The following is a 54,593-nucleotide window of genomic DNA, read 5'->3' on the forward strand; positions in this document are numbered from 1 at the left end:
GGGCCTGGTCCACGTCTCCGAGATGAGCTGGACCAAGAAGAACGTCCATCCGGGCAAGATCGTGTCGACCTCGCAGGAAGTCGATGTCGTCGTGCTCGAGGTCGATCAGGAGAAGCGCCGCATCTCGCTGGGTCTCAAGCAGGCCCAGGCCAATCCGTGGGAGGCCTTCGCGGCCGCGCACCCGGTCGGCAGCGAAGTCGAGGGCGAAGTCAAGAACGCCACCGAGTTCGGCCTGTTCATCGGTCTGGACAACGACGTCGACGGCATGGTCCACATGTCGGACATCGCCTGGGGCATCTCGGGTGAGGACGCGCTCAACCTGCACCGCAAGGGCGAGACCGTGAAGGCGGTCGTGCTCGCGATCGAGCCGGACAAGGAGCGCATCTCGCTCGGCATGAAGCAGCTCGAGCGCGGTGGCGTCTCGACTGCCACTGCCACCAGCGGCGACAAGCTCAACAAGAACGCAGTCGTCACCGTCACCGTTCTCGAAGTCCGCGACGCGGGCCTCGAAGTGCAGGTCGGCGAGGACGGTGCGACCGGCTTCATCAAGCGCACCGATCTCGGCCGCGACCGCGACGAGCAGCGCCCCGAGCGCTTCCAGGTCGGCCAGAAGTTCGACGCGATGGTGACTGGCTTCGATCGTTCGAAGAAGCCGACCTTCTCGGTCAAGGCGATGCAGATCGCCGAAGAGAAGCAGGCAGTTGCCCAGTATGGCTCGTCCGACTCGGGCGCGTCGCTCGGCGACATTCTCGGCGAAGCCCTCAAGGCGCGCAGCGAGAAGCAGTAAAATCCCTTGCGGGGGGAACGGAAACCTCCGTTTCCCCCGCAAGCCCAGCCATTTACGCCCTTCCTAAAATCTTCTGGTTGATGCAGATTGCGGAAGGACGCCAGGCGGCGCCGGTCCCGGACCGCCATGTGGGAAACTGCCGCCGTCGGTGCGGGGTCAAGGGAGGGAGCGAATGATCCGATCGGAACTCGTGCAGCGACTGGTACAGGATAATCCGGGCCTGTCGGTTCGCGAGGTCGAGAAGATCGTCTCGGTCTTCTTCGACGAAATCGTCCGCCGCCTCACCGAGGACGGGCGGGTCGAGCTCCGCGGCTTCGGCGCTTTCTCCACCCGTGCCCGTGACGGGCGCACCGGGCGCAACCCGCGCACCGGTGAGACGGTAGAGGTCGCGGCCAAGCGCGTTCCCTATTTCAAGCCCGGCAAGGAGATGCGCAGCCGCCTCAACGTGTAAGACGGCCTGCGTTCATCACGGAACCGAAGCAAAAGGGGCCGGAACCGCTTGACGGTTCCGGCCCCTTGCGCTTGCTGGGGGAGCAATCTTTCGTGCGGACGTGGCGGAACCGGTAGACGCCGGAGACTTAAAATCTTCTGCCCCTCGGGGCGTGCGGGTTCGAGTCCCGCCGTCCGCACCAGTCCTACTAGGGGCTGTCGGGATTGTCGTCGTCGGTCGCGACGATGATCACGCCCACTGCGAAAGCAATGAGTGCGATCGCCGGAATGACCGGCGTACCCAGGAGATTCGAAGAGTTTTCTGCAGTAGTGGCAGCACGAAGCGAAAGCTTGGATGCCGGCGCAGCGGCTGCGGGTACGCTTGCTAGGGAAAGCGCCGCTACTGCGGTCGCTACTTTGCCGAGGATACGCGACATCAATCGTCTCCCTTCCTTACTCCAAAGCGCAAACCGCCGGACTTAAGGTTCGTTCCGAACTACCCGCGCCCCGCGATGAGTCGAGCCTGGCCAGCGTCGAGTCGTGCTAAACCGCGGGGTTGGCACGACCGACGGCCCGGCATACACGGGACCCGCGCCTTCGACGGGACATTGATGCGACGCTCCATCCACCTATTCCTACTCGCACTGGCGCTTGTACCGGTCGGCTGCGGCGGGCGGGGGGTGCGCAAGGACGATGCACCGGTGGTCGTGAGCGCGATAGGTGGCGAGGCGCGGCCCGGCGACCCCAGCGCGGACCCGCTCGATACCGCCCAACGCGTGCTGATGGGCGCCACCGCGCAGGGCCTCGTCCGCTTCGATGCCGCCGGTCAGATCGAACCCGGACTGGCCGAGCGCTGGATCGTGATGGATGAAGGGCGCAGCTACATCTTCCGGTTGCGCGAAGCCTATTGGTTCGACGGCCAACCCGTCACCGCGGCCCAGGTCGTCGGCGTGCTGCGCCGCGCCTCGGCAGCGGGCAGCCGCAACGCGCTCGCCCCGTTCCTGGCCGTGGTCGATGAAGTCGTCGCGATGACCCCCCAGGTGATCGAGGTGCGGCTCAAACGCCCTCGCCCCGACCTGCTCAAGCTCTTCGCCCAGCCCGAGCTTGCCGTGTTCCGCCCGGCGCGGCTCGACGGCAGTGGCCCCTTCCGCAGCCAGTCGGGCGGGCGCAGCGTCCGGCTCGTCCCTGTCCCAGCACCGGGTTCGGAGGACGGGGCACCGGAGCCCGAGGAGACGGTCCGGCTGTTCGGCGAGCGCGCCAGCGCGGCGATCGCCCGCTTCCGCGCCCAGGCATCGGACCTGGTCCTCGGTGGTAGCTTCGCCGACTGGCCGATCGTGGTGCAGGCCGGGATCGCCCCGGCCAATGTGCGGACCGACCCGGCGCAGGGCCTGTTCGGGCTCGCCGTCGTCAACCGCCAGGGCTTTCTCGCGGATGCCGCGAACCGCGCCGCGATCGCCATGGCGATCGATCGGGCCGCGCTGGTCCAAGGCTTGCAATCCGACTGGGATCCCGTGGAGACGCTGCTGCCGGCGCAGCTCGATTCGGCAAGTGCTCCCGCCCAGCCCCAGTGGGTGGGTCTCGCGCTAGACGCCCGGCGAGAGGCGGCGCGCACACGGGTCGCGGCATGGCGCCGCGCGCATCCCGAGCCGCTCATCATGCGCGTCGCGCTCCCTGGGGGCCCCGGCGGCACGCTGGTCTGGGCGCGCGTGGCCGAGGCGCTGCTGCGCATCGGCATCCAGCCCCAGCGCGTGTATATCGACGCGCGCGCCGATCTGCGTCTGATCGACCAGGTCGCGCCCTACGACAGCGGCCGCTGGTTCCTCGCGACCGCGTGCGTGGCATGTTCCGAACCCGTCGCGGCACTGATCGAGGCGGCACGCGACGCCCCGGATCTCGCGACGCGCAGCCAGCGGATCGCCGAGGCGGATGCTGCACTTACCGCAGACGCTACCTATATCCCTATCGCACAGCCGTTCCGCTGGTCCCTGGTGGCCCTGCGGCTGGGCGCCTGGCAGGGGAACGCGCGGGCATGGCACCCGTTGAATCACCTGCGAAACGATATGGAGTGAACGCATTGGCGCGACCCGTACGCATCGATTCAGGACCCGCAGGCAGGGCTGGCAAGCTGCCGCTGGGACGCAGCGCGGAGGACGTTCGGCGCCGCGTCGAAGCACTTGAGAAACTGCTCGAGCACGCTTTCATCGTGCCCGGCATCAATCAGCCGGTCGGGATGGACTTCATCGTCGGCCTGGTCCCCGTAGCGGGCGACGCCATCGCCGCGGCGCTCGGCGCCTATATGGTCTGGGAAGCGCGCAACCTCGGCATGAGCAAGACCGCACTCGCGCGCATGGCCGGCAACGTCGGCCTGGACTGGTTGGTCGGGCTCGTACCCTTCGTGGGCGACGCTGCGGACTTCTTCTTCCGCTCGAACACGCGCAACCTGCGCATCATCAAGCGCCACCTCGACAAACATTACCCATCGACGGTCACGCTCGACCAGCGCGGCCGCGACGGCCGCTAGCGCCAGATCCGCAGCCGCGCCGACGCCGGGGCGCCGCCGCTGTCCGGACGGCAGCGTGCGTAGCGCATCCGCGTGTCGAGGCAGAGCCAGATCTCGTCGAGCCAGTCGCGCGTGGTGGTGACGCGCACCGCCTCGGCAGGCACGCCGGGATTGGCCGCGGCGAATGCCGCACGAAACTGCGCCACGGTGAGCTGTCGCCGCGAAAGCGCGTCCATGTCCGGGTAATGCAGCCCGCCATAGAGCCGCCTGGCGGTCGCGAAATAATCGCGCATCGAAAGCGCGGTGCAGGTGCCGTGCTTGGCCCATTCGTGCTGGATGAGCTGCGTCGAAGGCGTCGCGCAGAGCGTCTCACGCACCACCGCCGCGGGCACCAGCCCGGTGCTGCTGCAATATTGCGGCCACTGCGCTCCATAGCCGTCGGGCCACAGCCCGTGGAGCGTGAATCCGAAGCGATTGCCGCTGCGGCACTGGAAGCGCGCCTCGGCGTCGCGGGCGTTGACGCGGCAATAGCCCGGGCTCCAGGTTAGCGCGAGCGTATAGCCGCCGATCGGCAGCACGCGTCGCGGCTCGCGCGCGCTCGGCAAGTCCGGCCGCGGCCGGGAAAGCTGCTGCGGCACCGCGCACATCCGCGCCTGTGCCGATGCGACCGACGGCACGAACACCGCCGCGGCCGCGAGCACGCCGAGCGAGAGCCTGCGCATCACTGCGCGCTCGCGAAGTCGAGGCCAATATCGGCCGCGGGCGCCGACTGGGTGAGCCGCCCCACGCTCACATAAGTGACTCCCGTCTCCGCGATCGCGCGGATCGTGTCGAGCCGCACGCCACCCGAGGCTTCGGTCGGCAGGCGCCCGGCGACCAGCGCCACAGCCTCCCGCAGCACCGACGGCGTCATATTGTCGAGCAGCAGGTGTGTCGCGCCGGCATCGAGCGCGGGCACGATCTGGTCGATGCGATCGACCTCCACGATGATCCGCCCGATCCCGGCCGCGACGGCACGGCGCGCCGCCTCGCCCACTGAGCCGGCGACCGCGACGTGATTGTCCTTGATCATCGCCGCGTCCCACAGCCCCATGCGATGGTTCTCGGCGCCTCCCATCCGCGTCGCATATTTCTCGAGCACGCGGAGGCCCGGCAGCGTCTTGCGCGTGTCGAGCAGCGTCGCGCCTGTGCCCGCGATCTGGTCGACATAGGACCGGGTCAGCGTGGCGATGCCCGAGAGGTGCTGGACGGTGTTGAGCGCCGAACGCTCGGCGGTGAGCAGTGCCCGTGCGCGGCCTTCGAGGCGCAGCAGGTCGGTGCCCGCGGCCACGTTCGCCCCGTCCTCGACCAGTCGCTCGATCCGCACCCCAGGGTCGAGCGCGCGGAAAAAGGCCTCCGCGATCGGCAGCCCCGCGACAGTGATCGCGTCGCGGCTGTCCATCACGCCGGTGAAGACCGCATCGGCGGGGATCACCGCGGCGGAGGTGATGTCGCCCGCGTCGCCGAGGTCCTCGGCGAGAGTGGAACGGACGAAGCTGTCGAGATCGAAATGGTCGAGCGAGAAGGGCATGGCCCTCCCCTAGAACAATGCGAGCGCATGTTGAACCGTCCTGCGCGCGCGCAAGCAAAAGGGGCGCCGCGGACTGACCGCGACGCCCCGTTCTCCAACCCGACGCTGGCGCGTTAGAACGAAGTCCAGTCGTCGTGCGCAGCGCCGTTGCCGTTGGCCAGCGGGGCCGCGGCCAGCGGCTTGACCGGCGAGACATAGGCGGCCGGCTTGGCCTTGGCGGCGGGCTTCGCCGGCTTGGCCGGGAGCGCGGCGCGCGTCGGCGAGACCGCGCGACGCGCATCGTTGCCGATGACGAACTTGGCTGCCTGCTCGGCGAGCCCAGTCACTTCGCTGTTGAGGTTGCGTGCCGCAGCCGAGGTCTCCTCGACCATCGCCGCATTCTGCTGGGTCGACTGGTCCATCGTGCCGATCGCAGCGCTGATCTGGGTGATCGCGGTCGACTGCGCCTGGTTGTCCGCAGCGATCTCGCCGAGCAGCTGGTGCACTTCGCCCACGTCGCCCGAGATGTTGGCGAGCGCGTTGTCGACCTTCTCGACCATCTCCACTGCCGCGACAATGTCGGTCTGGGTGGCGGTGAGCTGGTCACGGGCGCGGCCGGCTTCTTCCTCGGCGCGCATCGCGAGCGCCGAGACGAGATCGGCGACCACCGCGAAGCCGCGGCCCGCCTCGCCGGCACGGCCAGCCTCGACCGCGGCGTTCATCGCGAGAACGCGCGTCTGGAAGGCGATCTTGTCGAGGCCCTCGATCACGCTGTCGATGCCCTTTGCGCTCTCGGACACGCGCGTCATCGCCTGGACCGCTTCATCGGCAATGCCGCGGCCGCCAGAGACGGTGCTGATCGCGCCATCGGCACGCTCGACGGTGCGGCCGGCAGCAGCGGCGGTCGCCTTGAGACGCTGGTCCATCTGCGTGACCGCGGCCGAGGTTTCCTCCAGGCTGGCAGCATTGGCTTCGGTGCGGCGCGCGAGGTCCTCGGACGCCTGGGCGATCTCGCTCGATCCGGTGCGGATCGCGGCGGTCGAGTCCATCACCGAGCCGATCAGCTCGCGCAGGCTGGCAAGCGCATCGTTGAAGTTGGTCTTCACGGTCGCATAGGAGGGCGAGAACTCGGCGGTGATGTTCGCGGTGAGATCGCCCTCCGCCAGCTTGCCGAGGCCCTTCTCGAGCGATTCGACGACCAGCTTCTGCTCGGCGTCGGCGATCTTCTTTGCCGCATCGAGCTTTTCCTTCTCGACCGCGGCTTCGCGGAACACGAGCACCGCCTTGGCCATGGCGCCGATTTCATCGCCACGCTCGGTGCCGCGCACGTCGACATGGTTGTTGCCTTCGGCGAGCGACTTCATCGTCGCAGTGAGGTCACGCACCGGCACCGCGACCGTCCGCGACAGCAGCCAGCCGAACAGGCCCGCCAGCGCGATGGCAACGAAGCCCCCGATCCAGATCGCATAGCGGGCGGCGTTCTGGGCCTCCAGCTCCGCCTTGCTCTTGGCGTCGACGCGTTCCTGCTGCACCTTCTGGATTTCAGCGATGACCGGACGGATTTTGCCGAGCATCTTCACGCCCGAAAGCTCTGCCGCCTCGCCGCGGGTAGCGGGGTTGCGCGCGAGCTCGATGATATGGTCGAGCTTGCCGCGAAGCTCGTTCACATGGGCCGCGAGCTCGTCCGCCCGCTGGCGCTGCTCCTGGGAGGTCGAGTGCGCCTTGAAGGCTTCGATGGTTTCGAAGATCTCGGCGCCGTTCTCGTCATAGGTCTTGCGGAACTCGTCCTTCGCAAGCAGCGCGAAGCCGCGCGCGGCATTCTGCTGCTCCAGCACCTTGGTCAGCATCGTCTGCGCACTGCGCATCGCGTCGAGCGAGCGATCTTTTTCCGCTTGCGTGTACTCGAGCGTAGCGAGGTTCGAGAAGACGAGCGCCGCGACTGCGACGAAGACCAGGATGATGGCCGCAAAGGCTCCCATGAGCTTGCGGGAAATGGACAGGTTCGACAGCGACACGTCGGGGCTCCAATTTGCTCGATCTGCAGCGCCGGCAATGCCTGCGTGCGTCAGTTCCTGTTCCTCCGGCACCGGAATGCGCGGGGAACGATCGAGTCCTTTATAGGAGAGCCTGGGCAGCCCCGGTCGCAAAGGCTGCCATATTCCTGCAATGTTTCCAATGAGACGCGCCGGCGGCGCGTCCACTGTTGCCTCAGTCGCCCGTCACGCGCACCGGGCCGAGGTCGCCGTAACCAACGCTGGAGCTGGCCATTTCGAGCATCCGGTCGAGGCTCTTCTTGGCCTTGAGGCGCATATCTTCCTCGATCTCGATCCGCGGCTCGAGGTCGCGCAGCGCGAGGTAGAGCTTCTCCATGTTGTTGAGCGCCATGTACGGGCAGATGTTGCAGTTGCAGTTGCCGTCGGCACCGGGCGCGCCGATGAAGGTCTTGCCCGGCAGCGCCTTCTCCATCTGGTGGATGATGTGCGGCTCGGTCGCGACGATCAGCGTGTCGCCGGGGAAGCTCTGCGCGAATTCGAGGATGCCGCGCGTCGAGCCGACATAATCGGCATGGTCGAGGATGTGGGGCGGGCATTCGGGGTGCGCGGCGATCGGCGCGCCGGGATACTCGGCCTTGAGCTTGAGCAGCTCGGTCTCGCTGAACGCCTCGTGCACGATGCACACGCCGGGCCACAGCAGCATCTCGCGCTCGGTCTTGCGCGTCAGATAGCCGCCCAGGTTGCGGTCGGGCCCGAAGATGATCTTCTGCTCGGGCGGGATCTGCGCGAGGATCCGCTCGGCCGAGGAGCTGGTGACGATGATGTCGCTCAGCGCTTTCACTTCGACCGAGCAGTTGATGTAGGTCAGCGCGATATGGTCCGGATGCTGCGCGCGGAACGCGGCGAACTGCTCGGGCGGGCAGCTGTCTTCGAGGCTGCACCCCGCGTTCATGTCGGGCAGCACGACGATCTTGTCGGGCGAGAGGATCTTGGCGGTCTCAGCCATGAAGCGCACGCCGCAGAAGGCGATCACATCCGCGTCGGTCTCGGCCGCCTTGCGGCTGAGGTCGAGGCTGTCGCCGACGAAATCGGCCAGGTCCTGCAGCTCGGGCTTCTGGTAGTAATGCGCGAGGATGACGGCATTGCGCTCCTTGCGCAGCCGATCGATCTCGGCGCGAAGGTCGAGCCCTGCCAGGCTGCCGCCGATGCCGTTGCGTGCGTCCATCTTACCTTCGCCCCATGAAACACTCGTATGCGCGGGGACATGGCCCCGCCGCGTCCGCGGATCAAGCGGGGAACGACCTCAATTCCGGTTGGCGAGCACATCCTCGGCCCGACGCGACACGTCCCAGACCTCGCTGCTGGCGCCGCTGCGCTCGTCGGGGAAATAGACCCGGACGCTGGCGTCCAGCCCGGCGGCCTTGAGCGGCATGACGAAACTACGCTCGACCGCGCGGCGCGTCGCGTCCTTTGCGAGCTTCATCGGCGTCTCTTCGCGTGCCTGGCGAACCAGCTCCTGCTGCCCGGCCTTGCGGTTCGCCTCGTCGAGCCGGCTCTCGATGTCGGTCAGCCGCATGAGGATGCCGCCGCCCGAATATTCGCGGATATTGTCGAGGTCGATCTGCGGCCCCATCACTTCGACCGGCGGCAGCGTGATCGTGAGCCGGTTGGCGGCGGCGTCCCATTCGAGATTATGCTGCTGGAGCTTGGACAGGTCGACTTCGTAGCGGACCATGCCCGGCATGATGAGCGTCTTCTGCGCCGTCATCCCCAGCCGGCTCTGCTTCGAAGTGACCACCGCCACATAGCGCGCGGCGAAGGTGGTGAGCCGGTTCTGCTCGCGCAGCCCCTGCAGGCTCGCTTGGGCGACGGTGACTGGATCGGGCCCGGTGAACTGGCGCTTCACCGTATCGCTGAGGAACCAGAAGCCCACACCGATCGCGAGCACCACCGCGGCCAGCAACGCGGCGAACTTCAGGCAGCCCCAGGCCTTCACGCCGCGAGCGTCCAACCCTCGCCCTCCTGCACCACCAGCCCGCGCGCCTGAAGGTCGATGAGGTGCGCCAATACCGAACGGCCCGCCGCCCCTGTGAGCCGCGGGTCGAGCCCGACGTACATGCGCTCGACCATCGCCGGGATCGCGCCGACGTGCTGGCGCAGCAGTCGCAATATCTGCCCCTCGCGCTGCTTGCGGTGCCCCATCAGCCCGCGGACGAAGCGCTGCGGCTTCTCGATCGGCTCCCCATGCGCCGGGAAATAGACGCTGTCCTTGCGCGCCATCAGTCTGTCGAGGCTCGCCATATAGGCCGCCATGTCACCGTCGGGCGGCGCGACTACCGTCGTGGACCAACCCATCACATGGTCGCCGCTGAACAGCGCGCCGGTCTCCTCCAGCGCGAAGCAGAGATGGTTCGAGGTATGGCCCGGCGTCGCCACCGCGGTCAGCGTCCAGTCGGGCCCCGCGACGCGCTCGCCGTCGGCCAGCACGCGGTCGGGCGCATAGCTCGTGTCGAAGGCGGCGTCGGCGCGCGGCCCCGCATCCTCCAACGTCAACGGCGCGCAGCCGACGATCTCGGCGCCGGTCAGCGCCTTGAGCGGCGCGGCGGCGGGGCTGTGATCGCGATGCGTGTGGGTGCACAGGATCGCCTGGACCGGCCGACCGGCGATCGCGGCGAGCAGCGCGTCCATGTGGCGCGGATCGTCAGGACCGGGATCGATCACCGCCAGCACCTCGGTGCCGACCAGATAGGTCTGGGTGCCGGTATAGGTGAAGGGCGAAGGATTGGGTGCCAGCACCCTGGTCACCAGCGGGCCGACCGCGAGCGCTTCGCCGACAGGGGCTTCGATCATGTTCGCGAGATGGCCTCTGCCGCCCGGCAAGACAAGGGCGCTCCCCTTGTCGGGAACGAAACGGGGCCGGCTGCGAAGGAGTTCAGCCGGCCCCGCGAAGGGCGTCCGCAAAGGCTCCAGCGGGCGCCCTCCCTCTCGTCAGTCCTCGGACTTGTCCTTCTCGAGCTCGGCGATCGCCTCGTCGATGCCCTTGAGCGCCTTGGCGCGCTCCTCCGCGCTGATGTTGCGCTCGGCCTCGACCGAGCTGCGCGCGTGGCGCAGCCCCATCAGCGCCGACTGCATGCCGAAGCGCTTGTGGAAGGAGGCCATGCGCTCGGCGTCGGCGGCCTGCATCGCGATCCGATCCGAGCAGATGATCATGATCTTGCGCCCGCCCTCTTCGCGGTGCTCGACGGTAGGGTTGGCGCCCTTGCCGCACTTGCCGTCCCGGATCTCGGGGATCGAGGCCCGGATCGCATCGATGTCGGGGACTTCGGTTTCCTGGGTGGTGCCGTCGGCATGGACGACCACGACCTTGCGGATCTGCTTGCCCTTCTCGCCCTTGCCCTCCGCAAAGCGATAAACATGGCGCTCGATGCGCGGAGCGGCGGGCGCCGCGGGCGCAGCCTCGGCAGCAGGGGCGACCTCGGCAGCAGGCGCGGCCGGGGGTTCGGGCAGCTCGGCGGCGGCGGGCGGCGCCGGCGGTGCAGCGGGTGCCGGTGCGGCCTGCTCGAGATCGACGCCGATCGTGGCGCCGACCTTGTCCTTGATCTTCTCGGCCGCCTGGGTGCCCGAGGCAGTCAACCCCAGCGCGGCGAGCGACAATGCGCCCACTCCGGCCAGTCCCGCGGCCGTGCGGATGGGGGAATGTTTCCGGGTCTTCGAAAGCATGCGTAGCCTCCCTTTGACTTCATTTATCGTGTGCAAGTGACATGCCGCCGAGACCGCACCCCCATGCGCGGACTTGACGATCGCACGGCCATAAGCATGGCGCAGTGCCTGGGCGCGGCCGGCGAGCACCAGGGCGTCGCAGGCCATTTCCTGGTCGGCACGGAAGGCGCGGAAGGCCCTCCAGGCGACCGGGTTGAACCAGTGGATGGAGAGGACCACGAGCGCGACCCAGTTGGCGATCAGGTCGCCGCGGGCATGGTGGCCCAGCTCGTGCGCCAGCGCGAGGTCGCGCTCGAGCTCGTCGTAGCGCTCGGCGAAATCGCGCGGAAAGGCGACGTATTTGCGGAACACGCCGAAGGCGAGCGGCCCGTGCGCGGCGTCGGTCTCGATCACGCGCACCTTGCCCTGGGCCACGGTGCGATCGAGCCGAGCGCGGCGGAGCAGCTTCGCGGTGTAGCGGCTGTGCGCGAAGAGGTGATAAGCGAGGAAGAGCACCGCGCCACCGGCCCAGGCGACCAAGGCCAGGAAGATCCAGTCGACCGGCGACGACACCACTGCCGTGCCGCCAGGCGTCGCTGAGAGCGAGATCGGCTCGACCACATAGGCAACGATCACGTCGCTCGCCACCGCGACCGGCGCGGCCGCCTGCTCGCGCCAGCCTTCGGGCACCTGCGGAAGCAGCAGGCGCGCTACCGGGAGCAGCCATAGCGCATAGGCCATGTGTGCGCCGAACGCCTTGCGCACCGGCCCGCGGAGCGCGAGCACGAGCAGCATCAGCAGCGTGGTGGCGATCAGGGTTTCCAGCGCCCAGCCGATCATTGCTTGAGCTCCTTCAAAAGGGCCTCGATCTCGGCGATATCCTCGTCGGTGATCGCATCGCGCTCGGCCAGGTGCGCCACCAGCGGCGTCAGCCGGCCGCCGAACAGTCGGTCCATCAGCTTGCGCGATTCGCCGGCGACATAGTCGGCACGCTCCACGAGCGGGCGGTAACGATAGCGCCGCCCGTCTTCCTCATGCGCGATGATGCTCTTGGCGAGCAGCCGCCCGAGCAAGGTCTTGACCGTGTTGGCGCTCCACTCGCGCTCGGCGGGCACGCGCTCGGCCACTTCCTGCGCGGTGAGCGGCGACTCCTCCCAGAGCACCTCCATCACGGCGTGTTCGGCGTCGCTGATCCGTTCAGTCATGATCCCCTCTCGACTACGCGTGTAATCGTCACGATTACGTCTGTAGTCAATAGGGTGAACCTTGGCTGAACGGCGCGGCGTGCCGTTGCGGCAGGCGCGGCTTCTTTCGGGGGCGGAACTGTCGGAAGTGCTTACAGCAGCGGGGGTCGCTCAGCAGGCGTTAACCACCGTGAGCCGCAGAAAACAAAGGCTTGCAACAAGTGGCACGCCGGCTGCATCTTCCTCGGCACCCGTAGCGTTTCAACGCTTCATTCCAGGGTGGGCCGCTGCTGCTGACCGGTCGCGCGGCCCACCCGACCCGGGTTTTCCTGACAGAACGATATGAAGTGGGGCATTTCGCCCGCAGCGAGTCGCACGCCGGCGAAGGCCGGGGTACCCTAGGCCGTCAGGCCTTCGCCGCGCCCTTGTCGGCCAGCAGCTGCTGGAGCTCGCCGCTCTCGAACATCTCCATCATGATGTCCGATCCGCCGACGAATTCGCCCTTCACATAGAGCTGCGGGATCGTCGGCCAGTCCGAGTAGGCCTTGATGCCCTGGCGGATGCCCTGGTCCTGGAGCACGTCGACGCTCTCGAACGCGACGCCGAGATGGTTGAGGATCGCCACCGCGCGGCTCGAGAAGCCGCACTGCGGGAAGAGCGGGCTGCCCTTCATGAAGAGGAGCACGTCGTTGCTGTCCACCAGGCCCTGGATGCGGTCCTGCACTTCGTCGGTCACTTGTCCTTACTCCTCGACTGGCGCTTCGGTGGTGAGCTGGAGCGCGTGGAGCACTCCGCCCATCCGGCCACCCAGCGCGGCATAGACCGCCTGGTGCTGGCGCACCCGCGGCATGCCCTTGAACATCGGGCTCACCACCCGCGCGGCATAATGATCCCCATCGCCGGCAAGGTCGGTGATCTCGACCCGGGCATCGGGGATGCCCGCCTTGATCAGCGCCTCGATCTCGGCCGCGGGCATCGGCATCTTACTTGGCTTCCAGCAGCTGGCGGCGCGCCTCGACGAGCTGCTCGTCGAGCGCACGGCGCACCATGGCCTCGTCCACATCCACGCCGGCGGCCAGCAGGTCGCCCAGCACCTTGCGGATCACGTCCTCGTCGCCGGCTTCCTCGAACTCGGCCTGGACGACGGCCTTGGCATAGGCGTCGGTCTCCTCGGGGGTGAGGTTCATCTTGGCCGCTGCCCACTGGCCCACCAGCCGGTTGCGTCGCGCAGTGACGCGGAACGCCATTTCCTCGTCGCGTGCGAACTTCGCCTCGAATGCCCGCTCGCGATCGTCGAAAGTCGTCATGTGCTCCTCAAGCCCCTTTGATGCCGTTTCGCCGGAGATAGGAGGGCGGCCGGGGCAAGGCAAGCGATCCTCCCCGGCAGTGGTAGGATCAGCCCACCCGCACCACCAGCTTCCCGATCGCTTCCCGCGCGGCCATCTTCGCGATCGCCTTGCCGCCGTCCTCCAGCGCGAAGCTCCCGGTCACGCGCGGCGCGATCCGGCCTTCGCCCAACAGGCGGAAGAGCCGCTCGACATGCGCCTGGTTGGCCTTGGGCTCGCGCGCGGCGAAGGCGCCCCAGAAGACCCCGCAGACGTCGCAGCTCTTGAGCAGGGTCAGGTTGAGCGGCAGCCGCGGGATGCCGGCGGGGAAGCCGACCACCAGATAGCGCCCCTCCCAGCCGATCGCGCGCAGCGCCGGCTCGGCATAGTCGCCGCCGACCGGATCGTAGATCACATCGGCGCCCTGCGGCCCGACCGCGGCCTTGAAGGCATCGGCCAGCGCCTTCGAACCTTCCTTGTCGAACGGTCCGCGCGGATAGACGATCGTGCGGTCCGCGCCGGCGGCCGCGGCAGCCGCGGCCTTTTCCTCGGACGATGCCGCGGCGACCACCGTCGCGCCGAACGCCTTGCCCAGCTCAACCGCCGCCAGGCCCACGCCGCCCGCCGCGCCGAGCACGAGCAGCGTATGCCCCTCGCGCAGCTTGCCGCGATCGAGCAGCGCATGGATGGTGGTGGCATAGGTGAGGAGCAGCGCCGCCCCTTCCTCGAAGCTGCGCCCCTCCGGCAGCCGCTGGAGCCGCGCCGCGTCGACCGCCACCTTCTCCGCCAGCCCGCCATGCCCGATCACCCCGAGCACCCGGTCGCCGGGCGCGAAGCCGGTCACGCCCTCACCCAGCGCCTCGACGACGCCGGCGATCTCGCCGCCCGGCGCGAAGGGGCGCTGCGGCTTGAACTGATATTTGTCCTCGATGATCAGGACGTCGGGATAGTTGATCGCGCAGGCCTTTACCGCGACCAGCACCTGGCCCGGCCCCGCCACGGGATCGGGAAGTTCCTCGAGACTTAGAGTCTCAGGTCCGCCCGGCGCCTTCGACAGCAGTGCCTTCATGCCCGCCTCTCCCCGCGATCCAGGGCCGCGCCGCCGCGACACCGGACTCATATTTCGAAATCGCGGTATCCTTTGCCAGCGTCATCCCGATCTCGTCCAGCCCCTGCATCAGGCAGGCGCGGCGGAAGGCGTCGAGCTCGAAGGGAAAGCGGTCCTGGAAGGGCGTGGTGACGGTCATCGTCTCCAGGTCGACGGTGATCTCGTCGGTCGTCGCGACTTCGACCAGCCGGTCGATCGCCTCCTGCGGCAGCACCACCGGCACGATGCCGTTCTTGAAGGCATTGCCCGAGAAGATGTCCGAGAAGCTCGGCGCGATAACGGCCTTGATGCCCAGGTCGGCGAGCGCCCAGGCGGCGTGCTCGCGGCTCGACCCGCAGCCGAAATTGTCGCCCGCCACCAGCACCGGCGCGCCGGCGTAGCGCGGATCGTCGAAGATGTTGCCGGGCTGCGCGCGCACCGTCTCGAACGCGCCCCTGCCCAACCCCTCGCGCGTCGTGGTCTTGAGCCAGTGCGCGGGGATGATGATGTCGGTGTCGATGTTCTTGGCGCCCCAGGGGTAGGCGCGCCCTTCGACCTTGATGACGGGTTCCATCAGCGGGCACTCGCAGGAAAGGCGGGAAGCTTGGCGACGTCGGCGGGCTCGTGCTGGATCACGACGCGCGCCTTCAGGTTCGCGGCGATGGCGCGGAAACGGTCGCTGGAGGCGAGCGTGTCGGCGCGGTTGCTGTTGAAGCTGGGCACTTCGTTCTTCTCGAAGCTCTCGCTTGCGTGGAACTGGTCGCCGGAGAGCAGCACGGGGCCGGTCTGCCTGAGCCGGACCAGCAGCGAATGGTGGCCGTCGGTATGGCCGGGCATGCCGAGCATGACCACGCTGCCGTCGCCGAACACGTCATGGTCGCCCGTCACCGGCTGCGCCTTGCTGCCGCCGTCGAGCCAGGGCTTGACCCGGTCGCGGCGGTCGGGCGCCTGGGTGCGCAGCGCCTCGAGGTCCTGCGCGCCGATCAGCAGCGTCGCGCCGGGGAAGTCGGCGGCCTGGCCGATATGATCGAAGTGATTGTGGCTGATGCCGACGAAATCGATCTGCCCGGGCTTCACTCCGATCCGCGCGAGCTGCGGCAAGATCCGCTGCTTCACGCTCACCGTGAAGACGCCGTCGACGTTCGACTTGCCCTCGAGCTCGCCGGGGAGCCCGGTATCCCACAGCAGATAATCGTCGCCGTGGCGGATCAGGTAGCAGCTGTCGACGAGCCTGTACGGCTTGCCGTCATAGCGATGGCTGTCACTGAATTCGGCGAAGTCCGAAACGGCGATTTCGCCGCAATCGAGCCGCCACAGCTCGACGTCCGCAGCAGGAACGGGTGCTCCGCCAGCCGCGACGGCCAGCAGCAGGGATCCCAATATCGTCATCATGCCTCCTCCCGCGCTTCGCGGGCGGAGACCGCGACGATCAGACGGCCGGTGCCCGCGCCACAGCGGAAGCCGGTCGGCTCTCCACTGCGCTCGCATAGGCTGCGGCCAGGCCGCACAGCACCGTACCCGTAATCAACGCAACCAGCGCCCGCTTCATGTCGTGCCACCCCTTTACGCATCCGCCGACACCAGATCCCTGACGTCGGTCAAGCGCCCAGTGACCGCAGCTGCTGCCGCCATGGCCGGCGAAAGCAGGTGCGTACGCGCCCCCGGACCCTGTCTACCTACGAAGTTTCTATTAGAGGTTGAAGCACAACGTTCGCCACTCGGGACTTTATCGGGGTTCATGGCGAGGCACATCGAGCAGCCGGGCTCGCGCCATTCGAAGCCGGCCTCGGTGAAGATGCGGTCGAGCCCCTCGGCCTCGGCCTGGCGCTTGACCAGGCCGGAGCCCGGCACGATCAGCGCCTGGCGGATGCGGTCGGCGACGTGGCGGCCCTTCACCACCGCCGCGGCGGCGCGCAGGTCCTCGATGCGGCTGTTGGTGCACGATCCGATGAAGACATGCTCGATGCCGATGTCCTGCATCGCGGTGCCGGGCGCGAGGCCCATGTAATCGAGCGACTTCTGCGCGGCGGCGCGCTTCGACGCGTCGGCGAAGCTCTCGGGATCGGGCACGGCGCCGGTGATCGACACCACGTCCTCGGGGCTGGTGCCCCAGGTCAGCGAAGGCGCGATGTCGCTCGCCTCGAGCCGCACGACGCGGTCGTACTGCGCCGCGGCGTCGGTCGGCAGCGTGCGCCAATAGGCGACCGCCTTCTCCCAATCCGCGCCCGAGGGGGCGAGCGGACGGCCCTTCAGATATTCGAACGTCTTGTCGTCGGGCGCGATCAGACCCGAACGCGCCCCGCCCTCGATCGACATGTTCGAGACCGTCAGCCGCCCCTCGACCGACATGGCACGGATGACCTCGCCGGTATATTCGACGACATAGCCGGTGCCGCCCGCCGCGCCGATGCGGCCGATGATCGCCAGCACCACGTCCTTCGGGCTCACGCCGAAGCCGAGCGTGCCGTCGACGCGGATCTCCATCGTCTTCGACGGCGAGAGCAGCAGCGTCTGGGTGGCGAGGACATGCTCGACTTCGCTGGTGCCGATGCCGAACGCCAGCGCGCCCAGCGCGCCGTGCGCCGAAGTATGGCTGTCGCCGCACACCAGGGTAGTGCCCGGAAGCGTGAAGCCCTGCTCCGGCCCCACGACATGCACGATCCCCTGCCGCGCATCGAGCGCGTCGATATAGGGCACGTCGAATTCGGCGACGTTGGCGCGCAGCGCCGCGAGCTGGTCCGCGCTCGCCGGATCGGCGATCGGCAGCGGACGCCCCGCCGCATCGACGCGCGGCGTCGTCGGAAGATTATGGTCGGGAACCGCGAGCGTAAGGTCGGGCCGCCGCACCGGCCGGCCGGCGGCGCGAAGCCCGGCGAATGCCTGGGGGCTCGTCACTTCATGGACGAGGTGGCGGTCGATGTAGATGAGGCAGGTGCCGTCGTCGCGGCGCTCCACGACGTGGTCGGCCCAGATCTTCTCGTACAGGGTGCGGGGTTTGCTGGCCATGACGGCCATCTAATCCGATATTGCGCTGCGGCAACCCATTCCGCAATTTTACGTCGCGAAGCCGAGCTTTCATAGGTTGGCGGGGAAGCCCATGCGTGAAGGCTCCCCCGCCAAGCCCCTGCGGGAAGGGGCTATTGCGGCGACGCCCGGTCCAACTCGCGGTCCATCTCGCCTTTCAGATAGGCCTGGACGGCGTCGATTTCCTGGTCGGTGAGCGCCGCGAAGCTCTCGCGCGCCACCACGCTCATGATGCCGTGGTCAGGCTTGGAGCCAACGCCGGTGCGCAGCAATTTCTTGAGCTTCGCCGGGTCATAGGCTGCGACCATGGGCGCGAGCGCGGGCACCTTGGTCGCGCCGTCCTCCATCACGCCTTGCTGGTGCAGCTTGTGGCAGGCAGTGCAGGCGAAATCGACGACGTAGCGCCCCATGTTCGTCGGGCGCGCCGCCTCGGCGACCTTGCCGACCGTAGCCATCGGCGGCAGCTTGCCCGCCAGGATCAGCGCACGCCCGATCGGGCCGTAGGACATGGTGGCGGTCGAATCCTTCGGCCCCGGCTTCAGCGTGCGGATCCAGGCGACGATCCGGCCCAGGTCCTGGTCCGAGAGATTGCGCAGCGCATGGGTGGGCATGATCATCAGCGACGATCCGTCCTTGTGCACGCCGTAGCGGACCGCGCGGACCAGCTCGTCGTTGCTGTGCGTGGCGGCGATGCGCGCGAGCGAGGGCGGCGCGATGCGGCCGAGCCCCGGCGCCTCGAACAGCACCTTCCCCTCGCCTTCGCGGCCGTGGCAGTCGCGGCAGCTCGCGATGCGCGCCATCCGGGCGCCCTCGGCGATCGAGGCCGTATCGGTGGGCACGGCGATGCTCTCGTTGGGCACGGCATGCGCCTTGCGGAGCATCCATTCGGCCCCCGCATAGACCACGGCCAAGGCAACGACGACGATCGCGGCAAGCCCCAGCAGGCCGCGGATAACCCAGCGCATATTCCCCTCCCCCGAGGAAGATCAATCAGTTACGGGATAATCTTACCAGCAGGGGGCGTAAGTTACGCAGCGCCCTCTACTTCCTTGGGCGAGACATAATGCGGATCGTGCGCGAACGGGAGCGTATCGCTTCTCCGCAAGGCATCCAGAACCGCAGCAAAACCGGTCTCGCACCGAAAGCCGAGGACCCGCTCGGCAAGTCTGGCGTCATAGATACGCCCGATCGATCCCGGTAATTCCCAGCCTTTGGCAGCGTATAACTTGGACGCATCGGGGAAATAGCGCGCGATTACGCTTGCGGCGTCGCGCTTGAGCTCCACGCAATCTTCGCGCGCGAAGGGCGTCGGCGCCGAGACGATGAAGGTGCCGAAGCCGATCTCGGGCACCCGGTCGAGCGCCGCGACGTGCGCCCGCGCCGCATCCTCCACGGTCAGCCGCCGGTGGAGCAGCTCGTTGGCCTTCATGTTCTCGCCCGAGAGCGCACGGTGCGTATCGTCCTCCTCGGGGAAGAAGCGGCTGGTGCGCAGCACGACGCACCCCATCCCGCTCTCCGCCCAGGCCAGCCGGCAGAGCTGCTCGGCGGCGAGCTTGGTGACGCCATAGATGTTGCGCGGCTCGATGGGCGCGCTCGCCTCGTCGAGCCACACCGCCTCGCCGGCATGCTCGTCGCGGATCGCCTGGCTGATCATCAGCGACGTGGTCGAAGTGAAGACGAACCGGTCGTTGCCCGCGGCGCGTGCAGCCTCGAGCAGGTTGAGCGTGCCGGTGACGTTGACGTCGACGAACGCCTGCGCCGAGTAGCGCGCGATGTCCGGCTTGTGGAGCGCGCCGGCGTGGACCACCGCCTCGATGCCGTGCTCGCCGAAGATGCGATCGACCAGCGCGCGATCGGCCACCGAGCCGATCAGCTGCGTGTCCGCACCCGGCGCGACGTCGAGCCCTACGACGGTGTCGCCGCGATTGCGAAGCATCGGGGCAAGGAAACGGCCGAGCCAGCCCGAGGAACCTGTGAGGAGAATCCGCATGCGCTGCGGATAGCGGAGCCGGATGAGGCGGGAAATGGCTTGCACCGGCGAAGTCGGATGAGGGGAGGCTCCAACCGAGCGGAACCGCCGACAGGTGATCGCTCAGGCCAGCGCCGGCACCGTAGAGGCCAGCCGGTCCGCCGGCTCGCCCGCATCGGCCCAGTCGGTGCGCCTGCCGATCCACGGGTTCAGGAACAGCGCCGGCAGCTTGAGGAACAGCAGCTCGGAGTGGATGAAGCCGTCCACCGCCTTCTCCCACCATTTGGGCGCGCGCTTGCCGTGCGCCTTCAGCCAGCCCTCGTACGGCGCCCAGTGGCTCGGCTCGTCGCGCTCGATCACCTGGAAGATCTTCATCAGCACCTTGTCGGTGCGCACCATCGGGTGGTGGAGCAGGACGTCGACCTGGCGATAGCCGCGCTGCTCGGTGAGCATGATCACGCGGCACAGCCGCTCGAACAGCCGGTCGCTCGCGATCACGGCGTCGGTGTCGAGGTCGTCGATCGTGCGGCGGAACATGATCTCGACGAAGCGGTCGATATGGCCGCAGGTGCGATCGACCTTGAGCGGCATCCGCCCCTGCATCTGGTACCAGCGCTTGAACATCAGATAGTGTTTGCGCTCGTCGGCGCGGTGCTTCTCGATCGCGGCGATCAGCGCATGATCGTCGGGCGAGCGCGCGCGCACCGCCTCCAGCACCCGGTCGATGCTCGTGTACCCGCGGTGCTCGTTGTAGATGTAGATCGAGCCCAGCAGGTCGAGATAGCGGCGGCGGAACCAGCCCAGCATGGGACGAAGGCTACGCCTCGCGCGCCCAAGCGTCAAACGGCGATTGGGCTCAGGCGAGCCCCGCCCGGAACGCCTCGATGCTGCGCACCCGCCTGGGCCAGCGCGACGCCAGGTTGCGGCCGCCCAGCCACAGGAACAGGGGCGCGATCACCGCCGTCGCCAGCCACCACCAGCCGCCGTCGAGGATCGACACGCCGACCAGCAGCGCGAACAGCAGCAGGCACGGCGGCACGACGATCAGCAGGTTGACGATGGCAGTCGCATAGCCGGGCCCCAGTTGCAGCCGGCCGGGTCCATGCGCCGCCGCAACCCGCTCGGCGAAGTCCAGGATGGTCGCGCGATAATCGCCGCCCTGGCCCGCGATCGCAGTCAGCACCACCGGGCGCGGGCTGCCGCTCCACCAGATCTTGGCCTCGAGCGTCGCCGCGATGCTTCCCTCCAGCTCGTGCACCTGCTCGGTGCCGAAATGCCGCAGCCGCTCGACGGCATGCGCGGGGATCGCCACCGTGCCGCCGTCGCGCCCGCTCAGCACCAGCCGATCACCCTCGAGCGCGACCGAGAGATTGGAGCCCTTCACGCCCAGCGCTTCGAGCGCGGACGTATTGCCGCTGCGGAACACCCCCCTTGCTCCGCGGTCAGCGCTCGAAATGCGCGGTGGTCTTGGCCGCCACTTCCTCGGCGCTCACGCCCGGCGCCAGTTCGATCAGCCGGAAGGGCGAATTGTGGTCCGGCCGCTGGAACACGGCGAGATCGGTAATGATCATGTCGACGACGTTCTTGCCCGTCAGCGGCAGCGTGCAGCCAGGGATGAACTTGGGATCGCCGTTCTTGGAGACATGCTCCATCACGACGATGATCTTCTTGACGCCCGCGACCAGGTCCATCGCGCCGCCCATGCCCTTGATCATCTTGCCCGGGATCATCCAGTTGGCGATGTCGCCGCCTTCGCTGACTTCCATCGCGCCGAGCACGGTCAGGTCGATATGCCCGCCGCGGATCATTGCGAAGCTGTCCGACGAGCTGAAATAGACCGAGCTGGGCAGCTCGGAGATCGTCTGCTTGCCCGCGTTGATCAGGTCGGGATCGACTTCGTCGTCATAGGGAAAGGGCCCGATGCCGAGCATGCCGTTCTCGGACTGGAGCGTGACCTCCACGCCCTCCGGAATGTGGTTCGCCACCAAAGTGGGGATGCCGATCCCCAGATTGACGTAGAAGCCGTCCTGGAGCTCCTTCGCGGCGCGCGCGGCCATTTCGTCACGGGTCCAGGGCATCACTTGCTCTCCTGCGGATCGGTCCAGCGCTTGTCGGCCGGGAAGATGTCGTCGGTGCCGCCCTTGAGCCCGGTGCCGTAGACCGGGTTGGGCAGCATGAACCAGCCGGCGCCCCAGAGCTGCGAGACCATCGTCTCGCCCGCGCTGTTGCGCCGCGCGCGCACCGAAAGCTGGGGCGCGTTGAACAGGTCGCTGAAGTCGCCGAGCTGGTCGCCCGCCATCGCGACGACGCAATAGCGCTGGGCGATCTGCTGGCGGCGCGCATCCTTGCCGCCCTGCTCGCCTTCGCCGCGCAGCCACAAGGTGTCGAACAGGTCCGCGGGGCCGAGGCCCGCGGCCTCCAGCGCCGCACGCGTCTGATCGGCGGTGGCGGCGGAGCGGTTGGAGTTGAACACCACCTTGATCCCCTCGCGGCGCACCGCGGCGAGCGCCTCGGCCGCGCCGGGGACCGCGGCCACCTTGTCGGCGCCGGTCTGTTCCCAGCGGGTCCAGCGGCCGGCATCGTAGGGCGCGTTGCCGCGCGCGGCGGTGTCGCCCTCGTAGCCGAGGTTGAGCAGCACGGTCTCGTCGACGTCGAGCACCACCGCGAGCGGGCGCTTGCCGCACGTCTCGAAGCGCGGGTTCTCCAGCGTCGAGCCCGGCGAGAGCACCACCGAATTGATCTTGGTCTTGTCGCGGCGATAGCCGATCTCGACCCGGATGAAGTTCCACAGCGCCTGATAGGCCTGGATGCTGAGCGCCGACGCCTCGCCCGAGCCGTAGAGATATTGCATCCCCGCCGGCACGCCAGCTCCCGCCGCACCGGCCGTGGCAGCCGCCGGCATGCCGGGCGCACCGCTGGGCGGCGGAAGCGCAGTGAGGCCGGTGACCTGCACCCGCTGGCCGTCGGCGGCGGTATAGACCTGCCCCGGGCGGGGCGCCGGCTGCGCGGCGCGCGGTTCGCGCTCGGCGGTGCGCGGACGCGACTTCATGATGCTGGCCCCCGCCGCCACCGGCGCGGCAACCAGTGCCGCCGCGCAACCCGAGAGCAGCAGCCCCGCCGCGGAGACCGCCGCCGCCGCGCACAAACCCGCGCGCATCAGGCCGCTCCGGCGGCTTCGGGGCGCGGCCGCGTGGTGCGGAACTCGATCTTCTTGTCGTAGGGGGCGCCGACGATCAGCCGCTTCACATAGATGCCGGGCAAGTGGATCGCGTCGGGGTCGAGGCTGCCGACCGGCACCACTTCCTCCACTTCGGCGACGCAGATCTTACCCGCGGTCGCCATCGGCTGGTTGAAGTTGCGCGCGGTCTTGCGGAAGATGAGGTTGCCCGCCTCGTCGGCCTTCCAGCCCTTGATGATCGACAGGTCGGCGCGGATGCCGCGCTCGAGGACATATTCCTCTCCGTCGAAGACCTTGACTTCCTTGCCCTCGGCCACCTGCGTGCCCACGCCGGTTTTGGTGTAGAAGCCCGGGATCCCCGCCCCGCCCGCGCGGCAGCGCTCGGCGAGCGTGCCCTGCGGGCAGAATTCGACTTCGAGCTCGCCCGCAAGATACTGCCGCTCGAACTCCTTGTTCTCGCCGACATAGGAGGAGATCATCTTCTTCACCTGGCGCGAGCGGAGCAGCTTGCCGAGCCCCTCGTTGTCGATGCCGGCGTTGTTCGATGCGATGGTGAGGTCCTTGACTCCCGACGCCTGGAGCGCGTCGATCAGCCGCTCGGGGATGCCGCACAGGCCGAAGCCGCCCGCGCAGATCGTCATGCCGTCGAACAGCAGCCCGTCCAGCGCCGCCTCCGCATTGGGATAGAGCTTCTTCATGGGCGATTCTCTCCTGACCTGCACCGGCGATAATCCGGGCGCGCGGGAGCGGTCAAGCAAAGGTGAACCGACTTTCAACTTTTGATAGAATCTGGCGCTGTGGCATAAGAGTCACACTCGGCGATGTAATCAAATTGCCATATTGCACCTGCGAAATGGAAGCCTATCTGAGGCTGCGGATGGCCATCCGAACCTGAATAAAAAGTCCAAAAGATAGGAACTTGTATGCGTATTCTCGCAACGACGGCGCTCGCCCTGGTGGCCGCGACGGCAGCCCCCGCTTTCGCTCAGGATGGCAGCTTCACCGGCCCGCGCGTCGAAGTGACTGCCGGCTGGGATCATGTCGGCGGCGCCGGCGAAGGCCAGGACGGCTTCGCCTATGGCGGCGCGTTCGGCTATGACCATCAGATCGGCAAGGCCGTGATCGGCGCCGAGACCGAGATCACCGGTGCGACCACCAAGGAAGCTGGCGCCAGCGCCGGCCGCGACCTCTATGTCGGCGGCCGTATCGGCTTCGTCGCGCTCCCCAACACGCTGGTCTACGCCAAGGGCGGCCTGACCAACGCGCGCGTCAACATCGACGGCCTCGGCGGCACGACCACCGACGGCTATCGCTTCGGCGGCGGCATCGAGCGCAACTTCGGCAAGTTCTACGGCAAGGTCGAGTATCGCTACTCGCGCTACGAAGAGCTGGACCTGAACCGCGACCAGGTGGTCGCCGGCATCGGCGTCCGCTTCTGATCGTCTGATCGTCGAACCAGAGGGGCCGCGCGGGCAACCGCGCGGCCCTTTTTGCGTCAGGGGTCGAGCGGCCAGCCGCTCGACCGGCTGCGTGCGCCCTGCCGCAGCAGTTCCGCATTAGGATCGCCGTCCCGCCTCACATAGCGGCCCTGTTTCGGATCCCATTCCTCGACCGGCGGATGCGTCTCAGCTTCGGCGCGATCGCGCCCCGCCTCGGCGGTATGCGCGTTGACGCGCCGCATCTGGCGCCACATCGCGCGCATGAGCACGAAGGTCAGCCCGAAAACGATGACTACGCCGGCGAGCGCCGTGAATTTTTCCCCCATCCCGCCAGCCTATCACTTTGCGAAACGATTCCAAGATGGCGCGGGGGTGACGCGGCCCGCGCAGCCGTTCTAGACAGGCGCGATGAGCATCAAACGAACCGGGGGCCGGGTCCTCGTCGACAATCTGGTGGCACAGGGCTGCGACCGTATCTTCCATGTGCCGGGCGAGAGCTTCCTAGCCGTGCTCGACGCGCTGCACGACACGCCGTCGATCGACCTGGTCACGTGTCGCCAGGAAGGCGGCGCCGCGTTCATGGCCTGCGCCGACGGCACGATGACCGGCCGCCCCGGCGTGTGCTTCGTCACCCGCGGTCCCGGCGCGACCAATGCGAGCATCGGCGTGCACGTTGCGATGCAGGATTCGCAGCCGATGCTGCTCTTCATCGGCGACGTCGACCGCGGCATGCGCGACCGCGAGGGCTTCCAGGAAGTCGACCTGCCCGCGATGTTCGCGCCCCTCGCCAAATGGGCGACGCGGATCGAGGACGCGCGGCGCATCCCCGAATATGTCGCCCGCGCCTGGAACGTCGCGACCAGCGGCCGTCCCGGGCCGGTGGTGATCGCGCTGCCCGAGGACATGCTGTGCGACGTGGTCGAGGCGGTGGATCGGCCGAAGGTGGAGCGGCAGGCTACCTATCTGGCATCCGGAACGGTGCAAGGGGTGGTCAGTTGCCTTCGCCGCGCGGAACGGCCCGTCGCGATCGTCGGCGGAGCCGGCTGGGACATAGCTACAGGAGCCGCATTCGGTTATTTTGCGCGGAGCTGGGGTATCCCGGTCGCCGGCGCTTTCCGCAGACAGGACGCGATGCGCAACAGCGATCGCGCCTGGGCAGGCAATCTGGGATATGGCCCGAATCCGAAACTAGTCGAGCGGATCAAACAGGCTGATGTCATCCTCGCGGTAGGGGCACGGCTTGGAGAGGCGACCACCGACGGCTATACTTTGATCACGCCCGACCACCCGGGGCAGGTGTTGATCCATGTCCACCCCGATCCCGGCGAATTGAATCGGGTTTACCGCGCGGACATCGCGATCTGCGCCGATCCGTGTGCCTTCGCGATAGAGATCGTCACGGCGGAATTCCCTGCACACCCCCTTCCCGCGGGTGCCGAAGCCCACGCCGACTATCTCGAATGGTCCACCCCCAAACGCCGCGAGGGCGTGGCGCTCGACCTCGGCCAATGCGTCGCCGCGATGCGCGAAGCGATGCCCCCGGACACGATCATCTGTAATGGCGCTGGCAATTTCTCGTCCTGGTGGCACCGCTACTGGCGCTACGAGATGCAGCCCTCGCAGCTCGCCCCCACCGCCGGCGCGATGGGTTACGGCGTCCCCGCCGCGGTCGCCGCCGCGCTGCGCTTCCCCGACCGCAAGGTGGTGGCAGTCGCGGGCGACGGCGATTTCCTCATGAACGGTCAGGAGCTCGCCACCGCGGTCCAGCACGACGCCGACATGCTCGTCATCGTGGTCGACAATTCGGCGTACGGCACGATTCGGATGCATCAGGAGCGCGAATATCCCGCCCGCCTCTCGGGCACAGCGCTCCGCAATCCGGACTTCACCGCGCTCGGCCGCGCCTATGGCTGCTGGGCCGAGACAGTGGAAAAGACCGAAGACTTCGCCCCGGCGCTCGACCGCGCGCTTGCCGAGGACGGCGTCAGGCTGCTCCACTTGAAGACCGACGTCGAGTTCATCACCCCCGCCACCACCATCGCCGCGATCCGGTCGCGCTAGGGATGCCGCGCGACGTCGTCGATCATTATCAGCGCAATGCGGAGACCTTCGACGCCGCGCGCGCGAACAGCTTCGCCGAACGGCCGTGGTTCGATCGCTTCCTGCTTGCGCTCCCCGGCGGCGGCCATGTCCTCGATCTCGGCTGCGGCGCCGGCGAACCGGTCGCGCGCTATCTGATCGAGGCGGGGCTCAGGATCACCGGCATCGACGCGGCCCCCGCGATGCTTGCCAAGGCCCGCGAGCGTTTCCCCGATCATCTCTGGATCGAAGGCGACATGCGCTCGGCCGCGCCGCCCCGCCGCTTCCACGGCGTGGTCGCCTGGGACAGCCTGTTCCATCTGCCCCCCGCACATCAGGCCGGCATGATCGAGCGGATGGCGCGCTGGCTCGAGCCCGGCGGCGCGCTGCTGTTCAACAGCGGCGATGAGGCCAATGAGATGGTCGGCGAGCAGTTCGGCGAACCGCTCTATCACGCGAGCCTCGCGCCCGCTGACTATCGAGCGCTGTTCGACCAGGCGGGGCTGGTCGAGACCGCCTTCGCGCTTGCGGACCCGCGCGCCGGCAACCGCACCATCTGGCTGGCGCGAAAGGCCGGCTGAGCGGGCCGCGCAGCCCCTAGATATCGTCGCCGAGCGCGCCCTTCACCTTGCCGACGAACTGCTCGCCCTTGCCTTTCGCCTCCTGCTCGGCGCCTTCGTCGCGCGTCTCGGGGTTGTCGCTCTGCTGCTTGATCTTGCCGGCAGCCTCGTTGAGGTTGCCCTTGATCTTGTCGGTCAGTTCACCCATGATTTCAGCCTCCTGGCGGGTCGGGCATGCGGGGACGCCCGGATCCATTGGTTCCGGTTTCAACGGTCCGCCCGGTTTGGGGGTTCCGGGGAAATGGCCTACCCGATTGCCGAACATTATGAGCGGACCGCCGACGCGTTCGATCGCGCGCGCCGCGAGAAGTTCGAGGAACGCCCCTGGCTCGACCGTTTCCTGTCGCCGCTGCCGCGCGGCGCGCGCGTGCTCGATCTCGGCTGCGGCGCCGGCGAGCCGGTCGACCGCTATCTGATCGACCGCGGCTTCGAGCTGACCGGCATCGACGTGTGCGAGCGGATGATCGCGCTCGCCCGCACCCGCTTTCCGCGCCAGCGCTGGTTCCGCGCGGACATGCGGCGGGTGGGGCCCGACGGCAAGTTCCACGGCGTCATCGCCTGGGACAGCTTCTTCCACCTGCACCAGAGCGACCAGGCCGACATGCTCGAGCGCATCGCCTTCTGGCTCGAGCCGGGCGGCGCGCTGCTGTTCAACACCGAGCCCGCCGAGGGCGAACGCCTCCACCGCGAGCACTATCACGCCAGCCTCGATCCCGACGGCTATCGGCTGCTGTTCGAGACGCTGGGGCTCGCCGAAATCGCCTTCGCCCCCAAGGACGCGAGCTGCGGCGGACGCGACGTGTGGCTGGTGCGCAAGACGGGATGAATCAGGCGCCCGCTTGCACCTTGGTTGCGGGCGCTCAGTGCTCCTGCGAAAGCAGGAGCCCAGAGTAGTTCGGTACTCCAGCTATCCTGGGCTCCTGCTTTCGCAGGAGCACGAGATGGCAGCGTCCAGCGGCTGACCTCCGCCGCTGGACCCGAAGCCGCCTCAGATCAACCCGGCCAGCGGGCTCGACGGGTCGGCGTACCGCCGCTTCCCCATCCGCCCGGCGCGGTACGCCAGCCGGCCGCTCTCGACCGCGCCCTTCATCGCCGCGGCCATCATGATCGGGTCCTTGGCCTCGGCGATCGCGGTGTTCATCAGCACGCCGTCGCAGCCGAGCTCCATCGCCACCGCCGCGTCGGAAGCGGTGCCCACGCCCGCATCGACCAGCACCGGCACCTTGGCCCCCTCGACGATCAGTCGGATCGTGACGAGGTTCTGGATGCCCAGCCCCGAGCCGATCGGCGCGCCCAGCGGCATGATCGCCACTGCGCCGGCGTCCTCCAGCCGCTTCGCCGCGATCGGATCGTCGACGCAATAGACCATCGGCTTGAAGCCTTCCCTGGCGAGAATTTCCGTGGCCCGGAGAGTCTCGACCATGTCGGGATAGAGCGTGCGCGCCTCGCCGAGCACCTCGAGCTTGACCAGCTCCCAGCCGCCCGCCTCGCGCGCCAGCCGCAGCGTGCGGATCGCGCTCTCGGCGTCGAAGCAGCCCGCGGTGTTGGGCAGGTAGGTGATCTTCTTGGGATCGATATAGTCGGTGAGCATCGGCGCATTGGGGTCGCTGACGTTCACCCGGCGCACCGCCACGGTGACGATCTCGGCGCCCGAGGCCTCCACCGCCGCCGCGTTCTGCGCGAAATCCTTGTACTTGCCGGTGCCGACGATCAGCCGCGAGCGAAAGGTCTTGCCCGCCACGCTCCACGTATCTTCGTCCACGGCACGCGCGTGATCCCCGCCCCCCACGAAGTGCACGATCTCGAGCTCGTCGCCGTCTTCAACGATGACCTCGCCCAGCGTCGAGCGCGGCACCACTTCGAGGTTGCGCTCCACCGCGATCTTCTCGGGCACCAGCCCCAGTTCCTCGGCGAGCTGCAGGATGGTGAGCCCGGCGGTGACTCGCTTGTGCTCGCCGTTGACGCGGATCGTGACGGTGCCGTCGGTGTGCATGAAACTGCCTTGGAGTTTGATCGGGGACGCGGGGTCATATAGGGAAGCGCGAGCTAGACCCGCAACCGAAAGGCTGATCCTTGGCCGACACGATCTACGTCTTGAATGGTCCCAACCTCAATCTGCTGGGGCTGCGCGAGCCGGAGATCTACGGCCATGACACGCTCGACGACATTGCGGGGCAGCTCGAGGATCGCGCCCGCGACCTCGATTTGACCATCGACATGCGCCAGTCGAACCATGAGGGGCATCTCATCGATTGGCTGCACGAGGCGCAGGCCCGGGGCGCCAGGGCGGTCATCCTCAATCCGGGCGGGTACACGCATACCTCGGTCGCGTTGCACGATGCCGTGAAGAGCATCACGACGCCGGTGATCGAGGTCCATCTCTCGAACCCGCATGCCCGTGAGCCCTTCCGGCACACGAGCTTCGTCGGCCGCGCCGCGCGCGGAACCGTCGCCGGGTTCGGGGCGCTTTCCTATATGCTTGCGCTTGAAGCCGCTGCGCGCTTCTGACAGAGGGCGCGCTTTCATCGAACAGAGGGTCGTGTGGCCGAAGAAAAGAACAACGCAGGGGCGATGCACGTGGATATCGAGCTGGTCCGCCAGCTCGCCGCAGTGCTCGACGACACCCAGCTTACCGAAATCGAAGTCGAGGATGGCGAACGTCGCGTCCGCGTCGCGCGCACCGTGACCGCCGCGCCGGCGGTGCACATGGCCGCGCCTGCCGCTCCGGCACCGGCGCCCGCCGCGCCCGTGGCCGCCGCGGCCCCGGCGGAGGCACCCGCCGCCGCCAGGAACGCAGTAAAGTCGCCGATGGTCGGCACTGCCTATCTCTCGCCCAATCCCGAGGCGAAGGCGTTCGTCGCGGTCGGCCAGAAGGTCGCCGCCGGCGACACGCTGCTGATCATCGAGGCGATGAAGGTCATGAACCCGATCCACGCGCCTGCCGCCGGCACGGTCGCCGCGATCCTGGTCGAGAACGGCCAGCCCGTCGAGTTTGACCAGCCCCTGGTCGTGGTCGAGTAACGGCCGCCCCATGCCCGAGATCAAGAAGCTCCTGATCGCCAATCGCGGCGAGATCGCGCTGCGCATCCATCGCGCGTGCCACGAGATGGGGATCAAGACGGTGGCGGTGCACTCCACCGCCGATAGCGACGCGATGCACGTCCGCCTGGCGGACGAGGCGATCTGCATCGGACCGCCGCCCGCCGGCGAGAGCTACCTCAACATCCCCAACATCATCTCGGCCGCCGAGATCTCGGGCGCCGACGCGATCCACCCCGGCTATGGCTTCCTCTCGGAGAACGCCCAGTTCGCCGAGATCGTCGAGGCGCATGGGCTGCTCTTCGTCGGGCCCAAGCCCGAGCATATCCGCACGATGGGCGACAAGATCGAGGCCAAGCGCACCGCCGGCGCGCTCGGCCTGCCGCTCGTCCCCGGCTCGGACGGCGCGATCAGCGACATCGAGGAAGCCAAGCGCATCGCCGAGAAGGCCGGCTATCCGGTGATCATCAAGGCCGCGTCGGGCGGCGGCGGGCGCGGCATGAAGGTCGTAAACAATCCCGCCGACCTCGAAGCGCAGATGCTACAGGCGGGCAGCGAGGCCAAGGCGGCGTTCGGCGACGCCACCGTCTATCTCGAGAAGTATCTCGGCAACCCGCGCCACATCGAGTTCCAGGTGTTCGGCGACGGCAACGGCAACGCGATCCACCTCGGCGAGCGCGACTGCTCGCTCCAGCGCCGCCACCAGAAGGTGCTCGAGGAAGCGCTGTCGCCCGTCATCACGCCCGAGGAGCGCGCGCGCATGGGCGGCATCGTCGCCAGGGCGATGGCCGACATGGGCTATCGCGGCGCGGGCACGATCGAGTTTCTGTGGGAAGACGGCGAGTTCTACTTCATCGAGATGAACACCCGCCTGCAGGTCGAGCATCCGGTGACCGAGATGATCACCGGGCTCGATCTCGTCCGCGAGCAGATCCGCGTCGCCGAGGGCCATCCGCTTTCGGTCCGCCAGGAGGACATCGAGTTCCGCGGCCACGCCATCGAATGCCGCATCAATGCCGAGGACCCGAAGACCTTCGCGCCTTCGCCGGGCAAGATCACCCACTTCCACGCCCCCGGCGGCATGCACGTGCGCGTCGATAGCGGCATCTATTCGGGCTACAAGATCCCGCCCTATTACGACTCGATGATCGCCAAGCTGATCGTCTACGGCCGCACGCGCGAAGGCTGCATCATGCGCCTGCGCCGCGCGCTCGAGGAATTCGTGGTCGAAGGCGTCAAGACCACCATCCCGCTCCACCAGGCGCTGCTCGACGACCCCGATTTCCAGTCGGGCAACTACACGATCAAGTGGCTCGAGGAGTGGTTGGCGAAGCAGCAGGACGCGCAGTGAAGGCAACGATCTGGCACAACCCGCGCTGCGGCACTTCGCGCAAGACGCTGGCGATCCTCGAGGAAACGCCGGGCATCGAGGTCGAGGTGATCGAATATCTAAAGACCCCGCCCTCACGCGAGAAGCTGGTCGCGCTCTACCAGCGCGCCGGCATCGCGCCGCGCCAGGGCCTGCGCGCCAAGGAACCCCTCGCGGCCGAACTCGGCCTCGCCGATGCGAGCGACGAGGCGATCCTCGACGCGATGATGGCGCACCCGATCCTGATCGAGCGCCCGCTCGTCGAGACCGACAAGGGCGTCCGCCTCTGCCGCCCGCAGGAAGTGGTGCGCGAGATCCTGTGATCCCAAGCTCCTGCTTCCGCAGGAGCACAAGGTCCGCAAGATCGGTCAGGCGTGCCGGCGGCGCCGCGGTTAGGGCTGCTCCTGCCCGGGAGGTGCAGCAAGTGACGACCGAAGCCGAACGCCGCTATCTCGCCCGCTTCCAGCGCGTGCTCGACCATGTCGATGCCAATCTGGACGCCGTGCTCGATGTCGACACGCTCGCCGCGGTCGCCACCTTCTCGCCTTTCCACTTCCATCGCCAGTTCGCCGAGCTCACCGGCGTCACCATCCATCGCTACGTCCAGCTCGCGCGGCTCAAGCGCGCCTCCTATGCCCTCGCCTTTCGCGACGCGCCCGTGACCGAGGTCGCGCTGGCGAGCGGCTATGGCGGCTCGGAGGCGTTCGCCCGGGCGTTCCGCGCGCGGCTGGGACAGACGCCGAGCGAATTCCGGCGATCGCCCGATTGGGAGCCCTGGGCAGCGGCAATCGCGCCGCTCGACCGCGCAAGGAGACTGCCCATGACCATCGCCTTCACCGACGCCGACGTGCGCATCCTCGATTTTCCGGAAACCCGCGTGGCGATGCTGACGCACCGCGGCGACCCCGCGGCGATCGGAGACACCGTCCGCCGCTTCATCGCCTGGCGCCACGCCAACGGGCTGCCGCCCGCGCGCAGCCGGACGTTCAACCTGCTCCACGACGATCCCGCGACCGCGCCGCCCGAGCAGTTCCGTCTCACCATCTGCGCCGGGACCGATCGCGCACCTGGTCCCAACGAACATGGCGTCGTCGAGGGCCGCATCCCTGCCGGCCGGTGCGCGGTGGTGCGCCTCACCGGCTCGAGCGACGACCTCAAGCCCGCGGTGCACTTCCTCTATGCCGACTGGCTCCCGCGGAGCGGCGAGGAGCTGCGCGACTTCCCCGTCTTCGCCGAGCGCGTCCGATTCTTCCCGGACGTGCCCGAGAACGAGGCCATCACCGACATCTACCTGCCGCTTCGATAGGCAGAGCTACCCGGCGGGCTCCATCGTCGCCATCCGCCGTTCCATCTCGTCGGGCGTCACGTCCTCGACATGGGTGGCGACGATCCAGCGGTGCCCGAAGGGGTCGGTGAACGTCCCCGACCGGTCGCCGTAGAACTGGTCCTCCACCGCGCGCTCGGCGGTCGCCCCGCCGTCGATGGCGCGGGAGAATGCCGCGTCCACGTCGGGCAGATAGACCATCACCGTGATCGCGCCGCCGCCGAACGCCTTGGGGCCGCGGAAGCCCATTTCCGGGTTCTCGTCGGCGAGCATCACGTGCGAATCGCCGATCGCGAGCTCGGCATGCCCGACTCGGCCCTCATGCTCCATGCGCATGACTTCCTGGGCGCCGAACACTTTGACGTAGAAATCGATCGCGGCGGCAGCGCCGTCGACGACCAGATAGGGAATGACGCTGCGATATCCCTCGGGAACCGGATTGACCATCGTGCCTCTCCTGCCTGCGAGTCCCGGGCGTGAGTATCCGCCCGATGCGAACCGCTCGCAAGCCGCGCTTGCCCCGTACTGCGCCACCGCGTTAGGCTGGCGCGGCAAGAGGGGAGATGCGCGTGCCGGCTTTCCTTCGCACATCGCAGGCGCTGCTGCTCGCCGCGTGCCTGGGCGGATGCACGTCGCTGCGCCCGCAGGTCACGGCCTTCGCCACCGACTACAACCGCGCCATCGCCGATTCGCGCAACCAGGTGGTGCTGCTCAACATCGTCCGCTCGAGCATGGGCGAGCCCACCCATTATTCGGCGCTGAGCCAGGTCGAGGCGACGCTCACCCAGAAGGGCGGCGTGTCCGCCGGTTCGGGCGGGATGATGGCGGGGGCCGACGACGTCTTCGGCACGGTGACGCTCGAGGGCTCGACGGCGCCGACCTTCACCGTGGTGCCGCTCAACACCGACGAGTTCGCGACCGGCATCCTCCAGCCGATCGGCGCCGCCTCGATCCGGCTGCTGGCGACCCAGGGCTGGGATTCGCAGCTCCTCGCGACTCTGCTGATCTCCAAGATCGAATGCGAGGTCCAGGCGCCGGGCGAGAGCTATCGGCGCCATGTCGGCAACTGGATTCCCGAAAGCGGCGGCGAATTCCGCAGTCCCTTCGCCGACGTCGGGATCGACTTTTCCGAGCCCGACACCGAGCCGCCCGAGGCCGGCACGCCGGGCAGCTACACGCTGACCGTCGAGGGATCGCGCGCCGCCGAGCTTCTGTCCTCGGGGATCGACGAGAAGTTCCGGCTGCGCCAGCTCCCCGCCGAGGGGACGGCGACGCGCCTGGTGATGGCGCGCCGCCCGGACGAGGCGATCACGCTCCGCCTGCCGCGCGGGTTGATCGACTGTCCGAGCGACGCGAAGGCCGGCGACGGCCACGGCCCGCACATCGTCGCCAACGGCGATCCGGTCGCGGCGCGCGCCTATCTCCGCTCGATCGAGGGCATGATCCACTTCCTCGGCGACGCAGTCCGCACCGGCACGGTGCTGACCTACACCGCGGGAAGCGCCGACGCGCCCGAACGCCGCGTGCTCTTCGCGCTCGCCCGCGACGACGACCGCCCCAGCGCCGTCGCCGTCACGCACCACGGCCAGCGCTATTCGATCTCGCGCTGGACCACCGGCTCGCCCGACCGCTCGCTCCAGGTGATCGCGCTGGTCAACCAGCTGCTCGCGCTCCAGACCTCGTCCGACGCGCTCAAGCGCACGCCGAGCACCGTCCGCGTGCGGTGAACGAGCATCGGCCTCTAGCCCCCGCGCGCCCGCGCCGCTAAGGGCTCGGCCCATGACCCAGATCACTCCCGAGATCGTCGCCGAGCACGGCCTGAGCCCCGAGGAATATGAGCGCGTCCTGAAGGCGCTCGGCCGCGAGCCCAACCTGACCGAGCTCGGCATCTTCTCGGTGATGTGGTCCGAGCATTGCAGCTACAAGAGCTCGCGAATCCACCTCAAGAAGCTCCCTACCACCGGCCCGCAGGTCATCTGCGGCCCCGGCGAGAACGCCGGCGTCGTCGACATCGGCGACGGCCAGGCGGCGATCTTCAAGATGGAGAGCCACAACCACCCCTCGTACATCGAGCCCTATCAGGGCGCGGCGACCGGCGTGGGCGGCATCCTGCGCGACGTCTTCACCATGGGCGCGCGCCCGATCGCCAACATGAACGCGCTGCGCTTCGGCCGTCCCGACCACCCCAAGATGAAGCATCTCATCGCCGGGGTGGTCCATGGCATCGGCGGCTATGGCAATTGCGTCGGCGTCCCGACCGTCGGCGGCGAAGTCAATTTCCACAAGGCCTATGACGGCAACATCCTCGTCAACGCGATGACCGTGGGCATCGCCGACACCGACAAGATCTTCTATTCGGCCGCCTCGGGCGTCGGCAATCCGATCGTCTATGTCGGCTCCAAGACCGGCCGCGACGGCATCCACGGCGCGACCATGGCCTCGGCCGATTTCGGCGAGGATTCGGAAGAGAAGCGCCCCACCGTCCAGGTCGGCGATCCCTTCACCGAGAAGCTGCTGATCGAGGCCTGCCTCGAGCTGATGGCGTCGGATGCGATCGTCGCGATCCAGGACATGGGCGCCGCGGGCCTCACCTCCTCCTCGGTCGAGATGGCGTCGAAGGGCGGCGTCGGCATCGAGCTGATCATGGACGACGTGCCGCAGCGCGAAACCGGGATGACGCCCTACGAGATGATGCTATCGGAGAGCCAGGAGCGCATGCTCATGGTGCTCAAGCCCGGCCGGGAAGCGTTCGCCGAAGCGATCTTCCGCAAGTGGGAGCTCGACTTCGCCGTCATCGGCCATGTCACCGACACCGGCCGCATGGTGCTCAAGTGGAAGGGCGACGTCGTCTGCGACATCCCGCTCGCCCCGCTCGCCGACGAGGCGCCGCTCTACGACCGGCCGCACGTCCCCACCCCCGCACCCGCGCCGCTCGCTGACGTGCCCGAGACCAGCGACCCCGCGGCCGACCTGCTCAAGCTGATGGGCTCGCCCGACATCGCCTCGCGCCGCTGGATCTGGGAGCAGTACGACCACATGGTCGGCGCCGACACCGTCCAGCGCCCCGGCGGCGACGCCGCGGTGGTCCGCGTCCACGGCACGCGGAAGGGCATCGCGATCACCACCGATTGCACCCCGCGCTATTGCTTCGCCGACCCCGTCGAGGGCGGCAAGCAGGCGGTTGCCGAGGCATGGCGCAACCTGACTTCGGTCGGCGCCAATCCGCTCGCGGTCACCAACTGCCTCAACTTCGCCAATCCGCAGCGCCCCGAGATCATGGGCCAGATCGTCGGCTGCCTCGAGGGCATGAGCGACGCCTGCCGCGCGCTCGACTTCCCGATCGTCTCGGGCAACGTCAGCCTCTACAACGAATCCAAGGCGACCGGCGGCGGCTCGGCGATCCTGCCCACCCCCGCGATCGGCGCCATCGGCCTGCTCCAGGACTGGTCGAAGAGCTGCACCATCGCCTTCAAGGGAACCGGCGACACGGTGATCGCAGTCGGCGAGCGCGCTGGCGAGCTCGGCCAGTCGATCTGGCTGCGCGAGATCCACGGCCGCGAGGAAGGCCCGCCGCCTGCGGTCGACCTCGCCGCCGAACGCCGCACCGGCGACTTCATCCGTCAGCAGATCCAGGCCGGCGCGATCACGGCCTGCCACGACGTGTCCGACGGCGGCCTCGCCGTCGCGCTCGCCGAGATGGCGCTCGCCTCGGGCATCGGCGTGCTGGTCAACGAGCCCCAACCCTTCGGCGTCGCGGGCTCGCTGTTCGGCGAGGACCAGGGCCTCTACGTCGTCACCGTCTGCGACACCTGCCTCGCCGACTTCATGGCCGCCGCGCACAAGGCCGACGTCCCCGCCGACCCGCTCGGCCGCACGATCAAGGACCGCGTGATCTTCGAGCTCGACGAAGGCGACTGGACCGTCAGCCTCGCCGACCTGCGCGCCGCGCACGAGGGCTTCTTCCCCCAGCTGATGGGCGAAGACGCCGCGCTGGCCTGACCTGTTCTCCCCTCCCTGTCAGGGAGGGGAGACGACGAGTGGCTTCCCGTTCCGCCGAATGGCGTTAGGATGGGCGGACACGGCTCGGAGGGCAGGACGATGACCCAAGGCTATTCCGGCACGCCGCTGGGCGAGAAGATCGGCCTCAGGCGGGGGATGCGCTGCTGGTTCCACAACATGCCCGCCGATGTCCGCGCCGCGCTCGCCCCGGGCCACTACGGCATCGACGAGCAGCAGGCGGCCACCGAAGGCCTGCAATGTATTTGGCTTTTCGAGACCGAGCGTGCCAGATTGGAACGCGAGCTTGCCGCGGCGCAGCAGCTGATGGCCTCGAATGGCTTCATCTGGGTCTCCTGGCCGAAGAAGTCCGCGCACGCGGAAACCGACATTTCCGAGGGAATCATACGCGAAGTCGCGCTCTCCCAGGGGCTGGTCGACACCAAGGTCTGCGCCGTCGACCAGACATGGTCCGCGCTAAAACTGGTTGTTCGCAAACAGTTGCGTTAGGCTGAGCCAGTAGAATAGCGGACTGTTCCAGCCGGGGCCATTCTGCCAGGCCCGCCGGTGGAGCGGCTTGATGGACGAATTTGAAGCGCTGCCCTGGCAGCCCTACCCCGAAATGGACGATGGCGAGCGCATCGCGCGCGCGCAGGCGTTCAGCGCGTCGATGCGCAGGCGGCGCAGCTGCCGCGCGTTCAGCGATCAGCCGGTGCCCCAGGAAGTGATCGAGGCCGCGCTGCATGCCGCCGCTTCCGCTCCCAACGGCGCCAACCGCCAGCCCTGGCATTTCTGCGTCGTCACTGCGCCCGAGGCGCGCACCGCGATCCGCGTCGCCGTCGAGGAAGAGGAACGCGCCTTCTACGCCGGCCGCGCCGGCAGCCGCTGGCTCGAGGCGCTCTCGCCGCTCGGCACCCATGCCGAAAAGCCCTATCTCGAAACCGCGCCCTGGCTGATCGTGGTGTTCGCGGTCCGCCGCACCGTCGCCGAGCACAACGAGATCGCGCCCAATTACTATGTCTCGGAAAGCGTCGGCATCGCCTGCGGCCTGCTGCTCGCCACGCTCCACGAGGCGGGAGTCGCGACGCTGGTGCACACGCCCGCGCCGATGGGCTTCCTCAACCGCGTCTGCGGCCGCCCCACGAGCGAGAAGCCGGTGATGATGATCGTCGCCGGCCACCCCGCGCCCGACGCCACCGTTCCCGCGCTCGACAAGAAGCCGCTGGAGCAGATCACGACCTGGCTGTAGCCTGTCCCCAGCGGGGAGAGGTGGAATGGCCGAAATCGCAAGCGCAGGGCTGGCACGCCGCATCGCCGTCGCGACGCTGGTCGCCGGCACGCTCGACATCGCCATGGCGGCGATCGACACCGCAGCGGCCGGCCGGCCGATCGCGAACATGCTGCGCGCGGTCGCGAGCGGTCCCTTCCCCGCGGCGCGGACATGGGGCGCGGCGGGCGCCGCCACCGGCCTGCTCGTCCATTTCGCGATCATGGCGGTGATGGCCACGGTGTTCCTGTTCGCCCATGCGCGCATCGCCCGGGTGCGCGCGCATCCGCTGCTCGCCGGCGCGCTCTACGGCGTGGTGCTGTGGCTGGTGATGTACGGCCTCGTCCTGCCGCTGCGCTTCGGCGCGCCCTTCCCCAGCACCGAGCCGGTCGAGCTCGCCAAGCAGCTCTTCGCGCACATCGTCCTCGTCGGCCTGAGCTTCGGCCTCGTCGCGCGCACGCGCCGCGCGTGACGGCCCCGTCCGACCGGATCCTCGCGCTCGATACCGTGCGCGGCGTCGCAGTGATGGGCATCCTGCTGATGAACATCGTCGCCTTCGCCATGCCCCAGGCGGCCTATTTCAATCCCCATGCCTATGGCGGCGCGGCCGGCGCGGACCTGGCGGTCTATCTCGTCAACTTCGTCCTGTTCGACGGCAAGATGCGCGGGCTCTTCTCCTTCCTGTTCGGCGCCTCGATGCTGCTGGTGATCGACCGCGCCGAGGCCAAGGGCGAGAGCGCCGTGCGCGTCCATTACGCGCGCATGCTCACCTTGCTCGCCTTCGGGCTCGCCCATCTCTGGCTGGTCTGGTGGGGCGACATCCTCAATCTCTATGCGCTGATCGGCATGATCGCCTTCGCCTTCCGCCGTACCGACACGCCGCGCCTCGTCGGGCTCGGCGCAGTGCTGGTGCTCGCCCAGTGCCTGCTCGACGGGCTGATGGCGGGCTCGGTGGCGCAGGCGACCGCGGACCTCCGCTCTGCCGATCCGAACGCCGCACACGCCGCTGCGGCCACCCTCGCCGGCTTCGCCCGCGGCTTCGGCGTCCCCAGCCCCGCCGCGATCGCCGCCGACCTCTCCGAGCACCGCGGCTCCTGGTCTATGATCGGCGCCGCGCGCTGGCGCGAGGAGGCCTGGTCGCCGCTGCGCGGGCTGCTGCTCTTCGGCTGGGAGACGCTCGGCTACATGCTGCTCGGCATGGCGGCCTTCCGCGGCGGGCTGCTCACCGGCGGCTGGAGCCGCGCGGCTTATGTGCGCTGGATGAAGCTCGGGTTCGCGATCGGCGTGCCTGGCTATGCGGCGCTCGCGCTGTGGCTCGTCGCGACGCAGTTCAGCCTCGTCTCCACTGCGGTCACGCTTGCCGTCGCCACGTTGCTCCGCCCGCCGATGATCCTCGCCTGGGCCTGCCTGATCCTGCTGGCGATGCGCCCGGGCGGCACGCTCACCATGCGCGTGGCGGCCGCGGGGCGGATGGCCTTCACCAACTATCTCGCCACGAGCCTGATCTGCACCACGCTGTTCTATGGCTATGGCTTCGGCCTCTACGGCACGCTTTCGCGATGGCAGCTCTACCCGCTCGTCGCGCTCGTCTGCGCCGCGATGCTGCTCTGGTCGAAGCCGTGGCTCGAGAGCTTCCGCTACGGCCCCTTCGAATGGCTCTGGCGCAGCTTCGCGCGCGGCCGGCTCCAGCCGATGCGTAAGTGAATCTCCTAATGCGAATGCGTCTCAACTGGCTTGCGAATCACTCGCATTAGCCCTAGATGCGGATCCCGAGTGGTGAGGGTCCGGCGATGGTCGTCTGCGTGTGCAATGCAATCCGTGAGCGCGAAGTGCGCGAGGCCGCCCGCGACGGCGCATGCAGCACCGGCCAGGCCTATCGGGCGCTCGGATGCCAGCTGAAGTGCGGCCAGTGCGTCCCCTTCGCGCGTGAGATCATCAAGGAAGAGCGCGCGGCTGCGTGACGGTCGCAATAAGCGAAACGGCGGATTTCCGCCGTTTTTTCCTGTCCCCCCAATCGTTTCGCCGCTAGAATGGCGCCTCTTCCAAGCAAGGGGTGCTGGTGATGAAGGGTGACGCGCGGGTCCTCGAATATCTGAACGAGGTGCTCAAGAACGAGCTCACCGCGATCAACCAATACTGGCTCCATTATCGCCTGCTCGACAATTGGGGCATCAGGAAGCTCGCCGAGCTCGAGCGCCACGAGTCGATCGACGAGATGAAGCATGCCGATCGCCTCGCCGAGCGCATCCTGTTCCTCGAAGGCCTTCCCAATTTCCAGCTCCTCGGGCGCCTGCGCATCGGCGAGACCGTCGAGGAAATCCTCCGCGCCGACCTGGCCGTCGAAGTCGAGGCGATCGCCGTGCTCAAGGACGCGATCCAGCATTGCGAGGGCGTGCGCGACTATGTCAGCCGCGACCTGTTCACCGACATCCTCGAGAGCGAGGAAGAGCATGTCGACACGCTCGAGCGCCAGTTCGACATGATCGCGCGCATGGGGCTGGAGAACTACATCCAGCTCAACAGCAAGGCCGAAGAGGCGAGCTAGGGCCGGTTCCAGCCGGCTTGAAGATGCCTGCACCCCGGCGAAGGCCGAGGTCCAGTTGCAATGCAGTCGATCCGCTAGTTGTCCCATCGCGGGTGGAAAGCGGCCGTTCAGCGATAGCGCGGTCTTCTTTCTCTCCCCTCCCTGGAAGGGAGGGGTTGGGGTGGGTGCCGCCGAGGCACTCGGCGGCTTTTTCCAGAACATGGAGTGTGGCCCCGTCGGGATTGGCGAGCACGTCCGAATTCCACAGGCGAATGACCGTCCAGCCTTTCGACTGGAGAAAGGCGGTCCGGCGCGCATCCTTCTCCACTGAGTCCAGATGCTGGCTGCCGTCGAACTCGACGGCCAGTCGTGCCTGCCGGCAGGCAAGGTCGATGATGAACGGCGCCTCGACCAGCTGCCGCGTGAAGGCTGGCCGGAAACGCGAGATGCGATGCCAGACGGCGAGTTCGGCGGGCGTGGGATCGTTGCGCAGCGCGCGCGCTCGGGCAGTCAGGCGCGGATCGATGCGGCGCTGCCTGCGGATAGGTTAGCGTGGCTTCGCTTCGCTCGCCAACCACCCCCAGCCCATCCCTTGCAGGGAGGGGAGCCTTGTTGTCCGCAAACGGGGCGTTAGCCGACAGGCGGGTTTTGACAGCGGCCTCGCCAAATGTCCGACATCGGGTGGAAAGCGGGAATTTTGCGATATAGATTGCCGAAGTTCTGACGAGGGTGTCGAAGGACGATGGGCGAGCGGGAGATCAAGGCTTTTGCGCTGGCTCCACTGCCGGTGATTATCCCCCTGCTGGTCGCGACGGGAGTCAACGCGATGATCGGGGACACGGGAGACGCGAGTGGCGCAGATATTTTCGCTGTCATGTTGGCCTTGGTTCTCTTCGGCTATGGCCTGACGCTTGGTTTCGGAATGCCCATCCACTTGTTGTTGCGTCGTTTCCGCAAGACTGATCTGGGATCTTACCTCAGCCTCACTGCACTGCCGATCGTTCTTCTCGCCGGCGCGATTGCAATGTGGCTCCGATTGGCTCCGGCGCCGGCTCCGCCTGTGAACCCGTTCGGCCTCTACATGCAGGGCGGCTTGGTCATCAGATGGGTGCTGGCGTTTGCGGCTATGGCATCGCTGTCGGCCGCGACCTTCTGGTACGCCGGAGTCAGGCAGCCGAAAATCTGATCGTCCGCAAGCTGGGCGTTAGCTGACCGGCCGCTTTTATGTCTCCACGGCCTGGTGCCCGGGTCCACTCGGCCTCACCGGCTAAGATAGGGCTTCTTGCCCCGCCCTCGCCTCCGGGTGGTTCCCGGCACAAGCCCGGATGACGAATGATATGGACGAAGCGGAGCCTTCCGAATGCAGATGCGCCTCAGGTCGTGACGCCATAAACGACCGCCAACGACACAAGGGCTGATATAGTCCTATTACAGCCAAATCGTTCAGAATTTTCTGGAGGCGTTGAGACGTTCCACGTAGCAAATATCGTTCAGGATCATCGTGCTGCGATCACCGGCGGGCACCAAAACAACATCGGGAGCCAACAGTGTCTCTCCTCCTGGATTCAGGATCACGCCAAAGCCCTGGTCGAGGAAGAGGTATCCAACGTTGTCGATCACACCGGGATAGAGATCAGAAACTTTTGGCTGCCCTTTGCTGATCAGATATCTGTAGCCGTGCGCCGCGAAATCACGAGGTTCCGGGCGGTTGTGTGACAACCGCGCACCCTCTAGGATCAGACCGATTCGGGTAACGGTATTGCTCCCTGGCAGGCGCCGAAATCGTACAGTCGACTGCCAGATGGCCACAGTGCCATGACGCAAATGCCGCGAGATCAGGTCCGCAGCCTCCTCTCTTGTGATGCTACGCCCCCACAGGGGGCGCGCCGCCGCCTTGAACATCCATTCGTTCAGCAGCTCGCGATAAACTTCTGGCGCGACGGCGGTCCATTTTGGCTGATGCTTGGTTGTCATCTCGGCGAAATCCAGCCCAGCGGTCCGCAATTTGCCCGGCTGCTGCCGTATTCGTGGTAACCACCGCATACAAAGCGCATGCTCGGCACGCACGTTCGCAGCGGCCTCACCCTGCGGGGTGTCGGCGGCGACATCAGGGCCAAGTACGCTGGCCAAAAGCGCAACGATGGCGATGACCTGAATCTTCATCCTTCCCTCCCGGCGGTTTGCCGGCTTTATCAAGTGAACTACGCAGATACGATAACATGCTGCGCCGACCGGTTCCGATTACCGTCAACGTCGAACGCCAATATCGGCTATCGGGGGCGTTAGCTGCCAGACCGCTTTTGTGAGTCCACGGCCTGGTGAGTGGGCAGGCAGCCCACTGCACCTCCGCTTGCGATGTAGGATTTCGCCTGCTTGGCTGGTCCTCCGCCCTGCGTTCGGGCGGCGCTCTTTGAACCGTCAGCTCGCCGCGCGAACCGCCGCGACAGTGTGACCTTGGTGTGACCTTTGGTTGCGCGGGAGGCGCGCGCAACCAGCGCGATGACGAGTCCGGATTGCGTCCCGACCCCCGGCTGGCGATCCGCCCGCGCTTGCAAAATAGGATTTCGCCTGCTTGGCTGGCGATCCGCCGGACAGCCGGCGGCGCTCTTTGAACCGTCGGATCTGCGCGAAAAACCCGCGTTTTGGTGTCTACTTTGTCCACTTCCGCGGACTGTCCACTTCCGCGAGGCCCCGTTCAGGCGGCGGGGCGGCGTCCGAATCCGGCCGGGCGGCGCGCGACCAGCGGGTTGGCCTCGCGCTCGAGCAGCGTCAGCGTCGATTCGAACAGCGGGCGCAGCCGCACGACATGCTCGAGCACGGCATCGGGCGTATCGTGCCGCTCGACGCAGGCGCGCGCCATCATCTCGATCGTCTCGGCCAGCTCGGAAAGCGGCTCCGCACCGAACTGGCGCGATTCGCCCTTCAGCGTGTGCGCGGGGATCACCATCGCGGCGGCGTTGTGGCCGCGCATGGCGTCCTCGATCCGCGAGACGGACTTGACCCCGTCCTCGCGGAAATAGCCGAGAATCCGAACGAAATTGGCGCCCAGCTCGGTGCGCGCCTGCGCGTAAGCGCTCCAATCGATCAGCTCGTTGCCGGTCGTCACGTCCATTCCCCGTTCCCGCACCCGCATGGGTACGCGGCGAACCCTAACGGCTGCCGGGTAAACAGCTCGTTGACGTCGATTCCGCTTCCGTAACAATTTTCGCTATTCGCGGTCGCGATCGAAGGGGTTCTTGGGTGCGCGCAGCGAGAGGCGTACCGGCACCGCGCCGAAGTCGAACTCGCGGCGCAGGCCGTTGATCAGATAGCGCTGGTAGCTGGTCGGCAGCAGGTCGACCCGCGTGCCGAACAGCACGAAGCTCGGCGGGCGTGTCTTGTTCTGCGTGATGTAGCGCGGCTTGATCCGCTTGCCGCCGGGTGCGGGCGGCGGGTTGGCGTCGACCGCGCGCTCGAACCAGCGGTTGAGCTGGCCGGTGGAGACGCGGCGCGACCAGGCCTCGCGCGTCTCGAACGCCACCTTCATCATCGTGTCGAGCCCCTTGCCCGTCACCGCCGAGACGGTGAGCAGCGGCACGCCCTTCACCTGCGCTAGCCCCTCGTCGAGCGCACCCTTCACGCCGTTGAAAAGGCTCGAGGCATTCTCGGCCACGTCCCATTTGTTGAGGACGATGATGAGCGCCCGGCCCTCCTGGAGCACGCGGTCGGCGATCTTGAGGTCCTGGACTTCCAGCCCGCGCGTCGCGTCGAGCAGCAGCACCACCACTTCGGCGAAGTCGATCGAGCGCAGCGTGTCGGCGACCGAGAGCCTCTCCAGCTTCTCCTCGACGCGCGCCTTCTTGCGCAGCCCCGCGGTGTCGATCAGCCGGACGGGGCGCATGTTCCCCTCGAAATCCTCCCACTGCCAGTCGATCGCGATCGAGTCGCGCGTGATCCCGGCCTCGGGCCCGGTGATCATCCGGTCCTCGCCGAGCAGCCGGTTGACCAGCGTCGACTTGCCCGCGTTGGGGCGCCCGACGATCGCCAGCTTGAGCGGGGCGTTGGGGTTCTCGGGGTCCTCCTCCTCGGCTTCCTCGTCCTCGCGGTCGAGATGGGGCAGCAGCGCCTCGAACAGGTCGGCGATGCCCTCGCCATGCTCGGCGGAGAGCTGGACGGGGTCGCCGAAGCCCAGCGCCATCGCCTCGATCACGCCGGTCTCGCCCGCGCGGCCCTCGGCCTTGTTGGCGACCAGCACGATCGGCCGGTCGGTCGAGCGCAGCCAGCGGGAAATCTCCTCGTCGAGTGGAGTCACGCCCGCGCGCGAATCGATCAGGAACAGCGCGACATCGGCTTCCTGCACCGCCGCCTCGGTCTGCTGGCGCATGCGGCCCGGCAGCGTCGCGGCATCCTCGTCCTCGTAGCCCGCGGTGTCGATCACGCGGAAGTCGAGGCCGAGCAGCGACGCGTCGCCCTCGCGCCGGTCGCGGGTGACGCCGGGCTGGTCGTCGACGAGCGCGAGCCGCTTGCCGACGAGCCGGTTGAACAGCGTCGACTTGCCGACGTTGGGGCGGCCGATGATCGCAACAGTGGGAAGGGGCATGGGATAAAACCTACTCCCCTCCCTGCTTGCAGGGAGGGGCTGGGGGTGGGTGCGCGCGTCTGCGCGCCTAATAGACTCATCGGCCCCGGGATGAAAAGCAACGGGCGGGGCATCGAGCCCCGCCCGTCACTAAACCCACCCCTTGCCCCTCCCTTTCAGGGAGGGGAACAAGGCTCAGCGATAGGCCGAGAGCTGGCCCTTGTCGTCGAGCACGTAGAGCGTGTTGTTCGCCACCACGAGCGGCAGCGACACCGGCTCCTTGATGTCCATCGTCGACTGGACGCTGCCGTCGGTCGGCGAGGCGAAGATCAGTTCGCCCTCGCTGTTGGCGAGCACCAGATGGCCGCCGGCGAGCACCGGGCCGGCCCAGGTGATCGGGCCCTTGGACTTCTTGGTGTTACGATATTCGCGGAGCTGCGAGATCCAGCGGATCTTGCCGCTGCCGCGCGAGATGCACATCAGCCGCGCGTCGTCGGTCACCACGAACAGCCACTCGCCCGCCGCCCAGGGCGTCGAGATGCCGGCGATGTTCTGCTCCCACATGCGGTTGCCGGTGGCGATGTCCATCGAGACCATGCGCCCGCCCTGGCCGACCGCATAGACGCGGCCCTGGTCGATCACCGGCTCGGCGTCGATGTCCGAGAGCGACGAGACCGAGGTCGAGATGCTGGTGCGCGAGAGCACGTCGCTCCACAGCGAGCGGCCGTTCTCGTAGCGATAGGCGTTGAGCTCGCCCGACGAGAAGCCCGCGATCACCGTGCCCTGCGCCGAAGCCGGCGCGGCGACGCCGAACACGCCCTGCGTCTCGAGGCTGGCCGAGGCGTTCCACGAGAGCTCGCCGTTCTCCTGCGACAGCGCGAAGAGCTGGTTGTCCTGCGTCACGACATAGACGTTGCCATTGGCGAGCGTCGGCGCGCCGCGAAGCGGGCCGGCCGGGCGCTTGCGCCAGATCTCGGTGCCGTTGGTGACGTTGAGCGCCACTACGTCGCCCAGGCCGTTGGTCGCATAGGCGCGCTCGCCCTCGACGCTCACGCCGCCGCCGAAGCGCGCGCTCTCGTTGCCTTTGTCCTTGGCCGTGGCAGCGCGCCACAGCTCGGCGCCGGTGTCGGCGGCCAGCGCATGCACCACGCCGTCGGTGTCGACCACGAGCAGCCGGTTGTCCGATACGACCGGCGCCGCGGCGAGCCGTTCGCGCTTGTTGGGCTTGGCGACTTCCTTGGTCCAGGCGCGCGAGGGCGATGCGCTCAGCGCCAGATGGCCCATCGACTTGGCGGCATTGCCGCCCGGCTGGCGCCAGCCGTCGTTGGCCGCGGCCTCGGGCAGCAGCACCTCGACGCCCGCGAGCGAGCGATCGGCAGTGATGTCATTCTCCGAGACCAGAATCGGCACGCGCTCGCCGAGCACCGGGGTCTTCTTGCCACCGCCTTTGAACATCCCGCAGCCACTCGCCATCGCGAGCACCGCGAGAGCGGCAGCCACCCTCACCTTCTTGTTCATTGAGCCTTGGTTTCCTTCGACTGGTCGATGGCGTCGACACCCAATACGCCGGCAAGCTGAACCGCACGTGCACGAACCGACTGCGGCACCTTTTCGCCACCCTGGGCGATCTGGCCGAACATCTGGCCCGCGGCCTTGCGGTCGCCGGCCTTGAGATAGGCCGCGGCAACGAGCTCGCCCGCGGTACCGAGCCACGGCGAATTGGGGTCGGTGAGCGGCTTCAGCCGATCGATCACCACCTGGGGCTTCAGCGTATCGAACTCGGCGACCGTCTGGCGGACCAGCGCCAGGTCGCGGAACGGCTTGTCGACCGACTGGTCGCCAGCAACCGCTGCGAACTTGGCCACCGCGCCCTTGGCGTCGCTCTTCTGGAGCAGCAGGTTGCCCTGCGCGATCCGCGACAGCGCGCCGAAGCCATCGTTGCGGTCGGCGAGCTTGGCGAACTCGGTCGCGGCCTTGTCGAGCTGGCCCTGTTCGGCCAGCCGCAGCGCGGCGTCATATTGCTCGCCGGCCTTGCCCGCCGCGCTTTCCTGATGATGCTGCCAATAGAGGAAGCCCGCGAGCGCAATCAGCGCCGCGATCACCGCGCCGATGATCCAGCGGCCATAGTTGCGCCAGATCGAGAGCAGCCGCTCGCGGCGATACTCCTCGTCGACTTCGCGCAGAAAGGCTTCGTCAGTGGTGCCGGAGGGAGGAAGCGCCAAGATCTACTCCATTGGGTGTCGTCGCGGGCGCGGACCTTAGCCGCGCATCGGGGGAAGGGAAAGCGCCCGTTAGTCGCTCAATCGCGCGCCGCATAGACTTGTTCGGCGCTCGGGAAGTCCCGCGACCGGACCTCTGCCGCATAGGCCTCGACCGCGGCCGAAATACGGCCGGCGAGATCGTCGTAGCGCTTCACGAAGCGCGGGGTCCGCTCGAACAGCCCGAGCATGTCCTCCGCGACCAGCACCTGCCCGTCGCAGCGCGCCGAGGCGCCGATGCCGATCACCGGCACGCTCACCGCGGCGGTGATCTCGTCGGCCAGGCTCTCGACCACGCCCTCCGCGACGATCCCGAAAGCGCCCGCCTCCGCGATTGCCCTTGCATCGTCGAGGATCTGCGCATGCTCGGCGTTGCTGCGCCCGCGCGCGCCATAGCCCCCGAGCGCGTTCACCGCCTGCGGAGTCAGCCCGACATGCCCCATCACCGGAATCCCGCGCCGCGTCAGGAATTCGACGATCGGCGCCATCGCCGTGCCGCCTTCCAGCTTCACGCCCGCGGCGCCTGTCTGGGCGAGCACACGCGCAGCCGATTCGAAAGCGCGCTCGGGGCTCGCTTCATAGGCGCCGAAGGGCATGTCGACGATGACCACCGAATGATAGCTGCCGCGCACCACTGCGGCGCCGTGCGCGATCATCATGTCGAGCGTCACCGGTAGCGTCGAGGGCAGGCCGTAGATCACCTGCCCCAGGCTGTCGCCGACCAGCAGCACGTCGCAATGCGGGTCGAGCAGCTGCGCCATGCGCGTCGTATATGCCGTCAGCATCACGATCGGCTCCTTGCCCTTGCGATTGCGGATCGCGGGCACGGTGAGCCGCTTCATCGGCGCAGGCGTGGGATTGGCGCGGCTGGTGGCGGTATCGAGCGTGTAGGTGGACATGGCGTCTTCCTAGACCCGCACGCGGACGGACGCCAGCCGAGCGCGCAGCGGTCAGCAGGGCAAGCGAGTCAGGAAATCCAGCCGCGCCGCTCGGCGTAGCTCGCGAACCAGATCTGCGCCACTGCGACCACGGCGATGAACAGCGGAAAAGGTACCGTTGCCGCCGCACCCTTGTGATCGAGCAGGTCCGTGCCGAGGAAGACGTACCCGAACTGGACCACCACCGCGACCAGCGAGACGACGAACAGCGGCCGCGCCAGCTTCGACCGCATCAGCAGTGCGAGCGATCCGAGCAGCCCGCTGAGCACCGCGGCGCCATAGACGAGATTGAGCCACATCGGCAGCGCGTCATAATAGGCGCGATCCCAATCGGTGGCGTCCGGATCGAGCGCCGGACCATAAGCGAGATGCGCGTAGAGCGACGCGCAGCCCGCGACGCCCCAAAGTACCAGGATCAATGCGACGACGACGAACCAGCCGGCCGGCTTCTGCCGAACATAGGATGCCATGCGACCCACCCCTTAGAGGTCCTCTCCCCAAGCGGGGAAGCATAGCGCGAAATCGCCCGACCCGCCACCGCGCGCCCGGCAGCAGCACTCAGAGCAGCGCGCGGGCGAATCGTTCCGGCGCAAAGCCGACGAGCAATCCGCCCGGATATTCAACGACGGGGCGCTTGATCATCGAGGGTTGCGCCAACATCAGCGCGCTCGCCTTGGTTGCGTCCAGGCCCTGCTTGTCGGCATCGGGAAGCTTGCGGAAAGTGGTTCCGGCGCGGTTGAGCAGCGGCTCCCAGCCCACTGTGTCGATCCAGCGCGCGAGCCGCGCCGCGTCGATCCCCTCGGCCTTATAGTCGTGGAAAGCATAGGCGACCGCATGCTCGTCGAGCCAGGCGCGCGCCTTCTTCATCGTGTCGCAGTTCTTGATGCCGTAGACGGTAATGCTCATGCGCCCTCCTTAAGGAAACGACCGAGCGTCACAACCTTCTGCCGCTCGAGCCCTAGCGCCTCGTAGAAACCGAGCGCGGCTTCATTGTCCTCGCGCACCATGAGCTGGGTCTTGGGCGCGCCGCGCCCCCTCAGCCAGTCCTCACCCGCCTGCATCAGTGCGCGGCCTAGCCCATGCCGTCGGCGCTCGGGCGCGACCGCCAGATAATAGACCCAGCCGCGATGTCCGTCGAAGCCGACCATCACCGCGCCGGCAAGCCCTGCGTCGGCGCGCGCCACCAGCACCGCAGCGCTGCCGCTCGCCAGTGCCAGGCGGAAGTCGGCATGCGGATCGTTCCACGGGCGCGTGAGCTCGCAGGCGCGCCACAGCGCCACCACCGCCGCTTCGTCTTCGCTGCCAGCCGCGGCGATCAGCGGAAGATGCAAGTGTTGCCCGCCCATAGCGCCGTGATCTTGCCGGTCGGCGCGAGCGAATCGAGCAGCCCGGACAGCATGCCCGAATGGAATTCGTGGCCGAGCGAGCTTTCCTCGACTTCGATCGCCATCGCGCTCTCGAGCTGCTTCCGCGTGGAGCCCAGTCCGATCCCGGCGGCCGTGGTGAAGCGCCCGTCGTCGCGGCTGTTGAGATCCCAGCCGACGAAGCGGCCTTCGCTGAACGACAGGCCGAGCCCGCCGTCGAACTCGACTTCCTCTAGCGCACCGCCGGGGCATTCCTGGTTGAAGTCCTGGCTCTCCGGTTCGCCGAGCCCTGCCGAGACGAGCCGCACCGCTTCCTCGCGCGTCAGGCCGAAGCCGATATGCCGCGTGGCGCCGCCCTGGAGGACGAGCGCGAGCCCATCCGGGGCGAGGTTCACTCCATGGTTCGTAGGGGTCGGAGCGGCCGCATTGCCGTCGGTGCCGTTGCCCTGGGGCACGACGATCTCGTCCGCATTGCCTTCTGCCACCAGGCGCGCGGTGCCGGATCCGTTGTCCGCAGGTTGCTCAGGCGCGCATGCGGCAAGTGCGAGCACGAGCGCGGCGGCGGTCATGCGTGGCTTCGGCATCACATTCCTTCCGGCGCGATCCTTGCACGCGCAATGTCGCGGAGGCAACCGCCGGCCGGCCGCCCGATCGCTTCTTCCATGGCAAAAGGCGCCCCGGCATGAAGCCGAGGCGCCTTCTTGCGTGGGCGTTTCGGTCGTCGGCTTAGCCGAAGAAGATGTCGCTGCTTTGCAGCTGGACGTTATCCACTCCGATCACGAAATCGGCCACCTTGTCGCCGTTGACGTCGCCGGCAAGGAAATAGTCCCCGTGATCGCGGTAGAGCTGCAATTCGCCGGCGACTCCGCTGAACGCCTTGTTCCCGATCCAATGGAACGCATCCATGGCTTCTGTCCGGGTGTCGGCGTCCAGACCGCTCAGGTCGATCTTGTCCTGGCCGCGGCGGAAGTCGGTGATGCTGTCGCGGCCGCCCAGTTCGGCAAACGCGAACACGTCGTTGCCTGCTCCACCGGTCAGGATGTCGTCGCCCGCGCCCCCGGAGATGCGATCCGCACCATCCCCGCCGTCGAGCACATCGGAGTCCGCTCCGCCGAACAGCCGGTCGTTGCCGCTCCCGCCATAGAGGGCGTCACGGCCCGCGTCGCCATGGAGGGCGTCGTCGCCGGCGTCTCCGTACAGAATGTCGGCACCCGCGCCGCCACTCAGAACATTGGCGATATTGTTGCCGAACAGCTGGTCGCTGTGGGCCGAACCGGTGATGTTCTCGAAGTTCAGCAGGCGATCGCCGGTGGCGTAGCCGCCAACGCCGTCCGGCAGATAGTCTTCGATGGCGCCCAGTATATTCCCCAGGAACCCGCTGCTGCCGGTGCGGACATTGTCGAGGCGAACGAGGACGCCCCCGTCCGAAGCCTCGTAGCTGACCGTGTCGATACCAGCACCGCCGTCGAGCACGTTCTTCTGATCGTTGGCGATGATCAGATTGTCGAGCGCGTTGCCGGTACCGTTCTTGGCACTGCCGACCAGTTCGAGCACTTCGAGATTGGCGCCGAGCGTGTAGTTGATCGAGGCGACCACCCGGTCGGCGCCGCCTTCGCCGGCAAGCTCGGTAATGACCTCACCGGCCTCGCCGACGACATAGGTATCGTCGCCGGTCCCGCCCCTCAGCGTATCCACCGCTCCGTCCACCCCGCCGTCGAGGCGGTCGTTGCCGCCGTTGCCGATCAGCGTGTCGACACCGGCATTGCCCGTGAGGACGTTGGCGAGGTCATTGCCGGTGAGGACGTTGGCGAGTGCGTTGCCCGTCCCGTTCGCAGCCGCGCCGGTGAGGAGCAAGTTCTCGAGCTCCGCACCCAGCGTGTAGCTGATCGCGGATTCGACGGTGTCTCTGCCTTCGCCGCTGAGCTCGGTCACCACGTCGCCCGCATTGTCGACGACATAGGTATCGTTGCCCGCACCGCCCGTCAGCGCGTCCGCGCCGCCGCCGCCATCGAGACGGTCGTCGCCCGCCCCGCCTTCGATCCGGTTGGCGCCCGCGTCGCCGGTCAGGACGTCGTTGAACGCCGACCCGATCAGGTTCTCGATTCCGCCGAGCGTGTCGGAACCCGCGCCAGTCGCCTGGGCGCCGGTGAGGGCAAGGTTCACGGTCACGCCGGCGGTGGCGTCGGCGTAGCTGGCCGTGTCGATGCCCGCGCCGCCGATCAGCGTATCGTCGCCCGCGCCGCCGAACAGCGTGTCATCGCCATTGCCGCCGTCGAGCGTGTCGTTCCCGGCCAGGCCGATCAGCACGTCGTTGCCGCCCGCGCCGCTCAGGGTGTCGTTGCCTGTGGCCCCGGTGATGGTCTCGTCGGTGTCGAAGCCGGTGAGGACCAGATCGCCGATGAAGCCGTCGAAGTTATAGGCAGTGAACCCGCCCGTGTAGCCGTTGGCGATGGCGAAGATGGTGACCAGGCCGTTGGCCGCGCCGGCCGCGCCATCGCGGTCGACCTGCAGCAACAGGTCCGTCCCCGACTGCGTGAGCCGCAGATGGCCGCTGGCGAAGGCGCCGGTCGCCGCCGAATAGCCGACGAGGCCGAGGCTCAGGAAGGTCGACATCTCGAACTTGTCGCCGGCATTGCCGACTTCGAAGTCCGTTACCCGGTTGGTCCGGGCAGTGGTCGCCACGTCGGTCGACGCCGCAGCCGTCGCACCGACACCGAGCTGGATGACGTCCGCCCCGGTGCCGAGCGTGAGCAGGTAATTGTTCACGCTGGCCGCGCCGCGCATGCTGATGCTGACCACGTCGGCACCCGTCCCGGCATTCACCGTTGCGCTCGCGACGCCGGTCAGGATGATGCGATCATTGCCCGCACCGCCGTCGACATTCACCACATCGACATTGCGATCGTTCGAAGTGGCCCCCAGCGCGGCATAGGTCTGGCCGATCAGGCCGTCGACGTTGCTAGCGAGCCCCGAGGACAGCGCGCCGCTGCGCAGCTCGATGAAGTCGTTATCGTCGCCACCGTCCATGTTGACGTTGGTCGCGACCGTCCCCGTGGCGCGCGTTACCAGGATGCTGTCCTGGCCGCCATAGCCGAACAGCGAGTCGGTCTGGCCCGCCGGCCCGGACACCGCATTGTCGACGAGCAGGTTGAACCCGTCGTCACCCCGCAGCGTGTCGCCGAAGTTCGAGCCGGTGAGATATTCGATGCCGCTCAGTGTATCGACGCCCTCGCCGCCCGTGTCCTGCGCGCCAGCGATGCGGAGGTCGACGTTCACGCCCGCGGTCGCGTTGACATAGGTCGCGGTGTCGAGCCCCTCGCCGCCGATCAGCGTGTCGTTGCCGAGCCCGCCCGAGAGCGTGTCGTTGCCGAACCAGCCGTCGAGGACGTCGTCGCCGGCATTGCCGACCAGCGTGTCGAGCGCGCCGCTGCCCCTGACAGTGTCCGCTCCCGAGCCGCCGCGGAAGATAACGCGTTCGATGCTGATGAAGGCACCCGCCGCGACGCCGCCCATGGTGATGGCGCTGTTGCCCGCCACATTCGCCAGGTCGAACGCGATGCCTCCGGTCTGGTCGGTGTAATAGGCATAGGCAATATCGGAGCCTTCGCCGCCGTCGAACGTGTCCTGGCCACCGTCGTTGGTGAAGACCTGAGACACGCTTGCAGTAGTGCCCGCAGCAATGCCGCCGATCAGCGTGTCGTCGCCGTCGCCGCCGCGCAGCACGTCGTTGCCGGCGCCGCCAATCAGGACGTCGGAGCCCGCCCCGCCTTCCAGCGTATCGGCACCGCTCGCCAGCGAGCTGTAGAGGTCGCCGTTCAGGATGTCGTTGCCGTCACCGCCGACCAGCGTATCGTCCCCGCTGTTGCCTTCCAGATAATCAGCGACGGCACCGCCGACGAGCCGGTTGGCCAGCGCCGCGCTGCCGCGAAGCGTGTTGGCGAAGGCCGTCGCACCGACGACATTCTCGACATTGGTGATCGTGTCGGAGCCGGTGGAGCTGCCGGTGTTCTGCGCCGCAGTCAAACCGAGGTTCACCGTCACCGCCGAAGTCGCGGCGGAATAGTCCAGCGTGTCCGAGCCGCCGGCACCGTTGTAGATGTCGGCACCGCCGCCTTCGAAGAAGACGTTGTCGCCGGCATCACCCGTAACGTTGTCGGCGCCCGATCCGGTCCGGACATTCTCGAAGCCGATGATGGTGTCGAAGCCGAGCCCCGTATTCTGAGTCGCGGGGCCGCCGAGGTTCACCGTCACGCCCGTCGCACCACGGAAGGACAGCGTGTCCACGCCGTCACCGCCGATCATGACGTCGTTGCCGAGGCCGCCCTCGACGACATTGTCGTTGCCGTCACCGATCAGCGTATCGTTACCGTCGCTGCCGAGCAGGTTCTCGATGCTGCGGAGGGTGGCGACCGGCAGATTGTTGACGAGCGCGCTTCCGTCCGAGGCGCCGTTGAGGATCGCGGTCACCCCGCCCAGACCAGCGAAGGAGGCGGTATCCGAGCCCGCGCCGCCGTCGAGCACGTCCACGACCCCGATCGCATTCGCGCCCGGGTTCAGCGTGTCGTCGCCCGCGCCGCCGGTCAGGGTGTTGGCGTTCGAGTCTCCGGTCAGGCTGTCGTTGAATGCCGAGCCTGCGAGATTCTCGAAGCCGCTGAGCGTGTCGGAGCCCGCGCCGGTGTTCTGCGCCGAGCCTTGGCCGGCAAGGCTAACCGTTACGCCGGTCGAAGCGCCCGCGAACGAAGCCGTGTCGATGCCCGCGCCGCCGACGAGGACGTCGTTGCCCAGACCGCCTTCGATGACGTTGTCGTTGCCATCGCCGGTGAGTGTGTCGTTAAGCGCTGACCCGACCAGGTTCTCGATGCCGATCAGCGTGTCCGAACCGGCTGCGACCGTGTCCTGAGCCACGCCCTGGACATTGAGGTCGACCGTGACACCCGTGGTGGAGCCGCCGCTGAACGCGTTCACGAACGAGGCGGTGTCGTTGTCGCTGCCGCCGTTCAGCACGTCGTTGGCGATCGTGCCCTGGAGGAAGTCATTGCCATCGCCGCCGTCGAGCACTGCGCTGCTGGTGTTGGTCGCGGTGACCGTGGTGG

61 protein-coding genes and 1 tRNA gene (2 of these 62 only partly in view) are annotated in these 54,593 nt (G+C 67.8%); 23 read left to right on the plus strand and 39 right to left on the minus strand.

The annotated features are described in order from the left end of the window. The 3 genes from rpsA to J7500_RS07480 all read left to right on the plus strand — a co-directional run. On the plus strand, window positions 1-787 hold the final stretch of the coding sequence (gene rpsA / locus J7500_RS07470; RefSeq protein WP_294061027.1) for a 30S ribosomal protein S1. It extends 923 nt beyond the left edge of the window; only the last 787 of its 1,710 coding nucleotides appear in the window; its start codon lies beyond the left edge, outside the window; the stop codon is at window positions 785-787. 172 nt (window positions 788-959) lie between these two features. Then, entirely contained in the window at window positions 960-1,238 is a 279-nt protein-coding gene (locus tag J7500_RS07475) for an integration host factor subunit beta (protein WP_294061028.1), read from the plus strand. Between the two features lie 94 nt (window positions 1,239-1,332). Continuing rightward, window positions 1,333-1,419 (plus strand) — tRNA-Leu (locus J7500_RS07480). Window positions 1,420-1,425: 6 nt separating this feature from the next. Here J7500_RS07480 and J7500_RS07485 read toward each other — a convergent pair. Next, window positions 1,426-1,653, minus strand: coding sequence for a hypothetical protein (locus J7500_RS07485; RefSeq protein ID WP_294061030.1), 228 nt, complete (start codon window positions 1,651-1,653; stop codon window positions 1,426-1,428). 174 nt (window positions 1,654-1,827) lie between these two features. On the opposite strand from J7500_RS07485, the gene J7500_RS07490 reads away from it, so the two are divergent. Both J7500_RS07490 and J7500_RS07495 read left to right on the plus strand, forming a co-directional pair. Beyond that, window positions 1,828-3,285, plus strand: coding sequence for an ABC transporter substrate-binding protein (locus tag J7500_RS07490; RefSeq protein WP_294061032.1), 1,458 nt, complete (start codon window positions 1,828-1,830; stop codon window positions 3,283-3,285). A gap of 23 nt (window positions 3,286-3,308) precedes the next feature. Next, window positions 3,309-3,737 (plus strand): DUF4112 domain-containing protein, encoded by a 429-nt coding sequence (locus tag J7500_RS07495; protein ID WP_294061126.1) that lies wholly within the window; start codon window positions 3,309-3,311, stop codon window positions 3,735-3,737. Here the strand turns inward: J7500_RS07495 and J7500_RS07500 are convergent. The 22 genes from J7500_RS07500 to J7500_RS07605 all read right to left on the minus strand — a co-directional run bounded on the left by J7500_RS07500 (window position 3,734) and on the right by J7500_RS07605 (window position 23,423). After that, window positions 3,734-4,438 (minus strand): ribonuclease T, encoded by a 705-nt coding sequence (locus J7500_RS07500; RefSeq protein ID WP_294061033.1) that lies wholly within the window; start codon window positions 4,436-4,438, stop codon window positions 3,734-3,736. The two genes, J7500_RS07495 and J7500_RS07500, sit on opposite strands and share 4 nt — an antisense overlap. Next, complete coding sequence (nadC, locus tag J7500_RS07505) at window positions 4,438-5,286, minus strand: carboxylating nicotinate-nucleotide diphosphorylase (protein ID WP_294061035.1); 849 nt, start codon at window positions 5,284-5,286, stop codon at window positions 4,438-4,440. The genes J7500_RS07500 and nadC overlap by 1 nt, the downstream gene beginning before the upstream one ends. 113 nt (window positions 5,287-5,399) lie before the next feature. After that, a complete protein-coding gene (locus J7500_RS07510; RefSeq protein ID WP_294061127.1) occupies window positions 5,400-7,244 on the minus strand; it encodes a methyl-accepting chemotaxis protein in 1,845 nt (614 codons plus the stop codon). 229 nt (window positions 7,245-7,473) lie between these two features. Continuing rightward, window positions 7,474-8,484, minus strand: a complete 1,011-nt coding sequence (nadA, locus tag J7500_RS07515) for a quinolinate synthase NadA (protein WP_294061036.1) — start codon at window positions 8,482-8,484, stop codon at window positions 7,474-7,476. Between the two features lie 78 nt (window positions 8,485-8,562). Beyond that, window positions 8,563-9,270 (minus strand): DUF4230 domain-containing protein, encoded by a 708-nt coding sequence (locus J7500_RS07520; protein WP_294061037.1) that lies wholly within the window; start codon window positions 9,268-9,270, stop codon window positions 8,563-8,565. Next, window positions 9,252-10,109, minus strand: a complete 858-nt coding sequence (locus tag J7500_RS07525) for an MBL fold metallo-hydrolase (protein ID WP_294061039.1) — start codon at window positions 10,107-10,109, stop codon at window positions 9,252-9,254. Before J7500_RS07525 ends, J7500_RS07520 begins: the two co-directional genes overlap by 19 nt. A 138-nt stretch (window positions 10,110-10,247) precedes the next feature. Next, complete coding sequence (locus tag J7500_RS07530) at window positions 10,248-11,798, minus strand: M56 family metallopeptidase (RefSeq protein ID WP_294061040.1); 1,551 nt, start codon at window positions 11,796-11,798, stop codon at window positions 10,248-10,250. After that, a complete protein-coding gene (locus J7500_RS07535; protein WP_294061041.1) occupies window positions 11,795-12,163 on the minus strand; it encodes a BlaI/MecI/CopY family transcriptional regulator in 369 nt (122 codons plus the stop codon). Before J7500_RS07535 ends, J7500_RS07530 begins: the two co-directional genes overlap by 4 nt. Before the next feature lie 385 nt (window positions 12,164-12,548). Next, window positions 12,549-12,878, minus strand: a complete 330-nt coding sequence (grxD, locus tag J7500_RS07540; protein ID WP_294061042.1) for a Grx4 family monothiol glutaredoxin — start codon at window positions 12,876-12,878, stop codon at window positions 12,549-12,551. 6 nt (window positions 12,879-12,884) lie between these two features. Next, a complete protein-coding gene (locus J7500_RS07545) occupies window positions 12,885-13,124 on the minus strand; it encodes a BolA family protein (protein WP_294061043.1) in 240 nt (79 codons plus the stop codon). Between the two features lies 1 nt (window position 13,125). Then, window positions 13,126-13,449, minus strand: coding sequence for a DUF1476 domain-containing protein (locus tag J7500_RS07550; RefSeq protein WP_294061044.1), 324 nt, complete (start codon window positions 13,447-13,449; stop codon window positions 13,126-13,128). 88 nt (window positions 13,450-13,537) lie between these two features. Beyond that, window positions 13,538-14,536: an NADPH:quinone oxidoreductase family protein gene (locus tag J7500_RS07555; protein WP_294061045.1), complete on the minus strand. Its 999-nt coding sequence runs from the start codon at window positions 14,534-14,536 to the stop codon at window positions 13,538-13,540. Further along, the gene (gene leuD, locus J7500_RS07560) at window positions 14,499-15,128 is read right to left on the minus strand and encodes a 3-isopropylmalate dehydratase small subunit (RefSeq protein WP_294061046.1); all 630 of its coding nucleotides are present in this window, start codon (window positions 15,126-15,128) and stop codon (window positions 14,499-14,501) included. Before leuD ends, J7500_RS07555 begins: the two co-directional genes overlap by 38 nt. Further along, the gene (locus J7500_RS07565) at window positions 15,128-15,943 is read right to left on the minus strand and encodes an N-acyl homoserine lactonase family protein (RefSeq protein ID WP_294061048.1); all 816 of its coding nucleotides are present in this window, start codon (window positions 15,941-15,943) and stop codon (window positions 15,128-15,130) included. The genes leuD and J7500_RS07565 overlap by 1 nt, the downstream gene beginning before the upstream one ends. A 174-nt stretch (window positions 15,944-16,117) precedes the next feature. Continuing rightward, window positions 16,118-17,560 carry a 3-isopropylmalate dehydratase large subunit gene (gene leuC / locus J7500_RS07570; RefSeq protein ID WP_294061049.1) on the minus strand — a complete coding sequence of 481 codons (1,443 nt, stop codon included), beginning with the start codon at window positions 17,558-17,560 and terminating at the stop codon, window positions 16,118-16,120. Between the two features lie 131 nt (window positions 17,561-17,691). Then, a complete protein-coding gene (locus tag J7500_RS07575; protein WP_294061050.1) occupies window positions 17,692-18,543 on the minus strand; it encodes a c-type cytochrome in 852 nt (283 codons plus the stop codon). A 62-nt stretch (window positions 18,544-18,605) separates the two neighbouring features. Beyond that, a complete protein-coding gene (locus J7500_RS07580; RefSeq protein WP_294061051.1) occupies window positions 18,606-19,568 on the minus strand; it encodes an NAD(P)-dependent oxidoreductase in 963 nt (320 codons plus the stop codon). Between the two features lie 102 nt (window positions 19,569-19,670). After that, complete coding sequence (locus J7500_RS07585) at window positions 19,671-20,354, minus strand: ferritin-like domain-containing protein (RefSeq protein ID WP_294061052.1); 684 nt, start codon at window positions 20,352-20,354, stop codon at window positions 19,671-19,673. A gap of 49 nt (window positions 20,355-20,403) precedes the next feature. Next, window positions 20,404-20,973, minus strand: coding sequence for a hypothetical protein (locus tag J7500_RS07590; protein WP_294061053.1), 570 nt, complete (start codon window positions 20,971-20,973; stop codon window positions 20,404-20,406). A 16-nt stretch (window positions 20,974-20,989) separates the two neighbouring features. Then, window positions 20,990-21,625 carry a 3-oxoacid CoA-transferase subunit B gene (locus J7500_RS07595; protein WP_294061054.1) on the minus strand — a complete coding sequence of 212 codons (636 nt, stop codon included), beginning with the start codon at window positions 21,623-21,625 and terminating at the stop codon, window positions 20,990-20,992. Continuing rightward, the gene (locus J7500_RS07600) at window positions 21,625-22,704 is read right to left on the minus strand and encodes an HAD family acid phosphatase (RefSeq protein ID WP_294061056.1); all 1,080 of its coding nucleotides are present in this window, start codon (window positions 22,702-22,704) and stop codon (window positions 21,625-21,627) included. The genes J7500_RS07595 and J7500_RS07600 overlap by 1 nt, the downstream gene beginning before the upstream one ends. Then, window positions 22,704-23,423, minus strand: a complete 720-nt coding sequence (locus J7500_RS07605) for a CoA transferase subunit A (RefSeq protein ID WP_294061058.1) — start codon at window positions 23,421-23,423, stop codon at window positions 22,704-22,706. The genes J7500_RS07600 and J7500_RS07605 overlap by 1 nt, the downstream gene beginning before the upstream one ends. A 225-nt stretch (window positions 23,424-23,648) precedes the next feature. On the opposite strand from J7500_RS07605, the gene J7500_RS07610 reads away from it, so the two are divergent. Then, window positions 23,649-24,164 (plus strand): outer membrane beta-barrel protein, encoded by a 516-nt coding sequence (locus tag J7500_RS07610; protein WP_294061059.1) that lies wholly within the window; start codon window positions 23,649-23,651, stop codon window positions 24,162-24,164. Window positions 24,165-24,220: 56 nt separating this feature from the next. On the opposite strand, the gene J7500_RS07615 is transcribed toward J7500_RS07610, so the two are convergent. Continuing rightward, window positions 24,221-24,490, minus strand: a complete 270-nt coding sequence (locus J7500_RS07615; protein WP_294061061.1) for a hypothetical protein — start codon at window positions 24,488-24,490, stop codon at window positions 24,221-24,223. 82 nt (window positions 24,491-24,572) lie between these two features. On the opposite strand from J7500_RS07615, the gene J7500_RS07620 reads away from it, so the two are divergent. Both J7500_RS07620 and J7500_RS07625 read left to right on the plus strand, forming a co-directional pair. Then, window positions 24,573-26,225 (plus strand): thiamine pyrophosphate-binding protein, encoded by a 1,653-nt coding sequence (locus J7500_RS07620; RefSeq protein WP_294061062.1) that lies wholly within the window; start codon window positions 24,573-24,575, stop codon window positions 26,223-26,225. Between the two features lie 2 nt (window positions 26,226-26,227). Next, a complete protein-coding gene (locus J7500_RS07625; RefSeq protein WP_294061063.1) occupies window positions 26,228-26,824 on the plus strand; it encodes a trans-aconitate 2-methyltransferase in 597 nt (198 codons plus the stop codon). 16 nt (window positions 26,825-26,840) lie between these two features. Here J7500_RS07625 and J7500_RS07630 read toward each other — a convergent pair whose 3' ends face one another. After that, complete coding sequence (locus tag J7500_RS07630) at window positions 26,841-27,011, minus strand: CsbD family protein (RefSeq protein WP_294061064.1); 171 nt, start codon at window positions 27,009-27,011, stop codon at window positions 26,841-26,843. Between the two features lie 93 nt (window positions 27,012-27,104). Here J7500_RS07630 and J7500_RS07635 point away from each other — a divergent pair, with 93 nt between their 5' ends. Next, window positions 27,105-27,689: a trans-aconitate 2-methyltransferase gene (locus J7500_RS07635; protein ID WP_294061066.1), complete on the plus strand. Its 585-nt coding sequence runs from the start codon at window positions 27,105-27,107 to the stop codon at window positions 27,687-27,689. 162 nt (window positions 27,690-27,851) lie between these two features. Here J7500_RS07635 and thiS read toward each other — a convergent pair whose 3' ends face one another. After that, window positions 27,852-28,856 (minus strand): sulfur carrier protein ThiS, encoded by a 1,005-nt coding sequence (gene thiS / locus J7500_RS07640; protein ID WP_294061067.1) that lies wholly within the window; start codon window positions 28,854-28,856, stop codon window positions 27,852-27,854. A gap of 80 nt (window positions 28,857-28,936) precedes the next feature. On the opposite strand from thiS, the gene aroQ reads away from it, so the two are divergent. The 5 genes from aroQ to J7500_RS07665 all read left to right on the plus strand — a co-directional run bounded on the left by aroQ (window position 28,937) and on the right by J7500_RS07665 (window position 32,577). After that, window positions 28,937-29,371 (plus strand): type II 3-dehydroquinate dehydratase, encoded by a 435-nt coding sequence (aroQ, locus tag J7500_RS07645; RefSeq protein WP_294061069.1) that lies wholly within the window; start codon window positions 28,937-28,939, stop codon window positions 29,369-29,371. Between the two features lie 63 nt (window positions 29,372-29,434). Further along, the gene (accB, locus tag J7500_RS07650) at window positions 29,435-29,884 is read left to right on the plus strand and encodes an acetyl-CoA carboxylase biotin carboxyl carrier protein (protein WP_294061128.1); all 450 of its coding nucleotides are present in this window, start codon (window positions 29,435-29,437) and stop codon (window positions 29,882-29,884) included. Window positions 29,885-29,894: 10 nt separating this feature from the next. Next, window positions 29,895-31,253 (plus strand): acetyl-CoA carboxylase biotin carboxylase subunit, encoded by a 1,359-nt coding sequence (accC, locus tag J7500_RS07655; protein ID WP_294061070.1) that lies wholly within the window; start codon window positions 29,895-29,897, stop codon window positions 31,251-31,253. Further along, entirely contained in the window at window positions 31,250-31,594 is a 345-nt protein-coding gene (gene arsC / locus J7500_RS07660; RefSeq protein ID WP_294061071.1) for an arsenate reductase (glutaredoxin), read from the plus strand. Before accC ends, arsC begins: the two co-directional genes overlap by 4 nt. A gap of 101 nt (window positions 31,595-31,695) precedes the next feature. Next, complete coding sequence (locus tag J7500_RS07665; protein WP_294061072.1) at window positions 31,696-32,577, plus strand: GyrI-like domain-containing protein; 882 nt, start codon at window positions 31,696-31,698, stop codon at window positions 32,575-32,577. A 6-nt stretch (window positions 32,578-32,583) separates the two neighbouring features. Here the strand turns inward: J7500_RS07665 and J7500_RS07670 are convergent, their stop codons facing one another. Beyond that, window positions 32,584-33,042: a VOC family protein gene (locus J7500_RS07670; RefSeq protein WP_294061073.1), complete on the minus strand. Its 459-nt coding sequence runs from the start codon at window positions 33,040-33,042 to the stop codon at window positions 32,584-32,586. Between the two features lie 122 nt (window positions 33,043-33,164). On the opposite strand from J7500_RS07670, the gene J7500_RS07675 reads away from it, so the two are divergent. From J7500_RS07675 to bfr, 8 genes are all read left to right on the plus strand, one after another. Further along, on the plus strand, window positions 33,165-34,322 hold the full coding sequence (locus J7500_RS07675; protein ID WP_294061074.1) for a hypothetical protein: 1,158 nt from the start codon (window positions 33,165-33,167) through the stop codon (window positions 34,320-34,322). 52 nt (window positions 34,323-34,374) lie between these two features. Continuing rightward, window positions 34,375-36,594 carry a phosphoribosylformylglycinamidine synthase subunit PurL gene (purL, locus tag J7500_RS07680; RefSeq protein WP_294061075.1) on the plus strand — a complete coding sequence of 740 codons (2,220 nt, stop codon included), beginning with the start codon at window positions 34,375-34,377 and terminating at the stop codon, window positions 36,592-36,594. Between the two features lie 99 nt (window positions 36,595-36,693). Then, window positions 36,694-37,101 carry a DUF3052 family protein gene (locus tag J7500_RS07685; RefSeq protein WP_294061076.1) on the plus strand — a complete coding sequence of 136 codons (408 nt, stop codon included), beginning with the start codon at window positions 36,694-36,696 and terminating at the stop codon, window positions 37,099-37,101. A 70-nt stretch (window positions 37,102-37,171) separates the two neighbouring features. Further along, window positions 37,172-37,840 carry a nitroreductase family protein gene (locus J7500_RS07690; protein ID WP_294061077.1) on the plus strand — a complete coding sequence of 223 codons (669 nt, stop codon included), beginning with the start codon at window positions 37,172-37,174 and terminating at the stop codon, window positions 37,838-37,840. A gap of 25 nt (window positions 37,841-37,865) precedes the next feature. Next, complete coding sequence (locus tag J7500_RS07695; RefSeq protein ID WP_294061078.1) at window positions 37,866-38,330, plus strand: hypothetical protein; 465 nt, start codon at window positions 37,866-37,868, stop codon at window positions 38,328-38,330. Then, window positions 38,327-39,562: a DUF418 domain-containing protein gene (locus J7500_RS07700; RefSeq protein WP_294061079.1), complete on the plus strand. Its 1,236-nt coding sequence runs from the start codon at window positions 38,327-38,329 to the stop codon at window positions 39,560-39,562. Before J7500_RS07695 ends, J7500_RS07700 begins: the two co-directional genes overlap by 4 nt. Window positions 39,563-39,648: 86 nt before the next feature. Beyond that, a complete protein-coding gene (locus tag J7500_RS07705) occupies window positions 39,649-39,819 on the plus strand; it encodes a (2Fe-2S)-binding protein (protein WP_294061129.1) in 171 nt (56 codons plus the stop codon). A gap of 101 nt (window positions 39,820-39,920) precedes the next feature. Further along, on the plus strand, window positions 39,921-40,403 hold the full coding sequence (gene bfr, locus J7500_RS07710) for a bacterioferritin (RefSeq protein ID WP_294061080.1): 483 nt from the start codon (window positions 39,921-39,923) through the stop codon (window positions 40,401-40,403). On the opposite strand, the gene J7500_RS07715 is transcribed toward bfr, so the two are convergent. Next, window positions 40,375-40,926 carry an endonuclease domain-containing protein gene (locus J7500_RS07715; protein WP_367112973.1) on the minus strand — a complete coding sequence of 184 codons (552 nt, stop codon included), beginning with the start codon at window positions 40,924-40,926 and terminating at the stop codon, window positions 40,375-40,377. The genes bfr and J7500_RS07715 overlap by 29 nt on opposite strands. 198 nt (window positions 40,927-41,124) lie before the next feature. On the opposite strand from J7500_RS07715, the gene J7500_RS07720 reads away from it, so the two are divergent. Further along, window positions 41,125-41,568 (plus strand): hypothetical protein, encoded by a 444-nt coding sequence (locus J7500_RS07720; protein ID WP_294061081.1) that lies wholly within the window; start codon window positions 41,125-41,127, stop codon window positions 41,566-41,568. A gap of 257 nt (window positions 41,569-41,825) precedes the next feature. Here the strand turns inward: J7500_RS07720 and J7500_RS07725 are convergent, their stop codons facing one another. From J7500_RS07725 to J7500_RS07775, 11 genes are all read right to left on the minus strand, one after another. Beyond that, window positions 41,826-42,545, minus strand: a complete 720-nt coding sequence (locus J7500_RS07725; protein ID WP_294061082.1) for a hypothetical protein — start codon at window positions 42,543-42,545, stop codon at window positions 41,826-41,828. A 532-nt stretch (window positions 42,546-43,077) separates the two neighbouring features. Continuing rightward, a complete protein-coding gene (locus J7500_RS07730; RefSeq protein ID WP_294061083.1) occupies window positions 43,078-43,494 on the minus strand; it encodes an Hpt domain-containing protein in 417 nt (138 codons plus the stop codon). A 96-nt stretch (window positions 43,495-43,590) separates the two neighbouring features. Beyond that, window positions 43,591-44,961, minus strand: coding sequence for a ribosome biogenesis GTPase Der (gene der / locus J7500_RS07735; protein ID WP_294061084.1), 1,371 nt, complete (start codon window positions 44,959-44,961; stop codon window positions 43,591-43,593). Between the two features lie 174 nt (window positions 44,962-45,135). Next, window positions 45,136-46,458 (minus strand): PQQ-like beta-propeller repeat protein, encoded by a 1,323-nt coding sequence (locus J7500_RS07740; RefSeq protein ID WP_294061085.1) that lies wholly within the window; start codon window positions 46,456-46,458, stop codon window positions 45,136-45,138. Then, complete coding sequence (locus tag J7500_RS07745; protein WP_294061086.1) at window positions 46,455-47,162, minus strand: tetratricopeptide repeat protein; 708 nt, start codon at window positions 47,160-47,162, stop codon at window positions 46,455-46,457. Before J7500_RS07745 ends, J7500_RS07740 begins: the two co-directional genes overlap by 4 nt. A gap of 77 nt (window positions 47,163-47,239) precedes the next feature. Beyond that, window positions 47,240-48,097: a 3-methyl-2-oxobutanoate hydroxymethyltransferase gene (gene panB / locus J7500_RS07750; protein ID WP_294061087.1), complete on the minus strand. Its 858-nt coding sequence runs from the start codon at window positions 48,095-48,097 to the stop codon at window positions 47,240-47,242. Window positions 48,098-48,165: 68 nt separating this feature from the next. Next, window positions 48,166-48,606, minus strand: coding sequence for a hypothetical protein (locus tag J7500_RS07755; RefSeq protein ID WP_294061088.1), 441 nt, complete (start codon window positions 48,604-48,606; stop codon window positions 48,166-48,168). Window positions 48,607-48,694: 88 nt separating this feature from the next. Continuing rightward, the gene (locus tag J7500_RS07760; protein ID WP_294061089.1) at window positions 48,695-49,042 is read right to left on the minus strand and encodes an ArsC family reductase; all 348 of its coding nucleotides are present in this window, start codon (window positions 49,040-49,042) and stop codon (window positions 48,695-48,697) included. Further along, window positions 49,039-49,467: a GNAT family acetyltransferase gene (locus J7500_RS07765; RefSeq protein ID WP_294061091.1), complete on the minus strand. Its 429-nt coding sequence runs from the start codon at window positions 49,465-49,467 to the stop codon at window positions 49,039-49,041. Before J7500_RS07765 ends, J7500_RS07760 begins: the two co-directional genes overlap by 4 nt. Then, entirely contained in the window at window positions 49,452-50,084 is a 633-nt protein-coding gene (locus J7500_RS07770) for a hypothetical protein (protein ID WP_294061093.1), read from the minus strand. Before J7500_RS07770 ends, J7500_RS07765 begins: the two co-directional genes overlap by 16 nt. A gap of 142 nt (window positions 50,085-50,226) precedes the next feature. Beyond that, a protein-coding gene (locus J7500_RS07775; protein ID WP_294061094.1) for a M10 family metallopeptidase C-terminal domain-containing protein crosses the window boundary here: on the minus strand, window positions 50,227-54,593 show its 3' portion. 2,026 nt of this gene lie beyond the right edge of the window; 4,367 of the gene's 6,393 nt are visible here — the last part of the coding sequence; its start codon lies off the right edge, out of view — the gene reads right to left on this strand; its stop codon occupies window positions 50,227-50,229.

Source organism: Sphingomonas sp. (assembly GCF_017744835.1).
In the GTDB taxonomy this organism is placed as follows: Bacteria; Pseudomonadota; Alphaproteobacteria; order Sphingomonadales; family Sphingomonadaceae; genus Sphingomonas.

Coding starts and splice junctions, on each gene's coding strand:
- J7500_RS07755 (WP_294061088.1), bottom strand. CDS start 48,606: ATGGCATCCTATGTTCGGCAGAAGCCGGCCGGCTGGTTCGTCGTCGTC.
- J7500_RS07685 (WP_294061076.1), top strand. CDS start 36,694: ATGACCCAAGGCTATTCCGGCACGCCGCTGGGCGAGAAGATCGGCCTC.
- J7500_RS07535 (WP_294061041.1), bottom strand. CDS start 12,163: ATGACTGAACGGATCAGCGACGCCGAACACGCCGTGATGGAGGTGCTC.
- J7500_RS07730 (WP_294061083.1), bottom strand. CDS start 43,494: ATGGACGTGACGACCGGCAACGAGCTGATCGATTGGAGCGCTTACGCG.
- nadA (WP_294061036.1), bottom strand. CDS start 8,484: ATGGACGCACGCAACGGCATCGGCGGCAGCCTGGCAGGGCTCGACCTT.
- J7500_RS07610 (WP_294061059.1), top strand. CDS start 23,649: ATGCGTATTCTCGCAACGACGGCGCTCGCCCTGGTGGCCGCGACGGCA.
- J7500_RS07620 (WP_294061062.1), top strand. CDS start 24,573: ATGAGCATCAAACGAACCGGGGGCCGGGTCCTCGTCGACAATCTGGTG.
- leuD (WP_294061046.1), bottom strand. CDS start 15,128: ATGGAACCCGTCATCAAGGTCGAAGGGCGCGCCTACCCCTGGGGCGCC.
- leuC (WP_294061049.1), bottom strand. CDS start 17,560: ATGGCCAGCAAACCCCGCACCCTGTACGAGAAGATCTGGGCCGACCAC.
- panB (WP_294061087.1), bottom strand. CDS start 48,097: ATGTCCACCTACACGCTCGATACCGCCACCAGCCGCGCCAATCCCACG.
- J7500_RS07600 (WP_294061056.1), bottom strand. CDS start 22,704: ATGCGCGCGGGTTTGTGCGCGGCGGCGGCGGTCTCCGCGGCGGGGCTG.
- nadC (WP_294061035.1), bottom strand. CDS start 5,286: ATGCCCTTCTCGCTCGACCATTTCGATCTCGACAGCTTCGTCCGTTCC.
- J7500_RS07630 (WP_294061064.1), bottom strand. CDS start 27,011: ATGGGTGAACTGACCGACAAGATCAAGGGCAACCTCAACGAGGCTGCC.
- J7500_RS07725 (WP_294061082.1), bottom strand. CDS start 42,545: ATGAAGATTCAGGTCATCGCCATCGTTGCGCTTTTGGCCAGCGTACTT.
- J7500_RS07605 (WP_294061058.1), bottom strand. CDS start 23,423: ATGAAGAAGCTCTATCCCAATGCGGAGGCGGCGCTGGACGGGCTGCTG.
- der (WP_294061084.1), bottom strand. CDS start 44,961: ATGCCCCTTCCCACTGTTGCGATCATCGGCCGCCCCAACGTCGGCAAG.
- J7500_RS07490 (WP_294061032.1), top strand. CDS start 1,828: ATGCGACGCTCCATCCACCTATTCCTACTCGCACTGGCGCTTGTACCG.
- J7500_RS07690 (WP_294061077.1), top strand. CDS start 37,172: ATGGACGAATTTGAAGCGCTGCCCTGGCAGCCCTACCCCGAAATGGAC.
- purL (WP_294061075.1), top strand. CDS start 34,375: ATGACCCAGATCACTCCCGAGATCGTCGCCGAGCACGGCCTGAGCCCC.
- J7500_RS07625 (WP_294061063.1), top strand. CDS start 26,228: ATGCCGCGCGACGTCGTCGATCATTATCAGCGCAATGCGGAGACCTTC.
- accB (WP_294061128.1), top strand. CDS start 29,435: ATGCACGTGGATATCGAGCTGGTCCGCCAGCTCGCCGCAGTGCTCGAC.
- J7500_RS07500 (WP_294061033.1), bottom strand. CDS start 4,438: ATGCGCAGGCTCTCGCTCGGCGTGCTCGCGGCCGCGGCGGTGTTCGTG.
- J7500_RS07585 (WP_294061052.1), bottom strand. CDS start 20,354: ATGCTGGGCTGGTTCCGCCGCCGCTATCTCGACCTGCTGGGCTCGATC.
- J7500_RS07760 (WP_294061089.1), bottom strand. CDS start 49,042: ATGAGCATTACCGTCTACGGCATCAAGAACTGCGACACGATGAAGAAG.
- J7500_RS07695 (WP_294061078.1), top strand. CDS start 37,866: ATGGCCGAAATCGCAAGCGCAGGGCTGGCACGCCGCATCGCCGTCGCG.
- J7500_RS07545 (WP_294061043.1), bottom strand. CDS start 13,124: ATGCCGATGCCCGCGGCCGAGATCGAGGCGCTGATCAAGGCGGGCATC.
- J7500_RS07555 (WP_294061045.1), bottom strand. CDS start 14,536: ATGAAGGCACTGCTGTCGAAGGCGCCGGGCGGACCTGAGACTCTAAGT.
- J7500_RS07770 (WP_294061093.1), bottom strand. CDS start 50,084: ATGCCGAAGCCACGCATGACCGCCGCCGCGCTCGTGCTCGCACTTGCC.
- J7500_RS07635 (WP_294061066.1), top strand. CDS start 27,105: ATGGCCTACCCGATTGCCGAACATTATGAGCGGACCGCCGACGCGTTC.
- J7500_RS07580 (WP_294061051.1), bottom strand. CDS start 19,568: ATGCGGATTCTCCTCACAGGTTCCTCGGGCTGGCTCGGCCGTTTCCTT.
- J7500_RS07740 (WP_294061085.1), bottom strand. CDS start 46,458: ATGAACAAGAAGGTGAGGGTGGCTGCCGCTCTCGCGGTGCTCGCGATG.
- J7500_RS07565 (WP_294061048.1), bottom strand. CDS start 15,943: ATGACGATATTGGGATCCCTGCTGCTGGCCGTCGCGGCTGGCGGAGCA.
- J7500_RS07595 (WP_294061054.1), bottom strand. CDS start 21,625: ATGCCCTGGACCCGTGACGAAATGGCCGCGCGCGCCGCGAAGGAGCTC.
- J7500_RS07525 (WP_294061039.1), bottom strand. CDS start 10,109: ATGATCGAAGCCCCTGTCGGCGAAGCGCTCGCGGTCGGCCCGCTGGTG.
- bfr (WP_294061080.1), top strand. CDS start 39,921: ATGAAGGGTGACGCGCGGGTCCTCGAATATCTGAACGAGGTGCTCAAG.
- thiS (WP_294061067.1), bottom strand. CDS start 28,856: ATGCACACCGACGGCACCGTCACGATCCGCGTCAACGGCGAGCACAAG.
- J7500_RS07475 (WP_294061028.1), top strand. CDS start 960: ATGATCCGATCGGAACTCGTGCAGCGACTGGTACAGGATAATCCGGGC.
- J7500_RS07485 (WP_294061030.1), bottom strand. CDS start 1,653: ATGTCGCGTATCCTCGGCAAAGTAGCGACCGCAGTAGCGGCGCTTTCC.
- J7500_RS07530 (WP_294061040.1), bottom strand. CDS start 11,798: ATGATCGGCTGGGCGCTGGAAACCCTGATCGCCACCACGCTGCTGATG.
- accC (WP_294061070.1), top strand. CDS start 29,895: ATGCCCGAGATCAAGAAGCTCCTGATCGCCAATCGCGGCGAGATCGCG.
- J7500_RS07615 (WP_294061061.1), bottom strand. CDS start 24,490: ATGGGGGAAAAATTCACGGCGCTCGCCGGCGTAGTCATCGTTTTCGGG.
- J7500_RS07705 (WP_294061129.1), top strand. CDS start 39,649: ATGGTCGTCTGCGTGTGCAATGCAATCCGTGAGCGCGAAGTGCGCGAG.
- J7500_RS07575 (WP_294061050.1), bottom strand. CDS start 18,543: ATGCGCTGGGTTATCCGCGGCCTGCTGGGGCTTGCCGCGATCGTCGTC.
- J7500_RS07550 (WP_294061044.1), bottom strand. CDS start 13,449: ATGACGACTTTCGACGATCGCGAGCGGGCATTCGAGGCGAAGTTCGCA.
- J7500_RS07720 (WP_294061081.1), top strand. CDS start 41,125: ATGGGCGAGCGGGAGATCAAGGCTTTTGCGCTGGCTCCACTGCCGGTG.
- J7500_RS07670 (WP_294061073.1), bottom strand. CDS start 33,042: ATGGTCAATCCGGTTCCCGAGGGATATCGCAGCGTCATTCCCTATCTG.
- J7500_RS07510 (WP_294061127.1), bottom strand. CDS start 7,244: ATGGGAGCCTTTGCGGCCATCATCCTGGTCTTCGTCGCAGTCGCGGCG.